Below are 55885 nucleotides of genomic sequence, written 5' to 3' on the forward strand. Positions count from 1 at the left end.
GACAATTACGGTATAGATTGAATGATAACATAAATCTATTTATTAATAACATTTGTATTGTTATTAATACGGAACAGGGCGTGGCTGTGGCAGGTGGAAGAAATCGACTCTGGTGTTCCTGTTCGTTATAGAGGCCGCACTCTTTCAATGTGATTTTCAGGGAAACGATCTGTGCAGTGTGAATGGCGTCGGTCTTACGACAGGCTTGTTCCGATGCTGATTAAAGAGCATTTCGGAGATCCGGGTGTGATGACCCGGCAGTTTCCCTACATGAAATCGACGTTCCTCTGGAAAGGGGATGATTTCATTCTCACGCCCGAAGCGCTCGCCAATCCGAAGAACAAATATCATGGGCTTGAGCGGCTGGCGCTGGAGCATCATGAGGCCGGAGACTGGCGGCTGGCCGGGGAATACTGGCTGATTGCGGCGGGCTGGCGCCGGAACATGATGGACCCGGCCGACGAGCGGCATGTGGAAGCGCTACAGTTCGCGCTGCGCCATGTCGAATATGACAGGGCGCTGGCAGACTGGAAAAAGAAGAAGCTCAGCCGCAACGCCATGCCCTATCCCAGCCAGTTCGGGCTTGCCGACGACTGAAACCGGGATTTGCCTGGATCTATGGGGTGAAGACCTGCTGATAGAAGGCGAGTTCCCGTTGCAGGGCGTCTTCTATGGTTTCGCGGGCGCGGAAGCCGTGGGCTTCCTCCGGATAGACGTGCAGGGCGGAATGTTCGAGTTTTGTGCGCATGGACTCCGCCTGTGACAGGGGGACGACCTTATCTGCGCCGCCATGCAGGAACAGGACAGGAACGGTAATGCCCTCGGCCTGCGTGATGGGGGAACGTTTCAGATACACGGCCTCATCTTCGGGATAGGGGCCGATCAGCCCGTCCAGATAGCGGGCTTCAAACTTGTGCGTTTCTTCGGCGAGGGCCCGCAGATCCGTGACGCCATAGAGGGAGGTTCCAGCGGCGAAGAGGTCCGACTGTGCGAGGGCGCCGAGAACGGTCAGGCCGCCGGCGCTGCTGCCGCGGATGACGCAGCGGGCGGGGTCTGCGAGGCCGCGGTCGAGCACAGCCTGCACGCCGGCGAGGCAGTCTTCGATATCCGCGACACCCCATTGTCCGTCCAGTGCTTCGCGGTAAGCGCGGCCGAAGCCGGTTGAGCCGCGATAATTGACGTCGAGGACGGCGAAACCGCGCGAGGTCCACCACTGCACCTTGAAGGCAAAGGACGGATTGGCGCGGCCGGTCGGGCCGCCATGCGCCATGACGACGAGCGGGGGTTTTTCACCTTCCCGCAGGACGCTGGTGCTGCTGGCGGGGGCGTAGAACAGGGCGTGGGCCTGTGCGCCGTTTGCAGTTGGGAAGCTCAGTGGAGTGGGGGTTGCGATATCGGCTTTCGTGACGCCGTGCGGGAGGGTGACGCTGATTCGGAAGCGGTCGCAGGTTTCGCCGGGGCGGCCGAAGGCGATGGCGGCGGGGGCATCGGCCGGGGCGTCGATCCAGGCAAACTGTCCGTTTCCGAGAGGTTCGGGGACATTGACGGGCGTGCCGAGCGCAAGTTCGGTCCAGCGTCCATTGTCTTCCAGCAGGACGTGGTTGAGGCCGTGGCGGATGCCGAGGGCCAGCAGACGGTTTCCGGGCAGGGGCGCCATACTGCGCTGTCCGAAAACCCAGTGCGGCAGGCCGATTTCGGCGTTGGCACCGTCGAGGAAATGGGGGTGCCAGCCTGTCTCGTCATGGGAAAAGCGGACGGGGGTCCAGCGGCCCGAGGCGTCGGACGTGGCGTAGAGCGTGCCGTCTGGGGACCAGCAGGGTTCGATGATGCTGCACGGTTCAGGTCCGTTCAGGTCAGTGACGGGGCCGAGTGTGCCGGTTGTGCGGTCGAAGGGGGCGACGAAAAGGGTCGTGGCGGTCCAGGGCATGGCCGGGTCGTTCCAGCTGAACCAGGCCAGAAAATTTCCATCGGGTGAGGGCCGGGGGGCGGCGTAGAAATCCGCGCCTTCGGCCAGCACGGTTTCGCGTCCGTCAGCCTGCACATGGACCAGCGTTGCGACGGGCACGCCGTCACCGTGGCTTTCACGCACGCAGAACACGGCGTCGGCAGCCGGATCGAACGTCAGGTCGGCGTAGCGGTGTTCGGGACTTTCACCCGCCGTAGCCCATTGCGTGGCGATGGTGCCGTCGCTGAACCAGACGCTGCCGCGTTTGCGATCACTGAAGACGACCTGCGGGGCGTTGTCTTTGGCGTTGTTTTTCAGGCGCACGTCCCATGCGCCGCCGCCATATTCATGCACGCGGGTGCCGACCGAGTATTCCGCCGGGATCAGGTCGCGGAGTGTTCCTTCAGGGTCGCGGGCCGTGATGACGGAGCGGCCCTGTTCGTCAGGGCGGCTTTCAAGCCAGATGATCCACTCCCCAGCAGTGCGCAGTTCGGAGAAGGACAGGGTGCGTCCGGCCACGAGTTCGGGCGTGACCCAGGACGGCCAGTGTCCCGACAAGGCTGCGGAAGATGAGGGGGAAGGGGGCGTCATTTTTCATCCTGTCTCCGATGCCGTAGTATCGTAGCCGGTGGCACTCTCTTCCGCCACAGCTTGAACAGGACCAGGACACTGTTTCATCTCAGTCATTTTCTCGATCACATGCTGGTGCAGTATGGCTATGGCGTCGTCGGCATCACCGTCATGTTCGAGAGCATGGGCCTTCCTCTTCCGGCGGAGAGCGTCATCATCGCCGCTTCGCTCTATGCGGGCAGCACCCATCATCTTGAAATCCGCTGGATCGCGCTGGCCGCCGTGCTCGGTGCCATCATGGGCGACAATATCGGCTATCTGATCGGCCATCACTTTGGTTACGGCATTCTGAAAAAGCACGGCCAGAAAGTCGGTCTGACCGAAGAGCGGCTGATGCTGGGGCGGTATCTGTTCCGCAGGCATGGCGGGATCGTCGTGTTTCTGGGGCGTTTCGTCGCGGTGCTGCGGGTGTTCGTGGCATTGCTGGCGGGAGCGAACCGGATGCCCTGGCATTCGTTTCTGTTCTTCAATGCGCTCGGTGGCATCTGCTGGGCCGGTGGCTATGCCTTTGTGACCTATGAGCTTGGCAAGCAGATCGAGAAGATCACCGGGCCGGTCGGGATCGCCATGGCGGTCGTGGGGGTCTGTTGCCTGATCGGGGCGCTCGTTTTTCTCAAGAAAAACGAGAAGCGCCTGACGGATGAGGCACTCCGGCAGGCCGAGGAAGACGAAAAGCGCGAGGAATCGCGTGTGGACAAGAAACCGAGCTGACACAGACTGGAAGGACAGACGTCATGACACAGCCCTCCGCTCCCGAGTGGTCTACCGACTCTCTTGAACGTCTGGACGGAAAGACAGCGCTCATCACCGGATCGACAGGGGGGCTGGGGTTCGAGGTCGCCTGCGGGCTGGCCAGGCAGGGCGCTGCGATCGTGCTGAGCGGCCGCAGTCATGACAAGGGACAGGCGGCGCTGGCACGGCTTCATGAGCGCGTGCCGTTCGTCAAATCGCGGTTCGAACTGCTGGATCTGGCGTCGCTGGCCGGGATCGAGGCGTTTGCGTCCGCGATGCGCAGCCGGGGCGAGCCGATCCATCTTCTGGCGAACAATGCCGGGGTCATGGGGCCTGCGACGCGTCTGACGACGAAAGACGGGTTCGAATTGCAGTTCGGCACCAACCATCTCGGGCATTTCGCTCTGACGGGGCGGCTGCTGCCGTTGCTGGCGGCGGGGAATGCGACGGTCATGACAGTGGCGTCTCTGGCGGCGCTGAAGGGTGAGATCCCGTTTGGTGATCTGAATGCGCGGCATTCCTACAATCCGATGGTGCGGTATCGTCAGAGCAAGCTGTCCAACCTGCTGTTTGCGCTCGAACTGAACCGCCGGGCTGCGAAAGCGCCTTGGCCCATCCATTCGCGTGCGGCGCATCCGGGCTGGGCGGCGAGCGATATCGTCGCGAATAACGGCAGTTTGGACCAGTCCGCCAACAAAGCCGCGCGGTTCATGCGCAGTCTGGCGCGCAGTGTCGCCGGGCCGGTGTTTCATGCCATGGGGCAGACGGTCGAGGAGGGGGCGTGGCCGCTGCTCTATGCTCTTGCCAGTCCGCAGGCGCATGACGGCAGCTATTATGGCCCGCAGGGGCCGGGAGAACGTCGTGGTGTGCCGGGGATCGCGGGGCTGCCGGCTCTGGCGCATGTACCCGAACTGGCCGCGCGTCTGTGGACCGTCTCGGAACAGATGACCGGCGTAAAATACGGCCTGATCTGAAAGTCATAAAAGTTTTTGGTGAAGCTTTTTTCAAAAAGCTTCGAAGACTGTCACTTTTTTGAAAAAAGGCGACACCCAAAAATTTTTGTTCGGGATCTTTCTCAGGGGCGGACGATGATCATGATGACGATGACCATCATCAGGATGGTGGGGACTTCGTTGGCGATCCGGTAGAATTTTTCCGGGTGCTGGTTGCGGTCTTCGGCGAAACCGCGACGCCATGTTCCGCAGGCACCGTGAAACCCGGCGAGGGCGAGGACGCAGATCAGCTTCGTCCACCACCAGCCCGCGTTCCAGTCGATCAGCCCGGGAATGGAGGCCAGGGCGCCGCCTGCGAGGAATGTCACGATCATGGCGGGCGTCATGATCTGACGCAGAAGCTTGCGCTCCATGACCTTGAACCGCTCGCTCTCGGCAGAACCCGGTACCACCTGACAGTGATAGACATACAGGCGCGGGAGATAGAACGTCCCGGCCATCCAGGCGATGAACGCCATGATGTGCACCGACAGGATCCAGCTCTGATACGTCGCGAGAAAGTCGGTCATGCGTGTTTCTGGCTTTCAAGCGTCCGGCGCAGCAGCGGTACCAGCTCGTCCAGATGGGCGATGCGGACCGAGCCTTCGACGGGCCAGAAGGGCGGTGCGGGCATGTCTTCAGGACGAAGCAGCACACAGGCCATGCCAGCCTTCCAGGCAGCTTCTGCTCCAGTATCGCTGTCTTCGATGACGACACAGCATTCTGGCAGAACGTCTTCGGTTTTTGCGGCGTACAGATAAACGTCCGGAGCGGGCTTGGGGCAGCCCATATCGTTAGCGGAGTGGACGCGGTTTTCGGGGAAATACTGCGACATTCCGGTTTTTTCGAACTTGGCTTCCATCTCACGGACGGAAGAATTCGATCCGACGCGAACCGGCAGTCCTGAAGACCGCACGCCTGCCAGCATTTCGGGCGCGCCGCCTACGGGTTCTGCGATTTTCTGCATCATCTGTACGAGATTTTCGCGCAGGATGACTGCCGTTTCATCCGGCAGGGGATGACCGATTTCGTGTTCGAGTTCGGTTACGATCTGCGGCAGGGCCATGCCTGCGAAACGCTGATGCGCCTCTTCGTCGGAGATGGACATGCCCTTGGATCGGGCGAATTCCGCCGTGGCCCGGCAGGACGGGCCTTCGCTGTCCACGAGAACGCCGTCACAGTCGAAAATGACCAGTTTCAGCTGGCCTGCTGGATCCAGGGCGGTTGTCATACGGACCGTACCGCCTCGACGAGGGCCGCTACGTTTTCAGGAGGCGTATGCTGCATGACGCCGTGTCCGAGATTGAAAACATGGGGTTTTCCGCGCATTGCGTCGCGAATGGCCTGGGCTTCACGGATCATTTTCTCACCGCCGGAGAACAGGATCATCGGGTCCATGTTGCCCTGAAGGGTGAGGCCGGGAACGGCTTCGGACAGGAGTTCGGAAATCTGGGCCGGGTCGGCGACCGTGTCGAGCGCCAGCGTGTTGATACCGGTTTTCTGCGCGTATTCGCGGACCATGATGCCGCCGAGGCGTGGGAAGCCGATGAGCGGAGTGTTGGGGTGACGGGCGCGGATGTACGCGACGATCTGGCGTGTCGGTTCGATCACGTAGCGGCGGAATGCGGAGGGGGGCAGGATTCCGGCCCAGGAATCGAACAGCATCACGGCTTCCGCGCCGGCTTCGATCTGGCCGCAGAGCATCTCGGCGGTACTCGAGGTCAGGGTGTTGATCAGGCGATCGAACAGGGCCGGGTTGGTCTGCATCATGCGGCGGGTTTCGGCGAAATCCCGCGATCCGCCGCCCTCGACCATGTAGCAGGCGACGGTGAACGGGCTGCCTGCGAAGCCCAGAAGGGTCGTGACGTCTGGAAGCTCTTTGGCGAGGCGGGACAAGGTCTCGCGCACTGGTGCAACGGCGTCCTGTACGCGCTTGGGATCGAGCCGGGCGAGGTCGGCTTCGGAGCGGATGGCGCCGAGGACCGGGCCGCGGCCGTCGATGAATTCAAGGGACTGACCCATGGCCCAGGGCAGGATCAGGATGTCGGAAAACAGGATGGCACCGTCCATGCCGTAGCGGCGGATCGGCTGGATCGTCAGCTCGGTGGCCATGTCGGGGGTCATGCACCGGGTCAGGAAGTCGGCCCTGTCGCGCATGGCGCGGAATTCGGGGAGATAGCGGCCTGCCTGACGCATGAGCCAGACCGGAGGCGGCCAGACGGCTTCACCACGGAGGGCCCGCAGAAGCGGTTTCGACGAGGGTGAGGAAGGTGCGTTTTCCGAAATCATGCCGCCCACTAATCATAAAAGAAAAAAGAAAGAAATGCTGGAGGTTAAGATGATCCCTGTGGATACCGGGGTACCCGGCTTTCTGAAAATGTACCCCGTCTTGTTCACACTGTGTACAACTCTGGAGGCCGCAGTCTGCAAGGGAGTCGTTGATTCTATCCCGAATTGCCCACAGAGAGGCTGTGTACAACCCCCAGTTCCGGCTGGTGTACCGTACAATCCACGGTACTCGGTACTCCTTTCGGGAGGGCAGGTACTATCCCCATGTACCCCAGTACTGACGCAATGCCTTCACAGGGTTTCCTGCAGTACTCGCCCTCGTTCTTACAGTCGATAGTACGGAGTCGTACATCATGATGTCTTTCAGTACTTCCCTGATTCTTGCCAGCGGGTCGTCAGCCCGGCGCATGTTGCTCGAAAATGCGGGTCTTACCGTGCAGGCCAGACCGGTCGATCTCGATGAGGAGACGCTGCGGCGGTCCTGCGAGGCGCAGGGGCATACGCTTTCGGAAACGGCGATTGCTCTGGCGGATGCAAAAGCCGATCTCGCGACACGGGATGTGGGCTTTGATGATCTGACGCTTGCGGCGGACCAGATTCTTGATCTGGACGGGGTGGCGTTTGCCAAACCGGGCTCTGTTGCTGAGGCAGGGGAACATCTGCGCCGGCTGCGGGGGCGGACGCATGTTCTGCGCACGGCGGTCGTTCTCTATAAGGGGGGTGAGAAAATCTGGGAGCATCTGGCGTCGCCGCGTCTGACGATGCGGGCGTTTTCGGAGGCGTTCCTTCAGGCCTATCTGGAGCGGGAAGGGGCGGCGATCCTGTCCTGTGTGGGGGCGTATCGGCTGGAAGGCCCCGGAATACAGCTTTTTTCGGCTGTCGAAGGGGCGCAGGATGCCGTTCTGGGGCTGCCGCTGCTTCCGTTATTGGAGGAACTGCGGAGGCTGAAGGCGATTTCGGCGTGAAAAACTGCTGTCAAAATCTGTTTTTCAGGCTTGTCAGGGCGAAATCATGACGATATACCGCCCTCATCCGGCTCCGTCCCAAAGGGGCCGCAGATGAAACATGTGGGGCCATAGCTCAGTTGGGAGAGCGCCTGAATGGCATTCAGGAGGTCGTCGGTTCGATCCCGATTGGCTCCACCAGTTTCCTTATCCCTGAAAATTTAAAATCTGAAATTTCCGGTCTGGTTCTGCCGAGGCTGGTCTGTGTCTGTTGACGCGGGCGTTCAGCTCTCATACGGCAGTCGGATGCAGACCGGAACGCCTTACGCCTCTTTGCCGACCCTCATGGATGCTGACCAGCGGTCGCTCTGGGGCGGCTGGCTGACGCGGACGGTGCTGCCGTTCTGGAGCGATGCCGGGTTTGATCGCACAAGGCGCCTGTATCACGAGCGTCTGACGTTTGCCGGGGAGCCTCTGGTTCTGGAGGCATCGCGGCTGATGGTGCAGGCGCGGCAGATTTCGACATTCTGTCGTGCGGCGCTGGACGGGCTGCATGAGGCGTCCGGGCAGGCGCTGATGTGTCTGGAAGAGGTCGAGCGGCTTTATCGCCATCGGGACGGGCAGGCGGGGTGGATCTTTTCCGTCGCACCGGACGGAACCCCGGTCGGGACGAAGCGGGACCTGTATGCACATGCTTTCATTCTGTTTGCTTATGGCTGGGCGTATCGCCTGAGCGGCAATCCGGATTTTCTGGCGGTGGCGCGGCAGACCGTGCTGGAGCTGCATCAGATTTTCCGGGCGGAGCATGGCGGGTTTCTGGACGAGGTGCCGCTGATAGGTGCGGTCCGGCACCAGAATCCGCACATGCATCTGCTTGAGGCGTTTCTGGTGCTGTTCGAGGTTTCGGGGGACAGCTTTTATCTGGGCGAGGCGCGGTCTCTGGTGCGGCTGGCTCTGGGGAAGCTCATCCAGCCCGGATCGGGGGCGCTCCTTGAAGATTTCATGACAGACTGGCGCCCGACGGCCCCCGCCGGGGGCAATCGCGTGGAGCCGGGGCATCTTTTCGAATGGTCCTGGCTGTTGCGGGACTATCTGCGTCTGGAGCCTGGGACGCCGGAAGCCGGGGCGATTGGCCGGGCGGCGGAAGGGCTGTTCGCGTTCGGAATGGCGCATGGCCTGGCGCGGGTCGGGGAGGGCGCCGTCGTGCGGGATGCCGTGACGGATGGGGGGCAGACCGTTGAAAATGCGACGCGGATCTGGCCGCAGACGGAGCTTTGCCGTCTGCTGGTCTGTCGGAATGAGAGGCCGGATATTCTGCGGGGGCTGACGGAGCATTTCTTTGGAACGTTCAGTTCCGACCAGAAAAGCGCTTTGTGGGTGGACCGCTTCGACGCCTTCGGAAACGCGACCGTATCAGACGTGCCCGCCAGTTCGCTCTATCATATTTATGGTGCGGCGCGGGAGTTCTGTGGACGTTAGACGGGTGAACCCGTTGCAATCCTATGTTAGCGTCACTTCCGGTAAACATGTCGGCAGCGACGGTGACTTCTGACAGGTGCTGCCCTGAGCGTCTTCTGAAGGAGAAATAGGATGCGTTACTCGAACGGTCTCTTCGCGGGTCTTGTGGCCGCTGCTCTTGTTGGGTCTTCGGCCCATGCCCAGTCCATTCCGGGTGTTGGCAGTGCGGGTAATGCCATGAGCGGCATGTCGGGCATGAGTGGCATGACCGGGGGCAGCGGCATCATGGGCAGCATGCTGCCGAACGTGTCTTCCGCCAGCACGGGCAATGTTGCGGGTGTTCTGAGCTATTGTGTGCAGAACAACTATCTGAGCGGCAGCAGCGCCACTTCGGCCCTGAGCAGCCTGACGGGCAAGCAGGACGTGACGTCCTCCAGCGATTATGCCGCCGGGCAGCAGGGGCAGCTTCTGACGGGGGGCAGCAATCCGCTGTCGCTGTCGAGCCTCAAGGGGCAGATGAAGCAGAAGCTGTGCAGCATGATCCTCAACCGCGCCCAGAATCTTCTCTGACCTGTTCTGGTCTTCTCTTACTTGAGCCGGCCCGTCATGGATCAGTCATGGCGGGTTGGGTATTTCTGGAAAAAGGACAACTGGATCAGTGAAGTATCTCGTTACGGGTGGGGCCGGGTTTGTCGGAAGTCATCTGGCACAGGCTCTGGTGGATGGCGGACATGAGGTTGTCGTTCTCGACAATCTGAGCACGGGTCATCGGGCAGCCGTGCCGCAGGGCGCGCAGTTCATTCATGTCGATCTGGCGGATGCAGAGGCGACGGACCGGGCGGTGGCTTCTGGGCAGTGGGATGCGGTTCTGCATTTTGCGGCGCTGTCGCTTGTGGGCGAAAGCATGAGCCAGCCTTTCCTCTATCTGCGCCGGAATTACATTACGGCTCTGAACCTGATCGAGGCCTGCACGCGGCATGGCGTAAAGCGCTTTGTGTTCTCTTCGACGGCGGCGCTGTTTGGTGGCGATGACCGCCCGCCGTTGATTTCGGCGGATGCGCCGGTGGATCCGGGATCGCCTTATGGCGAGAGCAAATATCTGATCGAGCGGGCGCTGGTCTGGGCGGACCGGATCTGCGGCATGAAGAGCGCGTGCCTGCGTTATTTCAATGCGGCGGGTGCGGATGCACAGGGACGTCTGGGGGAGGATCACCGGCCGGAGACGCATCTCATTCCGTTGACGATCGACGCGGCGCTGGGACGTCGGGCCGGGCTGAAGCTGTTCGGGAATGACTATCCGACACGCGATGGCACCTGTGTGCGCGATTATATCCATGTGACGGATTTGGCCGATGCGCATATCCGCGCCATGGGGCAGCTCGATGAGCGGTCCGTGACGTATAATCTGGGCAATGGTCTGGGCTTTACCAATCTGGAAGTCGTCCAGAGTGTCGAGCGCGTCAGCGGCCGGAAAGTGCCCTGGGAATGGGCGCCGCGCCGTGGGGGAGATCCGGCGGTTCTGGTGGCGGATTCTTCGCAGATCCGCAAGGAAACGGGCTGGGACCCGAAGTTCAGCCAGCTTGATGATATCGTCGAGACGGCCCTGCGCTGGCGTGTGGACCATCCGGACGGATATGGCGCTGTTTGAAGTGGCCGCTTAAAGGGGTTTGACCAGATCGGCCACGAGGCCACCGGTGGCGGTCAGGGCATCCTGGGGGGACAGTTCGATCAGGAGGCCCTGATGTCCGCCGTTGATGACCACGGGCGGACCGTCCATGCCGCATTGTTCGAAGGCCGTGGGGACGGCGCTGCGTTGTCCGAAGGGGCTCACGCCGCCGATGCGGTAGCCGGTGCGCTGTTCGGCGTCGGGGCGGGAGAGCATCTTGGCTTTCCGCCCTCCGAAGGCCTGTGCCACGCGGGCGAAATCCAGTTCGCGATCCGCGGGCAGCACCACGCAGGCGGGGCGTCCGTCGATCTGCACCATCAGCGTCTTGAGGACGTGATCCGGCGACAGGCCCAGCGCTGCTGCGGCGGCCACGCCAAGTTTCCCTGCTGAGGGGTCGTAGTCATAGACATGGCGTTCATAGGAAATGCCGAGAGCGTCCAGTGTCAGGGTCGCGGATGTGTCCTGCACGTGTCCTCCTGTCCTTTGCGGTCATCACGAGGGGTTCAGGATGGCAGGCAGGCGCGTCCGATGCTAGGGTCGGGGGCATGATTCACCCTGTGGTTCGTTCATAATCATGGCTGGAGGTCTGCTGGCCTGCATGCTGGCTTCGGCTTTGCATTACCATCTGCCGCCGCGCATCCTGCCTGCGATCCAGCGGGTCGAGGGCGGGACGATAGGGCATGTCAGCACCAATACGGACGGCTCGGTCGATATCGGGCTCATGCAGATCAATTCGCGCTGGATTCTGCCGATCGCCTCCATGACCCGTCAGCCCGTGTCGCAGGTTGCGGCGCGTCTGGCGCTGGAGCCGTGTTTCAATATCGCGGCGGCGGCGATGATCCTGCGCAGGGCGCTGAATGAGGAGCATGGCAATCTGATGAAGGCGATCGGGGATTATCATTCCCGCACGCTGCCGCTCAATCTGGATTACCAGCGCAGGGTTGTGGCCGCGGCGGCGGCACTTTATCTGCGTCAGGGATAAGGCGTTCCGGTGAGGATGGCCAGGCCGTAAATGTTACTTTATAACACCTGAGCCTTGACCCCTGCCCCGAGGACCATGATGCGTTTTTTTCCGGCTTTTCTGCTGGCTGCACTGATTTCAGGACCTGTAGCCCTTGCTCAGACCGAGCCGGCGCAGGTTCCTGCCCTGTCTCCGGCCCTGTCTCCGGTGCGTGTGGTGTGCGTTGAAGCGGCCTGGTGTGATGTGGCGGCGCAGATCGGGGGGGCGGATGTGCAGACACAGGCTCTTCTGGCGACGCCGGGGATTGATCCGCATGATCTGACGCCCTCGCCCTCCATGGCACGCGCCATGGCAGGGGCGACCATCGCGGTGGTGAATGGCGCGACCTATGACGACTGGGCGCTTCCCTTTACGGCTTCCGTGCCGGAGCGGATCGTGGTGGCGTCTCTGGCGGGGTGGCGGCCCGGCGACAATCCGCATCTCTTTCTCGATCCGGTGGCGGTAGGGAAAGTCGCGCAGGTTTTTGCGGACAGGCTGTCGCATCAGCCGGGAATTTCGGCACCGGCCGTGGCGGAGCGGCTGGCGGCGTTCCGGAAAGAGCTGGAGGGCGTGACGGCCCGTCTGGCGGCGATGAAGGCCCGTCATGATGCCGTGCCCGTGGCGGCGGTGGAGCCGGTCGGGGAGACGTTGCTTCGGGATGCGGGGCTGGCGGTTGTGGATGAGAATTTTGCGCTTGCGATCATGAACCATGCGGAGCCGTCGCCGCGCGATGTGGCGCAGGTCGATATGCTGGTTGACGGGCGGAAGGTGCGGATGCTGATGACCAATCCGGCCATTCACTCGCCGCAGATCGACCGGCTGGTGGATCGGGCGCAGGCTGTGGGCTTGCCGGTCGTGGTGATTGGGGAGACTTTGCCACCGGGTCAGTCCTGGCAGGGCTGGGTTCATGGCATTCTTCAGACGGTGGAGCAGGCGCTGGGTGATGGCGAAAAATAAACGGGTCTGCTGTCAGCCGGAGCGTGGGTTGGTTTTGCGGGATGTGACGCTCATGGCGGGATCGACCTGTGTGTTGCGGGAGGCGTCCCTGACGGTGCCGCTTTCGGGCATGACGCTTCTGTCGGGGCGGAACGGGGCGGGGAAGTCCACGCTGCTGCGGGCGATGCTGGGGCTGATCCCGCTTCAGGCGGGCGAAATTCTCACGCATGGTCTGTCGCCGGCGCAGGCCCGGCAGCATATCGGTTACATGCCGCAGAGTGTGACGGATGCGGCGTTGCTGCTTCCGGCGGTCAGTCATGTGCGGGCGGCGGTGGACGGCGTGCGCTGGGGGCTGCCGCTGCGTCTGCGGTCTCGGCGGGAAGAGGCGGACCGGCTTCTGGCGCTGACGGGGGCTTCGGCGTTTGCGCATCGTCCGCTGGGGCTGCTGTCCGGCGGGGAGCGTCAGCGGGTCGGGCTGGCGCAGGCTCTGGCAGGAAATCCGGATCTGCTGTTGCTGGATGAGCCGCTGGCGGCGCTTGATCAGGCGGGGCAGGAGCGGACGGTGCGTCTGTTGCGGGATCTGACGGAGCGCCTGGGGATCGGGATTGTTCTGACGTCTCATGAAACCGAGGCCCTGTCCGGGGCTGTGACGCGGGTTGTGCAGCTTGCGGAAGGGGGGCTGCATGTTCGAGTTTGATTTCATGCGCCATGCCTTTGTGGGCGCGGCGGTTGTGTCTGTTCTGGCGGGGACGGTGGGCTGGTTCCTGATGCTGCGGCGTCAGGCGTTCGCGGCCCATGCGCTGTCGCATATCGGATTCAGCGGGGCGGCCGGAGCGGTCTGGCTTGGCTTTCCGCCGCTTTCGGGAATGGTAGCGTTTAGTCTGATGGCGGGGTTCGTTATCGGGGCTGAGCGCGAAGGGGAGCGTGGCGTTCCCGCCCAGCGGGACAGCACGATCGGGCTTGTTCTGGCGGCCAGTCTGGGGCTTGGGGCGTGGTTCCTGCATATGAGCAACCGGGGCTCCAGCCTTGCGACCACGCTGCTGTTCGGGGATGTTCTGGGCATTGATGTGCCGACGCTGGAGGCGCTGTGCGGGGTGGCCGTGCTGTGTCTGGGGCTGCTGGCGTTTCTGGGGCGTCGGCTGCTGTTTGCCAGTCTGGCACCGGAAGTGGCGCGGGCGCGGGGTGTTCCGGCGCGGCTGGTGTCGGTAGTGTTCATGGCCGTGGCGGCGCTGGCCTGTGCGGCCTGTGCGGAAGTGGCCGGGGCGCTTCTGGCGTTCAGTCTGATGATCGGGCCTGCCGCGACGGCGCTGAAGCTCGGGCTGGGACCGCTGGCGGGGATTGCCGTTTCGGTCTGGCTGGCGCTGGGATTATCGTGGGGTGGACTGATGCTGTCCTGGGTGACGGATGCGCCGGTTCCGTTCTGGATCGGGCTTGGGGCTGCCCTGTCCTATGCGCTGGCCGATCTGTGGCGGCGGTTCAGAAGTCCGTAGCGTTCGTCAGCTTGAAATGCACCAGAGCGATGAATGCAGCCAGCATCACATGCATGATGATCAGCGCTTTCGTACCAATAACGGGAACATCGTTGGTTGTATCGGGTGTCTGCATGACGCGTATCCTGACGGTGTTGGGGGGGAATAGTCAATCCTGAACGTATTTTGAGGATATTTTTCGGCTGTTTTCTGCCAAACCTGAAAAACCATTCGTTTCGTGATATGTTATCCTTCTATGGAAAACGATACGAAAACAGTCCGAACCGGACGGGAGCATATTGATCCCGCGTCCATCGAAGTTTCTCCCAATGCCAAGCTGATGCTGATTCTGGCGGCTGTGGTCGCTGCGATCTGCGGTGGCCTGTATGGCTATGATACCGGCATCATCTCGGGCACGCTGCCTCTGATCGGGGATGATTTCCATCTGAATGCCACCATGAAGGAATGGGTGGCCTCCGCGATCCTTCTGGGTGCGATTTTCGGGGCCTTTGGCGCAGGCAGCCTGTCGGAGAAATTCGGACGGCGGAACACCACCTGTCTGGTCAGCGGCGTGTTCGTGATGGGGGCGACGGCGTGTTCCTTTGCGCCGGATGTCTGGAGCCTGATTGCGGCGCGTTTCGTGCTGGGTCTGGCAGTTGGTGGTTCGACACAGGTTGTGCCGATGTATATTTCCGAACTGGCGCCGCAGGAGCGTCGTGGCACGCTGGTCACGATGTTCAATGTGGCGATCGGTCTGGGGATTCTGATTGCCAACATCATCGGCTTCACCCAGCGTACGGCGTGGGGCTGGCGCCCGATGGTGGGCATTGCCGCCATTCCGGCCGCGATCGTGTTCGTTTCCATGTTCTTCATGCCCAAGAGTCCGCGCTGGGCGGCTGAGAACGAAGGCATGAAGAGTGCCATCATCCAGCTCGGCCGGATCCGCACGACCAAGCGGGCTATTCGCCGGGAAGTCCAGACCATCCGTGAGAATGCGGAAGGGATCGAGCCGCAGAACCGTGGCTGGCGCGGTCTGTTCCAGCCCTGGGTGCGTCCTGCGCTTGTCGCCGCCCTTGGCGTTGCGTTCTTTACGCAGTGCGGCGGGCTGGAGATGATGATCTACTATACCCCGACCTTCCTGAACGATGCGGGTTTCGGCACGTCCTCCGCCCTTCTGGCGTCGCTGGGTGTGGCGGTGATTTACTGCATCATGACGTTTTTGGGCTGCATGTTCGTGGACCGGATCGGCCGCCGTCGTCTGATGCTCATCATGGGGCCGGGGGCTGCGCTGTCGCTCGTAGGGCTTGGCGTGATGTTCCTGAGCCATCCGGCTCCGGGCAGCACGGGCGCCTATCTGATCGTGGTGTTCCTGCTGCTGTTCATGATGTTCAATTCCGGCGGTATCCAGGTTTGTGGCTGGCTGCTGGGGGCCGAGATGTTCCCGCTCTCGATGCGCGGACAGGCGACGTCGCTGCATGCTGCGACGCTGTGGGGAGCTGATCTGCTGGTAACCAGCACGGCGCTGAGCATGGCTGAAGCCATCGGGCTGAGCTGGACAATGTGGTTCTATGCGTTCGTCAATCTGGCGTCTGTCATCTTTGTGTTCTTCTTCGTGCCGGAAACGGCCGGTGCGTCTCTGGAAGACATTGAAGAGGCGCTGGTTGAAAAGCGTTTCCGCCCCACGCGCGGGAATACGCGGATCGTGCAGAGCGAAGACGAGGACGTCGAAGAAGCTGCATGATACGCTCTCCCCTTCACGCAGAAGGGGAACTGACCATGACGGATGTTATCGCACAGAGGGTTGCTGCCGCACGACGTGGCAGCAACCCTTCTGTTATCGGGCGTATGAAATCGGGCTGGCTGGTGATCGGGGAGACGCAGCCTCTGCCGGGATACTGTCAGCTTCTGGCCGACCCGGTTGTGCCGACACTCAATGATCTGCAGGGTGAGGCGCGGGCGCAGTATCTGGCCGATATGGCGGCGGTCGGGGATGCGCTTCTGGCGGTGACTGACGCGGTGCGGATCAATTACGAGACCTGGTGCAATCTGGCGCCGTCCCTGCATACGCATATCGTGCCGCGCTATGCGTCCGAAGATCCCGAAAAAGCCACACGTCCGGCGGGGACGGTTTATGATTATGAGGCCGCGCGTCCGTCCAGTGTGGAGCAGGATGGTCCGTTCATGGAGGCCATGCGCCGGTTTCTGGGACTAGCGTGAGAACAGATACCAGATCCGGAACACCGTATTTTCGGAAAACCGCTGTCGCCGGAGGGTGGGGTATCTGAACAGTAGGCGTAGACGGGCCGGGAAGGTGCGGGCCTGCGCGATATCGTTCAGCAGTCGCATCGTCGGGGCGGACAGGATTTCCGGCTGGTTCAGAAGATGCTGCACGTTCGCATGAAAGATTGTCATGAAAGCGCGGGGACCGCGTCGGCAGGCGGCCCAGGCCCGTCGGATGAAGGAGCCGGTGGCGCCGACCGTGTTATGGGCATGCTGCCGGTAGTAGCTGACACAGCGGGTGTCGAAAATGATGTCTCCGCCCGCAGCGGCCGTCAGGAGATAGGCCCACCAGTCATGCAGGATCGACGGCGGCGGCGGGTTGTTTCGCAGCAGGCGGTGTGCGGCGGCGTTCAGCAGAACCGTATGGCCTGTGGCGATGTTCTGCGTCAGGGAGGCCGGGAAATCCGGTCTGTGTCGCAGGGGCGGGGATTTCTGAAAAATCACGAGATCCGCATTCGTCAGATACTGTCGGGCGCAGTACAGGAGCGGCGTTCCAACCGGGTGATGGTTGGCGGCATCCTGTGTGGCATTCATTGCCCATTCGAGTTTCTGCGGTTCCCAGATGTCGTCCTGATCGGCGAAGGCGACATAGGGTGTATCCGGTATGGCGTCGAGCAGATGGGCATAGGACCCGGCGACGCCAAGACGTTCATGACGGCTTGTGATTTCGATGCATCGTCCCTGTCCGGGGCCTTCGGCGAAAGCGCGCATCCGGCTTTTTGAGTTATCGGTGGAAGCATCGTCGCGCCAGTACAGGGTCCAGTCCGTATGGGTCTGGGCCAGGAGACTGGCAAGCTGTGCGTCCAGATAGGCTGTGCCGTTGTATAATGACAGGAGAATGGCGATGTGCCGGGAAGGTTCGGCCCTTTTCTGTGTCATGTTTCGGCCCCCGGGCTTAAGGCCGAAAGATGGAAAAAGGGAATCATTCCAACGCAACGCCAGAGAAAGACAGGCAGTTGCCCCCTGACGGGAGAGGGCAACAGTCGGTCAGGCTTCAGAAAACAGCTTGTGAACGATACGCGCCACGCTGTGGCGCCACTCTGGCATTTTCACACCAAAAACGCGATGGAGCTTGTCGTTGTCCATCCGGGAATCCTGTGGACGCTTGGCGGGGGTAGGCCAGTCCTCGGTGCGGATGGCATTGACCTGCGGTATGGTCTGGCCGTGTTTCGCGGCTTCTTCCAGCGCTGCGACGGCGAGGCCGTACCACGTGGTTTCGCCGGAGCCGCTGGCGTGGAAAATGCCTCTGTACTGTGGTTTCCAGCCGTCGCGTTCGATCAGGGCGATGATGGCAAGAATGGCTTCGGCCAGATCGTCCGAACTGGTCGGGTTGCCGCTCTGATCTCCCACCACCTTGAGCACGGGGTTTTTCGCGCCCGCATTGATCATGGTGCGCACGAAGTTCTTGCCGTGGGCGGAATAGACCCAGGCCGTGCGCAGGATGATGCTCTTGATGTTGGCGGTCAGGACAGCCTGCTCACCTTCAGCCTTGGTGCTGCCATAGACCGTCTCGGGAGACGTGGCGTCGTCTTCGGTATAGGGCGTGCCCTTGTCACCGGAGAAGACATAGTCCGTTGAGACGTGAATGAACGGGATGTCCGCCTCTGCACAGGCGGCCGCCAGCGCCGCCGGACCGGACGTGTTGGCGCGGGCAGCGCCCTCTTTTTCTGTTTCGGCCAGATCGACAGCCGTCCAGGCGGCCGCGTTCACCACGACCGAGGGTTTATACTTTTCGAAGGCGGCGGAAATCGTTTCCGGACGGTCGAAATCGAATTCCGGCCGTCCGATGCGGATGACGCGCTCATCGCCGAGCGTCTGGAGCGACGTGGCGAGCTGACCGTTGCCGCCGGTAACGAGGATGGGACCTGTGCCTGACATGGCCATGCTCACTTTTCGTACTGGAACCAGCCTTTGGATTCCGAGAAATTCGGTGCGACCAGATCCTTGTCGGACAGGACGGCATCAGCTTCGGAAACGGGCCAGTCGATCTTCAGTTCCGGGCAGTTCCAGATGACCGCACGTTCTGACACCTTGCTGTAGAGCGAGGTGCATTTGTACTGGACTTCGGTGTTTTCCTCGAGCGTGACGAAACCGTGCAGAAAGCCGGGCGGAACCCAGAGCTGCGACCAGTTTTCGGCAGAGAGTTCAGCACCGACCCATTTGCCATAGGTCGGCGATCCCGTGCGGGCATCGACGGCCACGTCCCAGATGGCACCGCGCGTGACGCGGACCAGCTTGCCCTGTGCGTAGGGGGCAAGCTGGCAGTGCAGGCCACGGACGACGCCCTTCTGGCGGGACAGGCTCTGGTTGTCCTGAACGAAGGGCAGCGTGATGCCGGCATCGTTCATGCGATCCACATTATAGGTTTCGGAGAAGAAGCCGCGATTGTCACCAAAACGGGGAGGCGTAACGAGAATGACCTCTGGAATGGAAAGACGTTCGACCTTCATGCTGAAGTCCTGTTCTGAGAATTGCTCAAGAGAAAGAGGGTCCGCCCGCCGGCCGATGCGGGCTGGAATCTCCGGGGGGCAATCAGCTGTCGGCCAGTTCCCGAAGCAGGCGGCCGAGTTCGGTCTTGCCCATGTTCTTGGCGTGCTCGCGAAGCTGGTCGGCGTTGATGAACTTGTTGCGGAAGGCGACCTCGGCGGGAGAGCCGACCAGCATGCCCTGACGGGACTGGATGGTCTGCACGAAGGTTCCGGCCTGCATCAGGCTGTCGGGCATGCCGGCGTCGAGCCAGGCGCAGCCGCGGCCCAGACGGTCTACCTGAAGGGTGCCTTCTTCGAGATACATGCGGTTAAGGTCGGTGATTTCCAGCTCGCCACGGGGGCTGGGCTTCACTTTCTTGGCGAAGTCCACGACGCGGTGGTCGTAGAAATACAGCCCTGTGATGGCCCAGTTGGAGTCCGGATGGGTCGGCTTTTCCTCGACCTTGAGGGCGAGGCCGCTCTCGTCGAAGGAGACCACGCCGTAGCGCTCCGGATCGCGGACCTGATAGGCGAAGACGGTTGCGCCTTCGGGGCGGTTGGAGGCTGCACGCAGCAGGACGCCGAGATGTTCGGAGAAAATCAGGTTGTCACCCAGCGCCAGTGCGCAGGGCGCGCCCTGGATCCAGTCTTCGGCGATCAGGAAGGCCTGTGCCAGACCGTCCGGAGAGGGCTGGACGCGGTATTCGAAGGTCACGCCGAACTGCGAGCCGTCACCCAGAAGACGCTGGAACTGCGGCATGTCATGGGGCGTCGTGATGATCATGATGTCCCGGATTCCCGCCAGCATCAGCGTGGAAAGGGGATAGTAGATCATTGGCTTGTCATAGACCGGCAGCAACTGCTTGGAGGCTGCCATCGTCATCGGATACAGGCGTGTGCCCGAACCGCCGGCGAGGATGATGCCCTTCATGGGCTTGGTCTCGATGGTGCTCACTTGCTGGCTCCCAGTCTCTGGCCTGTGTAGCGCTTGGAACGGATGCCTTCCCACCAGGCGCGGTTGTCGAGATACCACTGGACCGTCTTGCGGATGCCACTTTCGAAATCGTGCGTCGCTTTCCAGTCGAGTTCTTTCTCGGCGTGGGACGGGTCGATTTCGTAGCGGAAATCGTGGCCGGGGCGGTCGGTGACGAAGCGGATCAGGCGCTCGCGCGGGCCAGCCGGGTCGGGCTGAAGCTCGTCGAGGACGGCGCAGATCTTTTTGACGACTTCAAGATTCGTGCGGGGCTGGCGGGCGCCGATGGCATAGGTTTCGCCCGGTTTTCCGGTTTCGACGGCCTTGACGAGAGCTTCGGCGTGATCTTCAACGAACAGCCAGTCACGGACGTTCTCGCCCTTGCCGTAAACCGGAAGATCGCGGCCTTCGATGGCATTGATCGTGACCAGCGGGATCAACTTTTCCGGGAAGTGCCAGATGCCGTAATTGTTGGTGGTGTTGGTGACGAAGGTCGGCAGGCCGTAGGTGTGGAACCAGGCCCGGACCAGATGGTCGGATGACGCCTTGGAGGCCGAGTACGGGCTGCGGGGATCGTAGGGGGTGGTTTCGGTGAATGGCGGATCGTTCGGCTCCAGATGGCCGAAGACTTCGTCCGTGGAAATATGATGGAAGCGGAAGGCCTGCTTTTCGGAGTCTCCCAGTGTGTTCCAGTATTTGCGGGCCGCTTCGAGCAGGGAGTAGGTGCCGACGACGTTTGTCTGGATGAAAATGCCGGGGCCGTCGATCGAGCGGTCCACATGGCTTTCGGCCGCGAGATGCATGACGGCGTCGGGGCGGTATTCCTCGAACAGGCGCTGCATTTCCACGCCGTTCACAATATTGGCACGGGCGTGAGAGTAACGGGGATCGCCTGCGACTTCGCTGACGGTATCTTCCGATGCTGCATAAGTCATGCAGTCAACATTCAGGACCGAATGGTCCGTGTTCCGGATCAGATGGCGTATCACGGCCGATCCTATGAAGCCGCAACCGCCTGTCAGCAAAATCCGCATTTGAACCTCTTGGTTAAAATCAGGGTCTGAACCCCTGCAGAGTCATTTTATCTTACAGCGTTGTTGAAACGGCGCAAATAACGCTGCGATACTTTCTGTAACATCGCACGGATGATTTTTAAGGACTGCTTTCGCCTCTCGCGCTGGTCGGTCTGATGGGCTAATCCCACAGTCGTGCGGAGGCAGGAGAGGCAGGCATGCTGGCTGATACTTTGACACGCTCCCTGACGGATGTTCTGGAGCGGCCCGATCTGCGGGTGATTGCGGACGGGCTGGTTCCGATCCTGGATGTGTCACTGCCGCTTCCGTTCCGGATCGAGGGAGAACTGGTGCCGGGGCAGGCTTTCTGTCTGCACACGGCGACGCTCAAGCTCGGCGCGCTGTGTCTTGAGGCGCCGCGCCTTACGCCGACTTTCCTGCGTCATGCCATTGAACTGATACGACTGCTGGAGCCGGGCGCCAATCCGTTTCTGGCCAGTTTTGCCGCGGCGCGCGTGGCGGTGCTGTTTCATGCGCTTGATACCGGAGATGTCGCCCCGCTTCCGTCCTGGCTGGCCGTGTTTGCGGGCGACGTGCCCGACGTGCCGAGCCTGTTGCAGAGCTGGGAGACGCTGAGCGCGTTTCTGCCGGATCTGCCGCCTTTCACGTTGGCCGAAGCCGGACGTCTGCAAGGGATTCTGGCCCGGTTGTGGCCTGTTCTGGCGCCCGCCGAAAACCTGATGAGTGGGGGCGGGGATTCCCGGCTGGCCGTTGATCCGCATACCGGGCTGAACCGGTATTCCAGCTCCCATCGTCCCCGGCCCTGGGCGATCACTTTTGGGTCATCGACGGCGTCTTCGCTGTCCGAACGGGGATTTGGGGGCGCGGAGGCCGCCCGACGCATCATGATGAGTGCGCTTCTGGCCAAGCAGGACCCGGATCTGGTGCAGGAAGGTGTTGTGCGCCGGGCCCGCGCGGCGATCGGGGCCCATTATGAGCTGCCGGAAGATGCGGTTCTGCTGTCGGCGTCCGGGACGGACTGTGAACTTGCAGTTCTGGCTCTTGTCGCGGCGGGGACAGAGCGTCCGGTAACGTCCATCCTTCTGGCCCCCGATGAAACGGGCAGCGGGGTGCCTCTTGCGGCCTGTGGACGGCATTTCGCGACGGACAGTGCCTGTTCCACGCTGGTGGGCAAAGGCGAGGTGATCGAAGGGTTTTCTCCGGAGACGCGGCTGATTGGTGTTGATATCCGTGCGGCTGATGGCACGGCGCGGCCCGTTGCGGAGATCAATGCGCAATGTGCGGCTCTTGTGCGACGCGAAGCGGCCGAGGGGCGGCATGTGCTGCTGCATCGGCTGGATCAGTCCAAGACCGGGCTTGCGGCGCCGGACATGGATCTTGTCTGGGAATTGTGTAGCGAACTGGGCGATCAGCTCAGCGTGGTTGTGGATGTCTGTCAGGCGCGACTGAGTCCGTCGCGGGTGGCGGACTGGGTGGAGCGGGGAATCATCGTCATGGTGACCGGCTCCAAGTTCTTTACCGGGCCGCCGTTTTGCGGGGCTATTCTCCTTCCCCCCGAAATCCGCCGTCGTTTGCGGTCCCTGTCACTTCCGAAGGGATTGCAGGCCTATGGCAACCGCGATGAGTGGCCGGAAGGTGCAGATGCTTCGGCGCTCAATAACGGTCACAATATCGGACTGGCCCTGCGCTGGTATGCGGCGCTGGCCGAAATGGACGCGCTGTTTGCTCTGCCCGATCCGGTCATTCGCAATCGTCTGACGCGGTTCATGACGGAGGCCGTTGCCATGGTGCGTGCCCGTCCCGTCCTGACCATCCTGCCCATGGGAACGCCTTTTGATGACGGGCGCTGGGATGCCGTTCCGACCATCCTGTCGTTTCTGGTGGAGGACCCGCATGCGCCCGGCGAGCCCCTTGCGCTGGAAGATGCGCGACGGCTGCATCGCTGGCTGAATGCGGATCTGTCGCCCTGGGTGACGGAAGGGGAGGGCAGTCTGCTCTGTGTTCTGGGGCAGCCCGTCCCGGTGCCGCATCCGATGCTGGATGGACCGGCGGGGGCGCTGCGTTTGTGTGCGGGCGCGCGGCTGGTTTCGGGAGAGCCGTCGCATGAAGGGCTGGACGAGGAGCGCCGCTTGCAGCGCGAATGCATGGATGCGCGCCGGGTGCTTGGAAAACTGGAACTGATCCTGAAACACTGGGATGTTCTGCTGGACGCGAACCCTGTCCCCCGTTACGCCCCATTAGCATGACCCAGACAGATAAAGCGGTCCCGCACGGGCATTTTCTCGATACGCCGGAACTGCCGAAGGGCGTTACCCGGTTCTGGATGATTCGCCACGCGGTCGTGGAAGCCAGTGCGCGCAAGACGATGTATGGGGCGCTCGATGTGCCGCTGTGCCGGGAAGCGATGGCAAGCCAGCAGGGCGGCTATGCCACGCTGGCGCGGCGTCTGCCGACTGATGCGCTGTGGTACAGTTCACCGCTCCAGCGCGCGCGCGACACGGCGAGCGAAATCCGCAGGGCTGGGGCGTTTTCGCAGGATGTGACGATTGACAGCCGTTTCATCGAGCAGTCGATCGGGGAATGGCATGGAACGCCGCATACGGAGTTCATGTCTCTGCTGCGTCTGCCGCCCAATCCGTTCTGGTCCATTTCTGCCTGTGAACTGCCGCCAGGCGGCGAGAGCATGCTGGATGTCTGTGCGCGTGTGGCGCATGGTCTGGAGGATCTGGCGAATGCCCATGAAGGTGAGGACATGGTTGTCGTCAGTCATGGGGGGGCCATCCGCGCGGCTCTGGCGCATGCGCTGGGCGTTCATCCCGATACGGCGCTGCGGTTTTCGATCCAGAACCTGTCCATTACCATTCTGGAGCGTATCGATTGCCTGTGGCGTGTCGTGACGGTTAACGAACTGCCAGATTTCCGGGGCTGAACTTGCGGGGGCAGTCTCTGGCTTTCAGGGGCTGCCGAAAAGCACAAAAAGACCTTGGGCGGGCTTTGGAAATTCAGTATGAATTTTTTTGGAAATAACCGGAGACGGGCATGGTGGGCACACAAGGGCTCGAACCTTGGACCCGCTGATTAAGAGTTACGCCCGGCGAAATACAGTTAAGACGCAGGCAAACGCAAAACCGCGCAATAACAACGCCTTACGGGAAGGCGTCTGGGACGGTTCATGCAAAGAGATGCACCCAAACGCACCGGTTGCTATTTCAGATGAGTCCGGATTGAGTCCGCGAAAACACGTCAGCGGGTCCGGATAGGGGAAATGGGCAAAATGAAATTCAGGGAGCTACACAATTACGGTGTTATAGGTGTTATTAGTGTTACTCACATATATAATATACTGATTTCATTGTGTTTTTATCCGGTTTTTCCACTAACACCTTTCGATTTCGAAGGTGTTAAAGGTGTTATGGAGCCTCAGGCATGAGGTTTTCAAAACGGGAAATAGACGCCCTCACCTGACCGCCGGGTAAACGGGACGCTTTGTTTTCGGATACGGAGACCAAGGGCTTCCTGGTGCGTGTCACGGCAACCGGGGCAAAGATCTTCCTCTTTCAGTATCGCTACGCGGGGAAGGTCCGTCGCCTTAAGCTGGGAGAGTATGGGGCTGTCACCATTGCCCAGGCTCGGAAGATGGCTGAGGAGGCTCGTGGGCGCGTCCTGGCTGGCGGAGATCCAGTGGGTGAGCGCAAGGCGGAGGTGGTGGCTTATCAAGCCTCACTTCAGGAGCGGGCAGCGCAGGCCGCGATAGATGCCTTGACCTTGGATGTCCTGATTGATCGCTGGGCCAGTATGGCGCTCAGGGAGCACAGCGCGGTCTACAGGAGGGAAGGGCCACAACGCATCCGGTATAACTTCCAGCAGTTTCTGAATCGTCCTGCCCAGTCCCTGACCGTCCTTGAACTTCAGGCGCGGCTGGATGAGATCGCAGCAGAGCATCCCACCACGGCCCGGCGTCTGCAAGCCTATGCCCGTGCCATGTATGCCTGGGCTGTGAAGCGTCAGCTGGTGGAGGATAATCCGTTTGCCAGTCTGATCGTGGAAGGACGGGAGGTCTCGCGGGATCGCGTTCTGACGGATGAGGAAATCGGGGAGATATGGCGGGCGGCCGGACAGATGGCCTACCCCTTCGGGCCGTTCTTTCGGTTGCTGATGCTCACCCTGCAGCGCCGGACAGAAGTTGCGGAGATGCGGTGGGAGGAGATCTCGCCGGATCTGATGACCTGGACGATCCCGGCCGAACGGACGAAGAACAGCAGAGCCCATATCGTCCATCTCTCAGAACCGGCGCGGCATGTCCTGGCGGCGCTACACAGGCAGACAGATCCAAAGACAGGGGCCACCTCTGCCTATGTCTTCACCAATACCGGTAGAACGCCCATTTCGGACTTCTCAGGAGCCAAGGAACGGCTGGAAAAGCTGATTGAGATGGAGGGGGACCAAAATTCGCCGGGAAAAGAAGTCTGCACCCTGTCCGCGCCGGGCTGGCGGTTACATGACCTGAGACGGACGGGTGTGACAGGTCATGGCTCGTCTTGGAGTCGGGCCGCATGTGGCTGATCGGGTACTGAACCATGTGCAAGGGACGATCAAGGGAGTGGCGGCCGTTTATCAGCGGCATGAATTTCTCAGAGAAAGGGCTCACGCACTCAATATTTGGGCAGAACATATATATAAGGTTCAACTGCACTCTTAATATTTAAAGAGTGCAGTTGATGTTTTATATGCTTGTTAGTTCTTTTATTGATGTGGCAAGCAAATTAAATGTTTCTTTAAATGAATCACGACTTTTTTTCATATTTTCTAATATAGTTCCGGCTTGATCTATTTCTGCATCTGATAGAGCGAATACTGGTTTATTATGCTGATGAGACTGAGCTATAAGAGAGTTGAAATCGGAAATATTAGCGAGATTGTAAGGTGTATCTTGAGGGTGGGCTGCTAGAAATTCTTCCCGGGTCACACACATCCCAGCAGCAGTTAATGCTGGAATAAGTTCATTATTTACTGTTTCTTTGACAATATCAATCCACCTTTGGAACGATTTTGCTGGGTTCCCTAATCGCGGTCTATATCTTTGTGAAATAATTCCACAAAATTTTGGTGGCGTTTGCGGGAAATGATACCTCAAGCTAGGAGTTCTAAATTTTCCAACATCAATATTCCATTGGGGTACAACTTGGGATAAGGAAGTTATCGCTTGTTTACAGTAATAATCCGGTGAAGTTGGAACTATAAAATAGTCACTTCCCATTAAGAAGCATTCGTTTAGTGCTCCTACGCTAGGGCTCATATCAATAAGTACAACATCAATATCGTTGGATTTTGCAGTAAGTCTTAATAATTCGGTTATAGATCCAGGCATATTTGCGAGCGCTGGAATGGCTGTAGAAGTGGTTAATGAAACAGCTAACTGGGTTTCATTCGCTGCGAGGTCAATGTTCCCAGCTAAAAGGAAAAGATTTGGATGTGAAGTTTCTACCGGGTGTGCAGGATCTAAGGGGTGTCCTGTTCCTCGAAAGACGGCTTCTAAGCACGAGCTTATGTTGGATTTAGGTCTTGATGTATAGAAGTGAGAGAAATCACTTATGCCTTCGAAGCCTAATACAGTTCCGGTTAGGTTACATTGAGGATCACCATCAACGATAAGTACTTTTTTCCCTTGCTCGGCCAGCGCCCACCCTAAGTTAAAAGTTGTTGTGGTTTTGCTAACGCCACCCTTGTGATTGAATAGGGCGATCAAAGGTGCTTCACGGCGAGGTGGGCGCTGCGTAAGGGACGATGCGTTCATGATCGATGGCTCTCCTGCTGGTAAGCTTTTTAGTATTGTATGGACTACTATAAGGGAATGATCTTTCGCACGCTGAAGGCGCTTTCAACCCAAGAATGATAAGTTGTCTGTTAAAGGAGAATCTCTCCTATGAAACTTCTCTTCGCTCACAGAACGAAGCCAGTTCCTGATGGTGCAGCAAATGTACGCCCGTTGTGGCTGCGAGCTGGCGGGCTGGGATGGTGTAACCGGCGTTTGAGACCACGATAGCCTCATCGGCCTGCTGGTGCTGCTTGGCGGTGTAGATCTCCTGCACGGCCTTGTTTCCGACCGGCTGGCTATAGAGCTTGCACTGAACCACGATCTTCCGGCCGCCTTTGGTGGCGATGATGTCCGCGCCCTGGTCGCCGCTGGCCTGTGTTACGCGGGCGTCCCATCCAGCTTGTTCCAAGAGTAGGGCACAGTGTCGTTCGTAGTCGAAGGGGTCCATCTGAGGATCGAACACACGCGGATCACTCAGGGGCTTCTGATTGAGGACAGCGCCGGGCGGTGTACGCTGGGCGATCTCCTCAATCCGGGCTTCTGCACGGGCTTTGAGAAGCGGCCATTGGTCCGTCAGACTTTCAACCTGGAGGAGGGGCAGAATACGGGTATTGCAGAAATAGCCGATTTCCTTGGCCCATTTGGTCAGATGGATCGTGCCATAGGCATCTGTCGTCACCAGTTGCAGGCGGCGGATCTGCAAGGCCGTAGCCTGATCGCGGATCTCTTTGTCGATAATCCCCCATGCCCGGCTCTCTCGGGCGGCCCGGCGACGTGCGCGTAATACGAAGAACCCGATCACACCTCCTACAAACAGAGCGAGGATCAGCAGTCCGCCAGATCCTGAATTCTGATTTGGTGCGGATTTGGAAACAGAAGGCGGCGGGGTGGCAGGTGCGGGATCACCTGGTGCGGAGTTGTCTTCCGCCGGTGTGCTCGCTGCCGGTTCCGCGTCATGCCGTGGTTTCTCCCATCCCTTCGGCAGGACATCGGTGGCCTTGTCAGAAGCCTGTGGCGTCTCTGGATCTGGGCTTGCAGGGGCAAGCTGCACCGGACCGTCTGTTGGGGTCTCGGCAGAAGGCTGAGGAGGTATGGGCAGGCCGGCCGATACCTGCTGGGGAAGGAAGAACAGTGGCGGCATGCCAGCGCGTGGCGGATCGCGGCGCAAGAGGAGCAGTCCGTTCTCCTGACTGATCTGTTCCCATTTCTCGCTGGGGTCCACCTGAAAGCAGCGGCCGTCCGTGATGACGAAATGGACCCAGCCGGGATCGTTCTGGCGCGGATCCGCGTGATTGGCGAGTGCGCGCGTGGCTCGTGGATTCACACAGGCAAAGGATTGCCCGGCGGGATGAAAAACGCCGTCTGCCAGGGCGGTGGCAGGAGAGAGCAGCGCAAGAGCCATGAGGAAGCGAAAACTAGGGCTGCGCATTCTATGTCTCCTGACAGTTGGCAGCGGGGAAATGACGGAAATGGAAACAGCCTTTAATCAGCCAGGCGTTCTTTTTCCGTCACAACGGCTTGCATCTTTCTATTCACCTCGGCCGCATCTGCACCATGATGCATGCGTCCGTGGCAGGTGGGACAGATGCCGGCGATAGGTTTTACGAGGGATAAAAGGCCAGCCTGCTGACATCTGAGGGGTGCTTGTCATGCTTTGAGTGCCGTCTTTCGACGATCAATTTCTTCGGTCATTCCAGTGTATGCCAGCGAAGCAATACGGTGCAGTTCGTGATGATGGATTTGGAGCCTTTCCCAGTACTCACGAATTTCACCCATCAAAATTTCTTTCTGCTTTGAGAGCTTTTGTATTTCATTTGGATTTTGGGAAGTCATAAGTTCGTAAGATATTTTTTCATGTTTTTCATATAAAGAGTTATTAAATCGTATGGAGTCAATCATTCCTGCTGCGCATATGTAGCAGGATACTACGGTTTCGATGGTTTTTTCGTTTCTTATTTTTCCTACTATTTGCGTGTTATTTTTGTAAATAGGAAAATACTCTTCTTGTACCGGAAGGTACACTGCTTGGGCTTTATGCGGCGGAGTATTTGCAAACATTTTCCCTGTTTGAGAAAAATATCTTTGATAAGCTGCGTCTAGTTCCGATCGAACCGACACTAACGTGTGAAGAATAACCTCATTTTCTGCACGTTGTTCTGAGGCATTCTTCTCAGCAATGGACCATTTGGTAGTCCAAATTGAGATTCCTGCACCAATGCCGGATCCGAAAAGACCAGATGCCAGATTAACTAGAATGCTTCCCCAAGTTAGAGAATCACCCACAGGACACCTCTTTCAGCCGCACGCCGGGGCCGCCTCCGTTTTGGGGGATGAACTCTACGCCTGCGGCTTCCAAGGCTTTGCGGATGGCTGTGATCGTGCTGGCACGCGGTATTGTTTCGCCTGCCTCAAGGCGGGCCAAGGTGCGTGTTGTAGTGCCTGTTTCCGCCGCCAATTTCTCACGGCTCCAGTCCACCAATGCGCGCGCAGCTCGTAACTGAGCGGGCGCAATGTCTTGTTTCATGACATTTTCCGCTTGCAAGTGTCCTGAAATATGACATAGCGTTGGGGTGCTGACAAGCAGCACGGCCCAGAGATTGGAGCTCTAGACCGTGCTTAACCACAAACCGAGATTGGAGCTCGGCAATGGCTATTCATGCCTTTACCACGTCCGGCTTATGCCGGGCAGTGATTGCGTCTGTGCATCTTGTATCTGAGGCGGCCCCTGCTGCTCTGGGTGCAGGTCTGTTCCTGCTTTCCGTTCTGACTCTGGCCCAGCCGGAACATCTGCACGGCCCAGCGAAATCTGTTCATCATCATGCCAGACCTTCGCTTCTGCTGGCTTCTGCGAAAGCGGGGGGAGCACGGCCATGACGCACAATCAATCCAAAGCCAGAACGGCGACTGTGGCGGGTCTGGCCCGTCTCGCCGGGCTTGCTGCCATGACAGGAGCAGAGGCCATCACGGCAGACTCTGTGACGCTCTGTGCGCCTCCTGCTGATGCGCGTCTGGTCGGACTGTGTGCGGATCTGACCGAGATAGAACAGTGGCGGCAATCCCGGCTCGCAGGGAGGTGCAATTTTCCGGCTGTCCAGTTGGGTGGATTGCTGGCCCAGCGTCAGGCTCTGATTGCCGACGTTTGCGAAACGAAGGCCGCAAGTCGGGACGGCCTCAAAGCCAAGGCCCGCGCTGTCCGGCTGGTGCTGGGTGACGCTGTGGTGCCGCGCAACATGCGGGAAGCCCTGATGCGCTCTCTCCTAGAAGACATGCAGGGAGGGCTTCTGTGATGGTTGAGACGATGCAGAGGGCAGAGATTGCTGCCGGGCCTGAAGATGTGTCTGTGGCGTCCGGACGGCCGGATGAGGCTCTGATCCGAGCCTGTCAGGAGGTGATCGGACTTGAACGGAGACGCATCCAGCAAGAGGCCGATCCCATGGCGCTTCCTGCGGCCTCGGCTCTTTGGGAGAAGAACTTCCGCCGAGCACTGGACTGCGCTTGTTCGCTGCCTGCTCTGACGATTGAGGGCCAACGGGCACGGGCAGAGGCGTTGCAGTTGATCGGTGGCGGTCTTGCAGACGACACCGAGGCATCGCCTACAGAGCGGCTTTCTTCCGCGCTGGCGCGTGATGCGCTGCGTGTGCCTGCTTCAAACCGTGGCAAGGGCGCTGATGATGTCCTGGTCCGTCTGTGTGGTGAGTTCGTCCAGGTGATGCGGGCTAAGGATGAGCTAATGGATATAGATCCTGCCAGCCCTGAGGCGCAGGCTGTCTCCGATCGGGCGCGTGAGCTGCTGGATGATCTCCTGGTGCAGAGGGCGACAGCGCCGGAAGGGCATAAGGCTCAGATGGAAGCTCTGGCTGCGCTGGGACGTCCTCAGATGGATTATGACCGTCTGATTGCCGAGGCTCCGGACTGGTTCGGGCAGGTGGCTGCGGCGATCCTGCGGGATCAGGCGCGGGTCATGCGCGATGGCCCGGCGCAATCGTCTGTCTCCGTGTCTGCGGCTATGTCTGGGCCTTATGAGACCGCGCAACGGATGCGCCGGGCCCAGCGTCTCAAGGATCAGCGGACAGACGCTGCAGAGGTTTTGACGGGACCTGGAGAGATTGTGCAGCAGAGGCGGCTTGCTTTGGACGCGGCTGCGGCGGAAAGCGTGGAACTCGCCTTGCACGATATGCTGCCGCTCTTGCCGTCCGGGTCTCTGGCTGACGCTGCTGTGCAGGTCTTTACGGCATTGGAAACGCTCCGAGCGGTGGATCTGGAGCCAGTTGGGGGAAGCGCTCCTCTGTATCGTTCGGAGAATGTGACGCGGGTGGTCAGGTGCCTGTCGTCTGCCCTGCCGGTTCTCATGAAAGCCAGTGAGCGCGATCTGAGCGATGTGGTGGATGCGGTGACGCTCCAGATGCCAGAGCAGGAGCATGGGCTGTTCGGGCAGCTCTGGCGGGGTGCTGAGGTGACGGCGTGAGCGGGGCCATGTCGTCATCGGTCGGCTCCATGTCCTCGGGCTCTGTTCACGGCTTGTTTCCCGTTTGCGCCGGGCGCATGGTGACCGCTGGCGCGGCTAGGTTTGGCCGCCGAACGCCGGGACCCCACGTCTGGCCCGCCGCGCCGCTCCAGTTCATGCGTGGGGACGGCTGGCGTGGGGCGGCTATGGAAGAAACTACCGGCAAATGGGTAGGGCTGGCTGACACCTTGCGCGATATCGTCTCTGCGCAGGTCTGGGATCAATGCCGTTCCGCTTGGGAAGGCTGTCAGGCGAAGAGCGGTTATGCTGCTCTGGCGAGGGAGTTTAAAAGGGCGAAACTTGCCTATTGGGCTCGCACTAGCGGCTCTACATCGCCCGTGCGTAATTTACTAAAGCCCTCGGTTCCTCCGGAACTCCAAACCATGCGGGCCGCACTGGAGCAACTATCAGGAGAGCTTACTTTATGTCTGTGCTCCTCAGTAGAGCGCGTACGCTTCTACAAGCGTAACACAGGCGATTACGTCGAACCTCCGTGTGGCTTCTGGCAAGGATATGCTCTGTGGCGCGATCCTTTTGGAGCAGATCCAACGTCTTTTGAAGATGTCTTCAGGACTTGCTGGATGCAGCGTGGGAAGTCCGATCGTATCCCGGTGGAATTCATCCAGATATTCCGGGCGGTAGAGACTGTCGCCCCTGAACCTGCTGTTAGGCAGGGCAAGCGCGGATATGACGATGATGAAGTGCTGGAAAAGATGAAAGCCAGTCTTGAGAGCGGGAAATATCCGAATCTCTGGCAGGCAGCCTGCGCGTGCGCTTCTGAGGCTATGGGCAGCACAGAGGAACAGGCGAGGGAAAAACGCTTGATACGGAAATTCAAAGAAAAATATTCAGAATAGACTGAGCGTTTTGGGGGCATCGACGGTCCCCTCATACTTCTCATTTTTCATTTCTGAGAAGTTCTCCGAAGAAATGAGAAGGCGTGTCGTTCCACTGAGTAGCCGCACCAGTTCGCAATAAGGCGGATTGGAAGGAGCGGAGTATCGCAAATGGAAATGTCGGTTGTCCGTGAAGAGCGGAGCCGTGGAGGAGCGCGTGTGAGTGCTCGTCGCCTGGTGCTGTCCGAGATCGAGACAGCGGAAGAGCTCTCGCTCTCTGTTCGTACCTTGCAGGCCATGCGTTTGGAGGGGACCGGACCCGCCTTTATCAAATTGACGCAGCGCCGGATTGGTTATGCGCTCTCTGAGCTGGAACGCTGGATTTCTGAGCGCTCTGTGCGTTCTACGGCAGAGGCAACCGTCCGCGCCCAGCGGGAGGCCGCGTCATGCTGACAGCCTCTCATACGGTTCCTGTGGGTGCGCCATCATTGCGCCGGGCCGGTGGTCTGCTCTGGCCTTGCCTGGAGGATGCCAAGCCGGATCTTCTCACGCGCCTCCTGACGTTCTTTCGTGGCTGTGACGACTACGTGCAGAACAGTCCCTGGCGTCGTGACATGAGTGAGACCATGCGCCTGCATGGTCGGCATGAGTTCCGGCCGATGCCGTCTCAGGCCGCTGTGGTGGGCCTTCTTGCGGCATGGGCAGAACTGCGGAAGGTCCTGCTGGCTGACGACGCCTTTCTTGCCCTGGTCCAGCCGAACGCGCCGGAAGATGCTGCGGATCAGTTCCAGTCCCTCAAAGCAGCTCTGATGTGGTTTCGGGTCGGACTGGATCGGGATGTCCGCACGGTAGAGGCGCGGAACTGGCTGGATGCAATCGGCTGGCAGGACATTCTTGCGCTGGCAGAAAAGCGAGATCAGGCAGCGGAGCAGTTGATCGCCGGGAGAGCTGTTGTCGGTGCGGAAGGGGACATTGCGGCGCTTCCTGCGGTCCAGCGGGAGGGCGCGGTATGATCCAGGTGATGCCTTTCCAGTTTGAAGGTCAGAATGTCCGGGTCGTGAACCGTGAGGGTGTCGCTTGGTGGGTACTGGCGGATGTGTGCGGACTGCTCGGCCATAGCAATCCGTCTGTAGCGGGTCGGCGTCTGGATGATGACGAAAAGGATACCCTAAACATTAGCGAGGGCATCCGGGACGGCGGGGTCTTTGCTGACGGACGGGCTCAGTCCGTTGTCCTCATCAATGAATCCGGTCTCTGGTCTTTGGTCCTGACAAGCCGGAAGTCTGCTGCAAAGCGGTTCAAGAAGTGGGTGACAGGTGAGGTCATTCCTTCAATTCGCCGGACTGGGGCTTATGTCGCGTCTGCTGTGGGCGACACATCCGAGACGCTGATGGCACGTGCTGTTCTGGCAGCTCAGGAAGCGCTCCAGCGGAAAGATGCGGAACTGGTAGCGCTGGCTCCGAAAGCTCTGGCCTATGATCGCATTGCCGGAATGGATGGGCTGCTGACGCTCACGGAATCCGCCAAGGAATGTGGATGGCCGCCGCGTCGGTTCATGGCCCTTCTTCATGAAATGCGCTGGATCTATCGGGCTGGAAACAAGGGCCGGTGGATTGGTTATGCGGACAAGGAGCGGGCTGGATACCTGTCCTACAAGCATTTTGAGCAGACGCATCCTGAGGGTCATCTGGTGAGCCGTCCTCAGGTGGTGGTGACCCCCAAGGGCTTGGCGCGCATGGCACGCATCCTCCCTGCTCTGGAGGATGCGGCATGAGTGGCGGTTTTGTAGGCTCTCGCCTTGGGATTGCCGAACTGGCGATCCTGGGGCTGCTCTTTCCTGCAGAATGCGACGATCTGCCCTCATGGTCTGTGGAAGAAAGGGCGATCTTTCGCCGGGCTGCTGACCTGGTGGCTCAAAAGGGTGATGATCTGCTCGTTCCGCCCGGCGCCGGATGGGATGCGCTTGCTGAGGCGCAGTGGGAAGCCCATGTGCGGGAACCGGGGTGGTGGCCCTTAACGTGGATGATGACGGGGCCAGACGGCGCGTGTTGCGGGCAGGTTCATGACCTGACGCTTCCTTTGCTCTGGGGAACGGAATGGCTCCTGGTGGAATTGGAACGGCGGCGCTTTGCCTATGCAGATCCGGCGATCAGGGCAGCGTCTAATCTTATACGGCAGGCCAAAGCCCGTCTGAATGTGTTGCGTGAGCGTGAAGGTGGTGTCGTCAATGACGTGCCGGATCTTCGTGACGCTTGCGCTGCCCTCTCGGATGCGCTGCAAGGGCGCTGCCCTGTTCTCATGGCGTGGCCCCGTCTGGAGCCTGCACCCGCATGAGGCAGCATGACGCGGGCACGCTCTCACGGATGCTGGCGGAGCGCATCGGTGTTCTAGCGCGGGAGCTGCTGCCAAACGGCCGGAAGGATGGTGCGGAATGGCGGTGCGGGTCTCTGGCTGGCGAGAAGGGGCAAAGCCTTGCCGTCCATTTGAATGGTTCTCGGGCAGGTGTCTGGGCTGATTTCAGCTCAGGTGAGCGCGGGGACGCACTGGATCTAGTGGCGGCCGTTCTGTTCGCGGGAGATCGGCGGGAAGCGATGAAGTGGGCTGTCAGCTGGCTGGGGCTGGGTGACGGAGCTGCACCGACCTTTCGGGCTCCTGAGCGCAGGCAGGTTGCGCCGGATCGCGGGCGTGAGGATCTGGATCAGGAGGCCCAGCGCAAGCGGGCATCCGCGCGAAAGCTCTGGCATGACACCCCGGCCGGTATCGCCGGAACCCCGGTTGAGGCGTATCTCGCCGGGCGGGGCATTGTTCTGCGTGAACTGGGCCGCGCTCCTGGTGCGCTGCGGTTTAATCCGTCTCTCTGGTGTGCCGAGGTACAGAGACCGCTTCCCGCCATGATCGCTGCCATCTGCGGGCCATCCGGAAAGCTGGTGGCTGTTCATCGGACCTGGCTGAGTGAAACGCCAGGCGGCGGCTGGGTAAAGGCCGACCTTCAGAACGCCAAGAAAGTGCTGGGATCATTCGCGGGCGGATGCGTGCGCCTGTGGCGTGGGGCATCGGGCAAGGCGCTGGGTGTAGCTCCGGAAGGTGACGTGACGGTCATCGCGGAAGGCATCGAGACGGCGCTATCCGTGGCTGTGGCCTGCCCTGAGTTCCGGGTGTTATCGGCGGTGTCGCTCAGCAATATGGCGGCCGTCGCTCTGCCGGACACTCTCAAAGACATCATCATCGCGGCTGACAATGACAGCGGGAATGAAAAAGCCCGTCGCGCTCTGGAAGCCGCTCTCAAGAAATTCGCATCGCAGGGCCGCACAGTTCGGCTCGCCATGCCTGAAATCGTACATGGAGACTGGAACGATGTCCTCCGGGGAAAAGACACAGACGGGAAGCCAGAGCGGCCGGTCTGATATTCGCAAGGGAATTGAGAACGCCAAGGTGGTCCAATTTCCAGAAGCCAATCAGGGCAGCGCGAAAGCGCAGGAGGTCAGTGAAGACCGGCGGTTCATTTATCGAGATGATGGGATCTGGCGTCGAAATGGTGATGGCGCGCCCTTTTTCCTCTGTGGGTCCGTCGAGGTGCTGGGGGAATCACGTGATGAAGCCGGGCAGAACTGGGGGCTGCTTCTTGCCTGGCAGGATCGTGACGGTCATCGGCATGAGGAAGCCTTTGCGCGTGCCTTGTTCGCTGGTGATGGCAATGAGATCCGGACACGGTTGGCAGATGGTGGTCTGACGCTGGGCGCAGGCGCTAAAGCCAAGGCGGCTTTCCTGGAGTGGCTGGCGAGCTTGCAGAGTTCTCAGCGGGCCAGAAGTGTCACGCGGATCGGCTGGCATCGGTTTGGCGGCGGAGATGTGTTTGTCCTGCCAGATGAAACGCTGGGGGAGACCTCTGAGCGTGTGGTGTTGCAGACGTTGGATCGTGAAGCATCGCTGTTCGGGGTGGCCGGCACGGTTGAGGACTGGAAGATCCAGATTGGCGCGCTGTGCATGAAAAACAGCCGGCTGGTCTTTGCCGCGTCCTGTGCGTTTGCCGCGCCGCTTCTGGGGCTGCTGGGTGAAGAAGGCGGCGGCATCTCGTTCAGGGGCTCCAGTCGATTGGGCAAGAGCACGGCTTTAAGGGTGGCGGCGTCCGTCTGTGGTGGCACGCCTCAGAACGGGGCAGGAGGCTATATTCGCTCCTGGCGCTCTACTGGCAACGGGATCGAAAGCACGGCGCTGGCGAGCTGTGATGTGCTGCTGCCTTTGGATGAAATTGGACAGCTGGATCCGCGTGAAGCTGGTGAGGTCGCCTATCTGCTTTCAAACGGGCAGGGCAAGGCGCGCGCGTCTCGCACGGGTGGAGCGCGGACCGTGGCGCGGTTTCGCATTCTTTTCCTATCTACCGGTGAGCTCGGACTGGCCGATCTGAACCGGGAGGCTGGAAAGGCGACAAAGGCCGGGCAGGAAGTGCGGTTTGCGGATCTGCCTGCTGATGCCGGACATGGACAGGGACTGTTTGAGCATGTCCATGACCACGACACGCCGGACGCCTTTGCCCGTCATCTGCGGGTGGTCACGGGGCAATATTTTGGTGCACCGTTGCGTGCGTTTCTTCATCGGCTCACAGAGGATCTGGCGCAGTCAGGGAATGAGGTTGTCCAGGATCGGCTTCGGTCCCGAATAGGCGAGATCATGCGGGGATGGTTGCAGCCCTACCCTGAGGCTTCGGGACAGGTGCGAAGTGTTGCCGCCCGGTTTGCGATGGTGGCGGCGGCCGGTGAGCTGGCAACGCAATACGGGCTGACCGGCTGGGACCACGATACGCCCGGCGTGATGGCTGGGATCTGCTTCGAGGCGTGGCTTGCAGAACGGGGCACGGTTGGACGGCGGGAGGATGAGCAAGCCGTGGCTCAGCTACGCGACTTCATTGCCAAGAATGGTGAGGCCCGGTTTGAACGCTGGGTTGATCCTGTCCAGGGGGATGCCGCGCAATCAGAAGAGAGCCAGCCGCCGGGCGAACGGTTCCGCACTCAGAACCGGGCAGGCTGGAAGCGCTGGATGAAGGGAGACGGCGGACGGTATGAATGGCGCTACTTCCTGACCGCTGAAGGGATGTCCGAAGCTCTGGCGGGTCTGAACCGGCGCAATGCTGTGCAGACGCTGATTGAGACGGGATATCTGTTGCCGGGGAAGGCAAAGAACTCTGCTGTCATTTCTCCGCCTGGTCATCGCAACGTCAGGGCCTATGAGGTGAAGGCATCTATCCTCGGAACGGAGGAGGGGGACCGCTGAGGCGGTCTCCTGTTGCCATGCGCTCAGTGCATGGATTGTAGGTGTCTCTTTTGAGTATACCGATACGAGACATTTTCATGAGACACAGGATTGGCGGTTTTCTCTGTCTCATTTGGGTTGATTTTTCTATATGAGACATTTTATAAGAAAGGTCTAGACCCAAACGAGACACTTGGAGCCGCCTCATGACCATTTACGGTTACGCCCGCGTCAGCACGACCGATCAGGATCTGACAATTCAGGAGCAGGCTCTTCAGGCGGCCGGGTGTCAGGTCATTCGATCAGAGAAGGTGTCGGGGACTTCCACCGCCGGGCGTAAAGAGCTGCAAACCCTGCTCGCCTTCCTCCAGGCTGGTGATGTTCTTGTGGTGACGCGGATTGATCGCCTGGCGCGCTCTATCGCGGATCTCCAGACCATCATGCACACCCTCAAGGATAAGGGCGCGGCTTTGCGGTGCACGGAGCAGCCAGTGGATACCACCACGGCGGCGGGCAAGGCGTTCTTGGACATGCTTGGGGTGTTTGCCGAGTTTGAGACGAACCTGCGGCGTGAGCGTCAGCTGGAAGGGATCAAGGCTGCAAAGGAACGCGGGATCTATACCGGCCGGAAGTCCTCCATTGATTCTGAGCAGGTGCATCAGTTGAAGGACGAGGGAATCGGACCGGCTGAGATTGCGAAGCGCTTGGGCATTGGCAGGGCTAGTGTCTATCGCATTCTGTCTGCTGGGTCCTGAGATCGGGCTGGTCCGGCGCGGCCCGGATGTGTGGTCTGCGCGGTCAGCGCAGGAAGTTTCCTTCCCGCGATTTTGTCTTGTTATGCGCATAAAGCATGGCTTGCCCGTTCTGGGCTGACAGAGTGGAGTGTAGTCCAAAAGCTGTCGAGACGAGAAAACCGCAGTTTTCCGGGAAAATGTGCGAACGATCAATAACACCTTTTAGAAGGTGTTACGCGGCAATCTCGAAAGGTGTTATTGGAAAACTTATATAAAACAATACCTTATGAGGCGAGTAACACCTTAACACCTATAACACCGTTTTCAGACTAAGGGAGAGAAAGACAGAGCCAAAGCCCTCTGACATATGCATCAAACGCATATCTCTCAAAAATGCTTGGGTCCCTCCTAGAGGGTTTTCCATCCGGGGGTAATTCGCACCCCGGTAAGCGAGGGTCTCAACATAAACTGAAAGTTGGGTTTCTGTTGTTGCTGCTGCTGTTCGGTGTCGTGTTGCCTTCGAGGCATGCTGACAGCAGAGATGGTCAATCTTTTTCAGATGAGTCCGGATTGAGTCCGGAAGATCCACAGAGTCCGCAAAGCCACAATCCAGCAAGAGCCTTGTAGGCTGCTGGGACAGTCTAGAAATCGCAGATTTTCAAGGGAATAACCGGAGACGGGCATGGTGGGCACACAAGGGCTCGAACCTTGGACCCGCTGATTAAGAGTCAGCTGCTCTACCAACTGAGCTATGTGCCCATGGCCCGTCTACCGGTGGAGCGGCTTATAGCGGGATTTTGCGGGAAGCTGCAAGAGGTTTTTCTTCTTTTCTTCGCGTCTGGTCTGAAAAAGAAGAAAAACCTTGTTTTTCAGTGTGTTATTTCCGGTTGAGGAGGCGCATGACGCTTTCGAACTGCTCCAGGGACGTATAGTCGATCTTCAGGGAGCCGCCCTTTTTGCCGTTATAGGAAATATGGACTTTCAGGCCGAGGCGGGAGGAGAGGTCGTTTTCGATCTGCAGGATTTCCGCGTCCCGGGCCTTTTTGGCCGGGGTCGTGGTTTCTTTGCCGCTGGTAAGGGCTTCCGTCTGGCGGACGTTCAGGCCGCGGGCGATGACGAGTTTGGCGGCAGCGACCGGATCGGAATGGGTGAGCAGGGCGCGCGCGTGACCGGCTGTGAGGTCGCCGTTGCGGACATGCGCGCGGACTTCCGGCGGCAGGTTCAGCAGGCGCATGGTGTTGGTGATGTGCGGGCGGGACTTGCCGACGGCTCCGGCCAGTTCTTCCTGCGTCAGGGTGTAGTCCGTGACGAGGCGTTGCAGGCCTTCGGCTTCTTCGATCGGGTTGAGATCCGCGCGCTGGAGGTTTTCGACCAAAGCTGCGGCCATAGCGTCCGTATCGTCCAGTTCGCGGATATGGACGGGGACGCTGTGCAGGCCTGCAAGCTGTGAGGCGCGCCAGCGGCGCTCACCGGCGATGATCTGGTAATGACCCGGCTTTTCCGGATCGGGGCGGACGAGCAGGGGTTGCAGGACGCCGCGTGAGCGGATGGAGTCGGCCAGTTCGGACAGGCGTTCGGGGTTCATGTCCTGTCGCGGCTGGAAGGGGCTTGGGGCCAGAACATCCACGGGCAGGGACGAATGCTGCTGCGGCTGGGCGTTTGCGCGTGTGGCGCGGGCCAGTTGCGGCGCCTGATCGCCCAGAAGGGCTGCGAGGCCGCGACCAAGACGCGGGGAACTGTCCTTTTTGGCCATCGCCGGTTACGCCTTTGTCTTGTTCTTGTTGCGTTTGATCAGCTCGTCCGCCAGCGCCAGATAGGCGATGGCGCCTGTGGAGCGGGCGTCGTAATCCAGCACCGGGCTGCCATGGCTCTGGGCTTCGGAAATGCGGATATTGCGCGGGATGATCGTCTCGAACACCTGATCGCCAAAGAAGCCGCGCGCATCCTGCGCCACGAGTTCAGAGAGGTTGTTGCGCCGGTCGTACATCGTCAGGATGATGCCTTCGAGATGCAGGTCTGCGTTGAAGGCGCGGCGGACGCGGTCGATGGTGCGGACGAGCTGGCTGATGCCTTCGAGCGCAAAGAACTCGCATTGCAGCGGCACGATCACGCTGTCGGACGCGACCAGCGCGTTGAGCGTCAGCAGGCCGAGGCTGGGCGGACAGTCGATCAGGATCGTGTCGTAATGGCCTTCAAGCGCATGCAGGGCGTCGCGCAGACGGTATTCGCGGCGCTCGTCCCCGATCATTTCAAGCTCTGCGCCGGCCAGTTCGTTGTTGGCCGTGATGATCGAGAGATTCTCGAACGCGGTCGGCTGGGGCAGGGCATGGGGTTCGGCTTCCACCATCAGCGCTGCATAGGTGCCGGTGTTGCGCTGGTCGTAGTCGATGCCCAGGCCGGTTGAGGCGTTGCCCTGCGGGTCCAGATCCACGAGCAGGACGCGCTGTCCCTGACGGGCGAGACCGGCGGCCAGATTGATGGTGGTGGTGGTCTTGCCGACGCCTCCCTTCTGGTTGGTGACAGCAATGATCCGGGTGGTGGGGGATTCGGTTTTAGACGACACGCTTGAAATCACTGACCTTGATGATGGCTCCGCCGGGGTCGGTGCGGCTGGGAACAATGGTGTGGCTCATGTGCCAGTCGGCGCTTGCCTCGGTCAACTCGGCCTGCGCCTTCTGACCTTTCAGAAACAGGCAGAACCCGTCTTCTTTCAGCAATGGCCGTGCCCAGTCCAGGAGCCTGTTGAGGGGGGCCAGCGCCCGGGCCGTGATGATGTCGGCCGGAGGGGGGCTGGCGGCTTCGATACGTTTGGCGATGACCGTCACCTTCGCGTCGCAGATGCGTCCGGCTTCCCGCAGGAAGGCGCATTTGCGCTGGTCCGATTCGATCAGGGTGACGGGGTTTCCTGTGGCGATGGCCAGAATGATGCCCGGAAAACCGCCGCCCGAACCCAGATCGGTGATGGTGGCACCTTCGGGGATCAGTTCGGCAAGCTGGAGGCTGTCCTCGATATGGCGGGGCCAAAGCTGGGCAATGTCCCGCGGGCTGACGAGATTGATTTTCGCGTTCCACTGCACGAGCAGGTCGGCGAAGCGCTCCAGCCTTTCGTGTGTTTCACGTGAAACGGTGGTCATGACAGGGTCCTTACATGGGCCAGCAGGGCGACCAGCGCGGCAGGTGTGACCCCGCGCACGCGCTGTGCTGCGGCGAAACTGGTCGGGCGGGCCTGGGAAAAACGCTCGCGCATTTCGCTGCTCAGGCCGCCGATGGCAGTGTAATCCAGATCGGCCGGAAGGGCGATGGCACTTTCCGATGCGAGCTGTCGAATTTCACGATCCTGCCGGTGAAGATAGCCGCCATAGCGGGCCTCGGTCTCGACATGGCGGCGGACGCGCAGGGGAAGTTCGCCGAACCACGGGGCCAGCGTGTTCAGGATCGTGTGGTCGCCGTTGCTGGCGAGGACATCCAGAACCGTGCGCCGGCGGCCATCCAGAGAGACTTCGAAACCGACGTCGCGGAGGGCCTGCGGCAGGAAGGTTGTTTCGGCGGCGCGGGCCATGGCGGCGTCGAGTTCGGCTTTCTGGGCGGTGAAAGCGGCTTCGCGTTCGGACAGGACGCAGCCTGCGGCGATTCCTTTGGGCGTCAGGCGTAAGTCGGCATTATCCGCGCGCAGGGTGAGACGATACTCGGCGCGGGATGTGAACATGCGATAGGGTTCGCTGATTCCGTGCAGCGTCAGGTCGTCGATCATGACGCCGAGATAGGCGTCGCTTCGGTCTAGCGTCAGCGCCTCGTTTCCGGCCGTGGCGCGGGCGGCGTTCAGGCCTGCAAGGAGGCCCTGTGCACCGGCTTCTTCGTAGCCGGTCGTGCCGTTGATCTGTCCGGCAAGATACAGGCCCGGCAGGCGGCGCAGTTGCAGGGATGGCAGAAGCTCACGCGGGTCCACGTAATCATATTCGACGGCATAGCCTGCCGTGACGATGCGGGCGTTTTCCAGACCGGGCATGGTCGCGATCATGGCGGCCTGCACGTCGGCGGGCAAACTGGTGCTGATACCGTTGGGATAGACCAGATCGCCGCCCGGATTGCCGGGCAGGGCTTCAGGTTCCAGAAAGACCTGATGTGAGCTGCGGTCGGCGAAGCGGACCACCTTGTCTTCGATGGACGGGCAATAGCGTGGGCCGCGACCGGCGATGGCGCCGCCATACATGGCCGAGCGGTGCAGGTTCTCGGTGATGATCCTGTGGGTCTCGGCGGTGGTCTGGGTGATGCGGCAGACGACCTGCGGGTTGGTGATGGCCGTCGTCATGGGGCTGAAGGCCTCGGGCTCGGCATCGCCGGGATCGGCCGGGAGGTTTTCCCAGTCGATGCTGTCTTTGGCCAGACGCGGCGGTGTGCCGGTCTTGAGGCGGCCCATCTGGAGGCCGAGCGCATAGAGCCGTTCGCCCAGACGCTTGGCCGGAGCCTCACCGATGCGTCCGGCGTCTGTCTGGGTGTGGCCGACATGGATGACGCCGCGCAGGAAGGTTCCGGCGGTCAGGACGACGGCGCCGCAGCGGAACGCGCGACCGTCTTCGCAGATGACGCCTGTGATGTGGCCGTTCTCTTCGATCAGGTCTCCGGCGGCGCCTTCGAGGATCGTCAGATTGGGCGTGGCGGCCAGCAGATCCTGAATGGCGGCCCGGTAAAGAGAGCGGTCAGCCTGGGCACGGGGGCCGTGAACGGCCGGCCCCTTGGAGCGGTTGAGCAGTTTGAAATGGATGCCTGCGCGGTCTGCGGCTTTACCCATCAGGCCGTCGAGCGCGTCGATTTCGCGCACGAGATGGCCCTTGCCGATTCCGCCGATGGCCGGATTGCAGGACATGGCGCCGATCGTTTCAAGCCGATGGGTGAGCAGCAGGGTGCGCGCGCCGAAACGGGCCGATGCCGCTGCAGCTTCACATCCGGCATGACCGCCGCCGATCACGATGACGTCGAAATCGCTCACAACCTACTTCCCGATACAGAACTGCCCGAAAATCGCATCGAGCAGGGATTCAACATCAACACGTCCGGTCAGACGCCCCAGAGCCAGCATGGACAGCCGGAGTTCTTCGCCCCGCAGTTCCGGCCATGTCGCGGTCCGGGCACGGTCCAGATGGGTTGCGGCCTCCTGGATTCCGGCGCGGTGTCTGGCGCGGGTCAGCGGGGGCGCGGCGGAACCGGCCATCAGTTCGGACACCCGTTCGGACAGGACCTGCCGCAGCGCATCAAGTCCTTCGCCGGACTGCGTGCTGATCCCTAACATGCCGGGCAGGGCTGGTGCGATGTCGATTTTCGTCCGGATGGGAATTTCCTGTCCGGAAAGGGTGTCGAGGCTTTCATCCGGGCCGATCAGGTGGAGAAGCACGTCCGCCTGTTTCACGTGAAACAGCGCGCGGCGGATGCCTTCGGCCTCGATTTCGTCTTCCGTCTCCCGCAGACCTGCCGTGTCGATCAGACGCAGGCGGACGCCGTCCAGAACCCAGTCGAGTGCGATGGCGTCACGTGTGGTGCCTGCGCGATGGGTGACAATAGCAGAGTCGGTTCCGGATAACGTATTGAGAAGGCTGGATTTTCCGACATTGGGCGAGCCTGCGATCACCACGGTCAGGCCCTGGCGCATGAGTTCGCCGCGATTGTCCTGAAGATGGGCAGACATTTCGGTCTGGAGTTTCGAGAGTTCCGCGACCAGCCCGTCTTCTACGTCCTGCGGCAGGTCTTCGTCCGGGAAGTCAATCAGGGCTTCCTGATGGGCGAGGACGAGGCGAAGGCGCTGTGCCCAGTTGTCGTACAGGCGGCTCAGGGCGCCGTCGGCCTGACGCAGGGCCTGTTTGCGCTGACTTTCGGTTTCAGCGTCCACGAGGTCGGCGATGGCTTCGGCCTGAAGCAGGTCCAGCCGTCCTTTCTGGACAGCGCGACGGGTGAACTCGCCGGGTTCGGCGGGGCGGGCTCCGAGATCGGTCAGGGCGTCGGCGACGCGGGCGATGATGGCGGGGCCGGCATGGAGGTGCAGCTCGAAGCCGTCTTCCCCGGTGTAGGACTTCGGGCCGGGGAGCCAGAGGGCGACGGCATGATCGAGCACGTCTTCGTTATGGCGCAGGGCGCGCAGGCTGGCGCGGCGGGGTTCGGGAAGATGTCCGTTGCACAGGGCGCGCAGGATCGTATCGCTGCCGGGGCCGCTGGCGCGCATGATCGCGATGGCGGCACGGGAGGGGCCGGTTGCCAGTGCGAAAATGACCTGCGGTGTGTGGTCCGGGAGGGAAGAGCGCGTCATGGGGTTCTATGTAGTGCAGGAGGCCCCGTGGTGAAAATGGTTAGCCTGCAATGAAGGGCGTGCGGGTATGAAAAGTATGAAAAAAGGGCGGATCGTTTCCGATCCGCCCTTTTTTCAGACTGTCAGGGAGTGTGAAACGCTTACTGTGCGTCGTCCACGCCCGTGTGGGTCTGCGGAGAGAAGGTCCAGCCTTCGCCGTAAGGCTGCGGCATGTAGGCCATCCAGCCCCTGCTGGAGACGTTCCAGCCAGCTGTGGAGACCGGTGCTCCGGTCGTGCGCAGCTTCTGGATATCGGCAGCGGACACGGTTCCCGGTGCCTTGTTGCCCCAGCCCTTGCGCATGAAGTTCACGACATCGGCCATCTGCTGGTCGGTGAGGTGGCTCTTGAAGCCGGGCATGGCGATAGCGGACGGTGCCGTGTTGGTCGGGGGCAGGATGCCGCCGAAGGCCACGACATTGGCGAGCGACGTCGGATCGTCAGTGATGACGACCGGGTTGCCAGCCAGCGGCGGGAACATGCGGTTGACGCCCGTACCATCGTTCATGTGGCAGATGGCGCAGTTGTGCAGATAGACTTCCGCACCGGCATTGCCCTGAGCACCCTTGTCCAGCAGGGCGGTCGTCTGACCGTCATCCTGGCCGAGGTTATTGCCTTCCGGAACGGCCGGCATGCTCTTCAGGTACTTGGCCGTGGCGCGCAGGTCGTCGTCTGTCCAGTGCTGCGTGCTGTAAGCCACCACGTCGGCCATGCCGCCGAAGACGGCGGAGTGGTCGATACGGCCGCTCTTGAGGAAGGTGACGATATCGTCTTCAGACCAGCGGCCCAGACCCGTGTCGCTGTTGCTGCGCAGGCTCGGAGCGATCCAGTTGTCGATCGGTGCGCCGCCGGACAGGTAGGCGTTGCCGCCGGCCGTTCCGTAGGCCTTGACCTGCATCGCAAAGCCGCGGGGCGTATGACATTCGCCGCAATGGCCCGGACCGTCGACGAGGTATTCGCCGCGTGCGACTTCCGGGTCGCTGATGCTTTTGTCTTCGCCCGGCGTCATGCTCGGGACGAACATGGCGCGCCACACGGCCAGCGGCCAGCGCATGGAGAGCGGCCAGCTGATGTCCGGCGCCTTGTTGGCGACGTCAACCGGCTTCACGCCATGCATGAAGTAGGCATACATCGAACGGATGTCTTCGTCGGACAGGCGTGCGAATTCAGGATAGGGCATTGCCGGGTAAAGCGTTGCGCCATCCTTGCGGATGCCCTTGCGGAGGGCCTTTGTGAAGTCCTCCAGGGTGTAGGTGCCGATCCCGTGTTCCGGGTCCGGCGTGATGTTGGTCGAATAGATCGTGCCGATCGGGCTCTTGATTTCCAGACCGCCCGCATAGGGCTGTCCGTGCAGAGCCGTATGGCAGGCGATGCAGTCTGACAGGCGGGCGACATATTCGCCACGCTTGATCAGCGCTTCATCGGCGTCCTGGGCATGGGCGGCGCCGAACGACACCGCCATGAGGCCGATTGCGGCCGCGAATTTCCATCCCTGTTTCATCTCAGATACCAGCCTGTCGCGAATTGATGCATTGAGCATGTCACGTGCCTCCTTTTACCGTAACGGTCGCCCGTTACGGATGGTCCGCCGTTGCAGGCTCAACCGGACCCTGGGGTACGTTGAGGAACTGGTCGTTGGGGACGCCCTGCTTGTTGTCGCGGGCTTTCACTTCGTCCTCATAGGACTCGTTGGACCGCTTCACGAGGTAGTTGCGGATGTCTTCAATCTCGGCCGGGGACATGGACGTGTCGAAGCGGTCCATGCCGTAGGCGGTCAGAGCGCCCTTGGCGACGAGCTTGTAGAACTTCTCCTGTCCGCGGATCGCACCGGACCACCGCAGGTCAGGCAGAACGCCACCCGAGATGCCGTTGTCGCCATGGCAGGCAGCGCAATACGTCTGGAACTGGAAATAGCCGTTTTTCGTACGGGCTTCATCCCACTTCTCAGGCGGCTTGACCGGCAGGAAGCCGAGTTCGTTCTTCGGCGGGAGTGCGTCCTTGCCGTCCAGCGCGAAAGCGATCACGCGGGAGTGGTTGACGGTCCAGCCGGATGTCCGGGCCACGCCACCGAGGAAGAACGGATAGATGCCGCCCCAGCCCACTTCCACCGCGACATACTGCTTGCCGTTGGCGGTATAGGTGATGGGAGGCGCGATGATGGCGCTCTGTGCCGGGAAGCTGAAGAGATCCTTGCCGTTCGTAGCGTCGTAGGCATGGAAATCGCCGGTTGCGAGACCCTGGAAGAGGAGGCCGCCACCCGTTGCGAGCAGACCACCGTTCCACGGACCCTTGTGGTCAACCGTGAAGGCTGCCTGCTGCTTTGCGGGATCCCAGGCCAGAAGCCAGCCCTTCAGATCCTTCAGGAACTGCGCCTTGTCGGCCTTGTGCTGCGGATCGGCATCGTCGAACAGGCCGATCTTGTTCATGTCCAGTCCGAGATTCCAGCTGTCGTGGTGGGCTTTGAAGCCACCTTTCTGCGGATCGTAGAGGAACGGAACCTGCTGGGCAGGGATGTAGACCAGCTTCGTCTGCGGGCTGTAGGCCATGGAGGCGAAGTTATGGCCACCCAGATCGCCCGGAATGCCGTACCAGGCCTTGCCTGTGAGCGTCCACAGGGCGTCAGGCACATAGTTCGGACGGCCCGTGACGGGGTCCAGACCTGTTGCCCAGTTTTCGTAGGTGTAGGGCTTGCCCGAGATGAATTTTCCGGTCTTCGCATCAATGATGTAGAAGAAGCCGTTCTTCGGGGCATGGACGATCACATGGCGCATTTCGCCGTTGACCGGCATGTCGAGCGTCATGATCTGCTGGACCGAGGTGTAATCCCACTGGTCCATCGGCGTTTCCTGGAAATGCCAGACGTACTTGCCGGTATCCGGGTTGATCGCGACGATGCTGCCGAGGAAGAGGTTGTCGCCCTTGCCTTCGGAGCGGAACTTGTAGTTCCAGGGCGAGCCGTTGCCGACGCCGAGATAGACGAGGTCCGTCACGGGGTCATAGACCAGCGAATCCCAGACGGTACCGCCGCCGCCCTGCTGCTTCCAGGCTCCGCCCTTGCCCCAGGTCGGATAGGCCTTGGACATCAGGATGTCGTCGGAGGCTGCGCCGTCGGGCTTGTTGTCGGGGTTCGGAACCGTGAAGAAGCGCCAGTCCATCTTGCCGGTTTCGGCGTCATAAGCCGTCACGAAACCACGGGCACCGAATTCAGCGCCGCCGTTCCCGATGATGACGCGGCCCTTGGCGATGCGCGGTGCGCCGTCAACCGTGTAGGAGCGCTGGTGGCCGAGCTGGGCTTCCTTGGGGATCGTGTAGACGCTCCAGACCAGCTTGCCGGTCTTGGCATCCAGTGCGATCAGGCGTCCGTCGAACGTGCCGAAATAGACCTTGCCGTTCCAGTAGGCAGCACCGCGGTTGACGGAGTCACAGCAGCCGCGATCGGCGATGTTGCCCGGAACCTTGGGATCGTAGGACCACAGGAGCTTGCCGGTCGCTGCATCCAGCGCCTTCATCTTGCTCCAGTTGGTCGTGGCGTACATGACGCCGTTCACGACCAGAGGCGTGCCTTCCTGACCGCGGTTCGTGTCCAGATCATAATGCCAGGCGAGCTTGAGCTTGCCGACGTTGTCCTTGTTGATCTGGTCGAGCGGGCTGAAGCGCTGCTCGGAATAGGACCGCCCGTAGGACATCCAGTTTCCGACATTGCCACCGTTATCGGCGCTTGTAATTGCTGCGCCCGTATCTTCCTGCGCAAAAGCGACGGGAACAGCAGCTGAGAGTGCCAGTACGGCCGCGCAGCTGAGAAGGCGCTTTTTCGTAACCTTGATCGGCGTCAGTAGACCAGAAGTCATGATCCAACTGTCCTTTTTGTAAAGACTGTTTCCGCTGTGATATTCTGGACCTGTGCAGTCTTGAAAGGGCTAGGGGAAAATCCTGTCCTCTCAATCCAACGATCAGTACCAGATACCGTCAGCATGAGAACTTACTGACCCTATTTTATTGTTTAAGACAAACACGGCTTCTGACGTTTCCGTGAGGGGCGGGGCAGGATGATCCTGAAACGGGCTATGATGTGGCTCCGCGAATGATTACACAGGCGTTCCGGAAAACTTCCGGCCCCCTTTCCGATACAAAAAAGGGCAGTTTTCCAACACATTACAGAGTATTGCTGAAAAGCCTACTGAAGCGGTCCAGTATGTTTATTTCGCATATTGGTATCACGCGATATGCGCTAAGCGCATGGCTAAAAAGCCTCGGTCTTAATGGTAACACTGCCGGATTGACGGTTTTGAGCGGCTCGGGCACCGTGTCGTTCATGCCACAGCTATCCTGCCACTCACCTTTCGGGGCCCTTACCATCAGTGAAGATGAGGGCCAGATCGTCGCTCTGGACTGGGGTTGGGGGCGCGATCAGGAGGAGACTCCACTCCTTCTGAAGGCCCGCGATCTTCTGGAGCGTTATTTTGACGGGGAATCGGTCGATTTCGACGCGCTGCCCTATCGCCCCTACGGGACTCCGTACCGCCAGAAGGTCTGGGACGCGCTGCGCCGGATTCCCTATGGGAAGACACGGACTTACGCGGACATTGCGGCCGAGGTCGGCGGGTCTGCACGGTCGGTCGGTGGGGCGGTTGGGGCGAATCCGATTCCGATCCTGATCCCCTGTCACCGGGTTGTCGGCCGGGCGGGGCTTGGCGGGTATTCGGGGCTCGGTGGCATCGCGGACAAGCATGCCATGCTGCATCTGGAAGGTGTGCTGTAACGGGAGGCTTTTTCCCGTCATTCCGGGCAACAAAAAAGGGGAGCCGGAGTTCCCCTTTTTCATGTCGGCCATGCTGATCCGGGATCAGTTGTTCATGGCTTCGAAGAAGTCGTTGTTGGACTTGCTGTATTTGAGCTTGTCCAGCAGGAAGTCCATGGCGTCCATCGTGCCCATCGGGGCGAGGATGCGGCGCAGGACCCACATCTTGGACAGTTCGGCGCGATCGACCAGCAGTTCTTCCTTACGTGTGCCCGACTTGGTGATGTCGATGGCGGGGAAGGTGCGCTTGTCGGCCAGCTTGCGGTCCAGGATGAGTTCGGCGTTGCCGGTGCCCTTGAACTCTTCGAAGATGACTTCGTCCATGCGTGAGCCCGTGTCGATCAGGGCTGTTGCGATGATCGTGAGCGATCCGCCTTCCTCGATGTTACGCGCGGCGCCGAAGAAGCGCTTGGGGCGCTGCAGGGCGTTGGCGTCCACACCGCCGGTCAGCACCTTGCCCGATGAGGGGACGACGGTGTTGTAGGCGCGGGCGAGACGGGTGATGGAGTCCAGCAGGATGACCACGTCGCGCTTGTGTTCGACGAGGCGCTTGGCCTTTTCCAGTACCATTTCCGTCACCTGGACGTGGCGGGTTGCCGGTTCGTCGAAGGTGGAGGAGACGACTTCGCCGCGGACCGAGCGGGCCATGTCCGTCACTTCTTCCGGGCGTTCGTCGATCAGCAGGACGATCAGGAACACTTCGGGGTGGTTGGCGGAGATGGAGGCGGCGATGCTCTGGAGCATCACGGTCTTGCCGGTGCGGGGCGGAGCGACGATCAGGGCGCGCTGGCCCATGCCGATCGGCGTCACGAGGTCGATCACGCGCGGAGTGTAGTCGCGCTGGTCTTTCTTGCCCTTGCCGCGCGGGGAGGTTTCCGTGACGGCGGCTTCGGACTGTTCGACTTCCATCTTCAGGCGACGCTCGGGGTAGAGCGGCGTGAGGTTGTCGAAGTTGATGCGGGTCCGGACGGTTTCCGGGGCCTCGAAATTGATGGTGTTGACCTTCAGCAGCGCGAAATAGCGCTCGCCGTCGCGCGGGGCGCGGATCTGGCCTTCAACCGTGTCGCCCGGGCGCAGGCCGAAGCGGCGGACCTGCGTGGGGGAGATGTAGATGTCGTCGGGGCCGGGAAGGTAGTTGGCTTCCGGGCTGCGCAGGAAACCGAAGCCGTCCGGCAGGATTTCGAGTGTGCCTTCGCCGTAGATCGCCTGATCGCGTTCGGCAAGGGTCTTGAGGATGGCGAACATGATGTCCTGCTTGCGCATGGACGAGACGTTCTCGATCTCCAGTTCCTCTGCGTAATCCAGAAGGTCGGCTGGGGATTTTTTCTTGAGTTCGGCAAGATGCATGAAAGACGCGCCTTGATGTGCCGGTAGTGGCAGACCTGATAGGGGGAGGGATGCGCGACCGTACAGAAGGCGGGGCCACTGAACGGGGACTGCTTGTGTCAGGCGGTGATCTGTGAGGATTTCGCAGGACGGGGGAAGCAGGAAGCATCCGTAAGGAAAGGGAGACCGGGTGACGGGACGTCACCGGAAAGTCGTCCTTCGCTTACCGGAGCGCGCGAAGCAGTGTCAAGGCTCCTGCGCAGGCTCCGGATCACTTTGATCTATGTCAGATTTCAATCAGGCCTTCAGCATGGCCTCCGCAGTGCGGAGGGAAAGCGCCATGATGGCCAGGGCCGGGTTGGCGGCGGCGGCGCTTGGGAAGATCGAATGATCGGAGATCCACAGATTGTCGATATCGAAACTGCGGCCGACCGCATTGACGACACTGCTCCCGGCATCCGTGCCCATGCGGCAGGTGCCGATCATGTGAGCGGCGCGGTCGATGACGCGGATGTCCTTTGCGCCCACGGCCTCCCACATCTGCGTCAGCAGGCGGGCTGCGTGGTGGTGCATGGCCCATTCGTTGGGGCCGTAGGAGTGCTCGATCAGCGGCTTTGGAATGCCGAAGGCGTCTTTTTCGTCCGAAAGGGTGACGCGGTTTTCGGGGCGGGGCAGACATTCACCGTTGATGCCCATGCCGGCGGAGCGGTTGTATCCGGCGAGCGCGCGGGCGAAGGCCGGGCCGCGTGTTGTGGTGCTGCGGGCGAGGTTCTGGCCCCAGGTTGCGGGCATCATGCCCAGCGACTGCACCAGATAGCCGCCGACGAAATCCGCGTCTTTCGGGCGCATCATGTCTTCGGTGATGGTCAGGGACGGGTAGCCGCGATTGGGGCGGATGTCTTCGTCGAACTCGCCCCAGACCTGTGTGGAGACATGGGTCATGTAGTTCTGGCCGACCTGACCGGAGCTGTTGGCTATGCCGTTAGTCAGGAGCAGGCGCGGGGTTTCGACGGCACCGGCGGCGAGGACGAGGGTCGCGCATTTCTGGCGGTGTTCGACGCCGTTCTGGCGATAGACCACCCCGGTCACGCGGCCTGAACTGTCGCGTTCGATCGTGTGAGCGAAGCAGCCGGGGCGGAGTTCGGCACCATAGGCGACGGCCATGGGAAGCCAGGTGTTGTCCGCGCCCGACTTGGCGCCGTTGCGGCAGCCCTGATGGCAGGCGCCGCAGTTCGCGCAGGCATGGCGGGTGCCGAAATGCGGCTGTTCGATATCGCGGGTAATGAGGGCGGCCGGCCCGTCTGCGTGGCGCAGGCCGAGCGCGTCACAGCCTTCGCGCATTTTCAGCGCGGCGGAGTTCGCGGACGGAGGCGGGTAGGCGTAGCGGCGGTCTGGGTCCCATGGGTAATGGGCGGGCCCGGAGACGCCGATGAAGGATTCCACGCGCTCTATATAGGGGAGCAGTTCATCCAGACCGAAAGGCCAGTCCACGCCCTTGCCGGTTTCGGTGTGCAGGTGGAAGTCGCGGGCGTCCATGCGGGGCATGAAGGCGCCATAATGCAGCAGGGAGCCGCCGAGGCCGGTACCGCTGTTGTTGCCGCCGAAAGCCTGCGGGTTCGTGCCGGCCGAGAGGCGTTCGTGCAACCAGTACAGTTCGCGGGCGGCGACTTCGTCGGGTGTGTGTCCGGTGGCGGTGAAGGCGGGACCAGCTTCCAGCACCACGACGGTTTTGCCGTTGCGGGCGAGTTCTGCGGCCAGCGGCGCGCCACCGGCACCGCTGCCGATGATGAGGGCATCGACGATGTCCGTTTCGGCGAATGTCTTCATAACGGTCGTACTGCTCATTCGCTGGAGTCTGCCATCTGGAGAAGGGGGGCAGTGTCTTTGGGTTCGAAGTCTTCGCGGCTGTCGGGGCCGACGTTCGTGAAGCCCTGAAAGACGGTGTCACCGCCGGTGAGGCTGGAGGAAATGCCGAGGGCCTGCTGGATGCGCGGGTCGCTCATGACGCAGTCCACGACCTCGCCGCGCAGGTCTCCGGACCAGCGTTTCATCTGTGATGCCGTGAGGCGGCCTTCGCGGTCGAGGCCGATCTGCCCGTCCATGACGGCGTCGAGCAGGGGGCCGCGCAGGCCCGGGGCCAGATGGATGAAGCGGAGTCCGTGCTGGTCGGCTGCGACGTCGTCGAGGGTCAGGAGGGCGGATTCCCAGGCTTCGGCATCAGGCGGGAGATCCGCGAAACGCCAGCCGTCGCGGGGGCCGGAAAGCGCGGCGTCGATCCGGGCGGTCATGTTGGTGTCTGTGCCCAGCGGCAGAATTTCGTCGAGGGGCAGCAGAATGGGCAGAAGCGCATCGAGCACGGCATAGGCTTGCAACGACAGCGTCCGGGGCTGCGTCCCTGGGATGGAAAGCCGGGATGTCAGGATCTCGCGGGTGCGGACAGAGAGGTGGTCGGAGTCCAGAATTTCAGGACGGTCGGGCGGGTGGGACATTGCGGCCTCCTGTGTTTTGGTTTCAAAGTCCGGCGATGGGGATGGTTCCGCCTCCCGCTGGGAACGAAGATGCAGTATCCTGCATTCTTAACCTTTTCCGGACATAGTGCCGGGTACGGCACAGACATTTCCCCGCTTCGCGGCGGGACGCAAGACAGGGAAGCAGCATGACGGTCGAAATCAGGGTTCCGGCGCTTGGAGAAAGCCTGACGACTGCGACTGTCGCGCGGTGGCTTAAAAACTCCGGCGACTATGTGCAGCATGACGAGACCATCGTGGAGCTGGAGACGGACAAGGTCAGTGTTGAAGTGACTGCGCCTTCCGCCGGGCGTCTGGAAGATTGTGTGGCGGTGGGCACGGAAGTTGAGATCGGCGGGCTGCTCGGGGCTGTTGACGAGACGGCAGAGGCACCGGCTGCGTCTGAACCTGTCGCGGCTGAACCGGCTCCTGCTCCCAAGACTGCGGCTTCGGAGCCTGTTGCATCGACTGTTGCATCCCCGGCGCGCGTCACGCCTCCCGCTCCGGAAGCGCCGAAGCTCGTTTCTGCCGCACCGGCTCCCAAGCTGTCTTCGCATGAGGCGCGGGAGCGTCGGGTTCCCATGAGCCGTCTGCGTCAGACGATCGCGCGGAATCTGAAGGCGGCGCAGAACACGGCGGCCATTCTGACGACGTTCAACGAGATCGACATGTCCGCCGCCAAGGCGCTGCGGGCGGAATACAAGGACGAGTTCGAGAAGAAGCATGACGGGGCGCGTCTGGGCTTCATGTCCTTTTTCGCGCGGGCCGTTGTGGGCGCGCTGAAGGATTATCCGGCGATCAATGCACAGATCGAAGGCGATGAGATCGTCTATCGCGATTTCGTCAATCTGGGCATTGCGGTGGGCACGGAGCGCGGGCTGGTGGTTCCGGTGCTGCATGATGCCGATCAGATGAGCTTTGCCGAGCTGGAGCGTCGCATCGCCGATTACGGCAAGCGGGCGCGGACGGGCGGTCTGAAGCTGGAGGAACTGTCGCACGGGACGTTCTCCATCACGAATGGCGGGATTTTTGGTTCGCTGCTGTCCACGCCGATCCTGAACACGCCGCAGTCGGGCATTCTGGGGATGCATGCCATTCAGGACCGTCCGGTCGTGCGGGACGGGCAGATCGTGATCCGGCCGATGATGTATGTTGCGCTGTCCTACGATCACCGGATCGTAGACGGGCGGGAGGCGGTGAGCTTTCTCGTTCGGATCAAGCAGCTTGTGGAAGATCCGAGGCGTCTGCTTCTGGATCTGTGATGCCTTTTGCGTGGCTGGTGCGTTGAAGACGTTTCAGTCATGCCGAACGCCGGACAGGTCTCTGTTCCCTCGCGTTCTGTCTGTTGTTCCGAACCCGAGGATGGTGCCCTGAAGATGCGTGATGTTTCCAGACTGACGCGGTTTGCAGTTCTGTTATGTGCGTCCACGACGATGGTCGTGGGGCTGACACCGCTGGCGGCCTGTGCACGGCCGGATGGCGCAGGTCCGGAACTGTCGACGCATCAGCCGGATACGACACCCTCTCTGGGAGCGTCGGTGCCACCGCCGGCCAGCAATCCGCCGACCGATACGCCCCCGCGGCCAGATCTGGCGCCACCGCCTCTGGATATTCCGGATCTGCCGGTTGTGTCCGACGAAGCGGCCCGGGAAGAGGCGTCACGCCTGGCGGTGCTGATGAAGCATACCGTCAAAGGGTTCAGCACATATACGCCCGAGCGTCGCCGGGCGTTCCTGACGCTTGCGAAGGACGAGGTGACGCAGGCGAACATGCCGATTGCGCGGCCGCAGCTTATTATGGTTGTGGATCGGAACGAGCAGATCCAGCACCTGGATTACGTTCTGGCATTGCCGGATGCTCCGTGGGAGTCTCTTGGGGGGACGCCGGTTTCGACCGGGACAACGGGGCGTAAATATTATTACATCACCCCGATCGGTGTTTTCCAGAACACGGCGGACCGTCTGGGTTACCGGGCGGAAGGGACGAAGAACAAGAACGGGATTCGTGGCATCGGCGCCAAGGGATCGCGCGTGTGGGACATGGGGTGGCAGACGGCGATGAAGGGCTGGTTGCCGCGACATGAAACCGGGCAGATCCGGCTGGAGATCCATGCGACGGATCCGCAGTTCCTTGAATGGCGTCTGGGGCATCCGGCGTCGGAAGGCTGCATTCGTATTCCGGCGACCATGAACAAATTCATGGATCATTATGGCCTGATTGATGCTCTGTATGAGCAGGCTGCGAGTTACGATCCGCGTTTTCAGGCGCTGCTTCCGAAAGACCGGCAGCCCACGCCGATTGCGGGAGATCTGGTGGTCGTGGTGGATTCAGGACCACTGACCGAGCCGAAAATCGACCCTATTGCAGATAAAAGACCATTGCCGTAAATATAAAATAAGAAATATTTCAAAATAAGTATGAAGATTTGAAGTAAAACGTGTGAATGTTTTATTTCAGGAACGGTAAAGCAGTTTTCCTGACCTGAAGCCTTCCGTATGGAGTGCGCGCCAATCACTGGAGCCCACTCCCCATGACGTTCAAGATGCGTAACCATATCCTGCTTTCCGGGTGCTTTGCCGGTGCCCTGTTGCTGGGAGGAAGCGCCCAGGCTGATGTTTCTGATGCAAAACAGAAGAAGCATGAGGAACACAAAGCCGGAAAAGAAAAAGACGCTACGCCTGGCGTGGAAAACCTGACCGTTCTGGGTCATGCGGCGCGGATTGCGCCTGCCACGGTTCCTCTGGACATTACGGAGCCGACATCAAAAATCCAGTCCGGCTTTCTGAGCAACAATATTATTCCGCTTGCCAGCATTGACGATATCATCCGGTTCCAGCCGAGCGTCTATTCACAGAATCCGAACGGTCCCGGAATGGGTAAGGCGGAGGCGATGAGCCTACGTGGCTTCCAGGATGGTCAGTATAACATGACGTTCGATGGCATTCCGTTTGGCGATGCCACTGATCTGCA

54 protein-coding genes, 2 tRNA genes and 1 pseudogene (1 of these 57 cut by a window edge) are annotated in these 55885 nt (G+C 60.8%); 31 read left to right on the plus strand and 26 right to left on the minus strand.

The annotated features are described in order from the left end of the window. The first annotated feature begins 249 nt into the window (after positions 1-249). Positions 250-597: a hypothetical protein gene (locus A0U94_RS12860; RefSeq protein ID WP_062032903.1), complete on the plus strand. Its 348-nt coding sequence runs from the start codon at positions 250-252 to the stop codon at positions 595-597. Between the two features lie 19 nt (positions 598-616). Here A0U94_RS12860 and A0U94_RS12865 read toward each other — a convergent pair whose 3' ends face one another. Next, on the minus strand, positions 617-2536 hold the full coding sequence (locus tag A0U94_RS12865) for a S9 family peptidase (RefSeq protein WP_077803595.1): 1920 nt from the start codon (positions 2534-2536) through the stop codon (positions 617-619). A 150-nt stretch (positions 2537-2686) separates the two neighbouring features. Here A0U94_RS12865 and A0U94_RS12870 point away from each other — a divergent pair, with 150 nt between their 5' ends. Both A0U94_RS12870 and A0U94_RS12875 read left to right on the plus strand, forming a co-directional pair. Beyond that, positions 2687-3286, plus strand: coding sequence for a DedA family protein (locus A0U94_RS12870; RefSeq protein ID WP_194255517.1), 600 nt, complete (start codon positions 2687-2689; stop codon positions 3284-3286). Between the two features lie 23 nt (positions 3287-3309). Beyond that, positions 3310-4281, plus strand: a complete 972-nt coding sequence (locus A0U94_RS12875) for an SDR family oxidoreductase (RefSeq protein ID WP_062032753.1) — start codon at positions 3310-3312, stop codon at positions 4279-4281. Between the two features lie 101 nt (positions 4282-4382). Here A0U94_RS12875 and hemJ read toward each other — a convergent pair whose 3' ends face one another. The 3 genes from hemJ to hemE are packed head-to-tail and all read right to left on the minus strand — an operon-like array spanning position 4383 to position 6588. Beyond that, entirely contained in the window at positions 4383-4829 is a 447-nt protein-coding gene (gene hemJ, locus A0U94_RS12880) for a protoporphyrinogen oxidase HemJ (protein WP_062032749.1), read from the minus strand. Continuing rightward, positions 4826-5530 (minus strand): HAD family hydrolase, encoded by a 705-nt coding sequence (locus A0U94_RS12885; protein WP_062107171.1) that lies wholly within the window; start codon positions 5528-5530, stop codon positions 4826-4828. Before A0U94_RS12885 ends, hemJ begins: the two co-directional genes overlap by 4 nt. Then, positions 5527-6588 carry a uroporphyrinogen decarboxylase gene (hemE, locus tag A0U94_RS12890; RefSeq protein ID WP_077803596.1) on the minus strand — a complete coding sequence of 354 codons (1062 nt, stop codon included), beginning with the start codon at positions 6586-6588 and terminating at the stop codon, positions 5527-5529. The genes A0U94_RS12885 and hemE overlap by 4 nt, the downstream gene beginning before the upstream one ends. Before the next feature lie 353 nt (positions 6589-6941). Between hemE and A0U94_RS12895 the strand changes: the two genes are divergently transcribed. The 5 genes from A0U94_RS12895 (at position 6942) to galE (ending at position 10638) form a co-directional block, all read left to right on the plus strand. Continuing rightward, positions 6942-7553 carry a Maf family protein gene (locus A0U94_RS12895; RefSeq protein ID WP_077803597.1) on the plus strand — a complete coding sequence of 204 codons (612 nt, stop codon included), beginning with the start codon at positions 6942-6944 and terminating at the stop codon, positions 7551-7553. A 104-nt stretch (positions 7554-7657) separates the two neighbouring features. Further along, positions 7658-7733: transfer RNA gene (locus A0U94_RS12900), tRNA-Ala, on the plus strand. Positions 7734-7796: 63 nt separating this feature from the next. Further along, complete coding sequence (locus tag A0U94_RS12905) at positions 7797-9011, plus strand: AGE family epimerase/isomerase (RefSeq protein WP_244178014.1); 1215 nt, start codon at positions 7797-7799, stop codon at positions 9009-9011. A gap of 111 nt (positions 9012-9122) precedes the next feature. Next, on the plus strand, positions 9123-9560 hold the full coding sequence (locus tag A0U94_RS12910; RefSeq protein WP_077803599.1) for a DUF2501 domain-containing protein: 438 nt from the start codon (positions 9123-9125) through the stop codon (positions 9558-9560). Positions 9561-9648: 88 nt separating this feature from the next. Beyond that, the gene (gene galE / locus A0U94_RS12915; protein ID WP_077803600.1) at positions 9649-10638 is read left to right on the plus strand and encodes a UDP-glucose 4-epimerase GalE; all 990 of its coding nucleotides are present in this window, start codon (positions 9649-9651) and stop codon (positions 10636-10638) included. A gap of 9 nt (positions 10639-10647) precedes the next feature. Here the strand turns inward: galE and A0U94_RS12920 are convergent, their stop codons facing one another. Then, positions 10648-11124, minus strand: coding sequence for a YbaK/EbsC family protein (locus A0U94_RS12920; RefSeq protein ID WP_062032727.1), 477 nt, complete (start codon positions 11122-11124; stop codon positions 10648-10650). A gap of 106 nt (positions 11125-11230) precedes the next feature. Here A0U94_RS12920 and A0U94_RS12925 point away from each other — a divergent pair, with 106 nt between their 5' ends. From A0U94_RS12925 to A0U94_RS12940, 4 genes are all read left to right on the plus strand, one after another. After that, positions 11231-11638, plus strand: coding sequence for a lytic transglycosylase domain-containing protein (locus A0U94_RS12925; protein ID WP_077803601.1), 408 nt, complete (start codon positions 11231-11233; stop codon positions 11636-11638). A gap of 75 nt (positions 11639-11713) precedes the next feature. Continuing rightward, positions 11714-12613, plus strand: coding sequence for a metal ABC transporter solute-binding protein, Zn/Mn family (locus tag A0U94_RS12930; protein ID WP_244178015.1), 900 nt, complete (start codon positions 11714-11716; stop codon positions 12611-12613). Further along, entirely contained in the window at positions 12600-13289 is a 690-nt protein-coding gene (locus A0U94_RS12935) for an ATP-binding cassette domain-containing protein (RefSeq protein WP_077803602.1), read from the plus strand. The genes A0U94_RS12930 and A0U94_RS12935 overlap by 14 nt, the downstream gene beginning before the upstream one ends. Further along, the gene (locus A0U94_RS12940; protein ID WP_077803603.1) at positions 13276-14082 is read left to right on the plus strand and encodes a metal ABC transporter permease; all 807 of its coding nucleotides are present in this window, start codon (positions 13276-13278) and stop codon (positions 14080-14082) included. The genes A0U94_RS12935 and A0U94_RS12940 overlap by 14 nt, the downstream gene beginning before the upstream one ends. Here A0U94_RS12940 and A0U94_RS16260 read toward each other — a convergent pair. After that, positions 14069-14197, minus strand: a complete 129-nt coding sequence (locus A0U94_RS16260) for a hypothetical protein (RefSeq protein ID WP_255308576.1) — start codon at positions 14195-14197, stop codon at positions 14069-14071. The genes A0U94_RS12940 and A0U94_RS16260 overlap by 14 nt on opposite strands. Before the next feature lie 120 nt (positions 14198-14317). On the opposite strand from A0U94_RS16260, the gene A0U94_RS12945 reads away from it, so the two are divergent. Then, positions 14318-15802, plus strand: a complete 1485-nt coding sequence (locus tag A0U94_RS12945; protein ID WP_062107158.1) for a sugar porter family MFS transporter — start codon at positions 14318-14320, stop codon at positions 15800-15802. Positions 15803-15837: 35 nt separating this feature from the next. Next, positions 15838-16278: an HIT family protein gene (locus A0U94_RS12950; protein ID WP_077803987.1), complete on the plus strand. Its 441-nt coding sequence runs from the start codon at positions 15838-15840 to the stop codon at positions 16276-16278. Here A0U94_RS12950 and A0U94_RS12955 read toward each other — a convergent pair. The 5 genes from A0U94_RS12955 to rfbB all read right to left on the minus strand — a co-directional run bounded on the left by A0U94_RS12955 (position 16270) and on the right by rfbB (position 20816). Beyond that, on the minus strand, positions 16270-17220 hold the full coding sequence (locus tag A0U94_RS12955) for a glycosyltransferase (RefSeq protein WP_077803604.1): 951 nt from the start codon (positions 17218-17220) through the stop codon (positions 16270-16272). The two genes, A0U94_RS12950 and A0U94_RS12955, sit on opposite strands and share 9 nt — an antisense overlap. 108 nt (positions 17221-17328) lie before the next feature. Beyond that, a complete protein-coding gene (rfbD, locus tag A0U94_RS12960; protein ID WP_077803988.1) occupies positions 17329-18219 on the minus strand; it encodes a dTDP-4-dehydrorhamnose reductase in 891 nt (296 codons plus the stop codon). Between the two features lie 8 nt (positions 18220-18227). Then, positions 18228-18791, minus strand: coding sequence for a dTDP-4-dehydrorhamnose 3,5-epimerase (gene rfbC / locus A0U94_RS12965; protein WP_062107152.1), 564 nt, complete (start codon positions 18789-18791; stop codon positions 18228-18230). A gap of 82 nt (positions 18792-18873) precedes the next feature. Beyond that, complete coding sequence (rfbA, locus tag A0U94_RS12970) at positions 18874-19740, minus strand: glucose-1-phosphate thymidylyltransferase RfbA (RefSeq protein WP_062107195.1); 867 nt, start codon at positions 19738-19740, stop codon at positions 18874-18876. Between the two features lie 20 nt (positions 19741-19760). Continuing rightward, complete coding sequence (gene rfbB / locus A0U94_RS12975) at positions 19761-20816, minus strand: dTDP-glucose 4,6-dehydratase (protein WP_077803606.1); 1056 nt, start codon at positions 20814-20816, stop codon at positions 19761-19763. Positions 20817-21013: 197 nt separating this feature from the next. Here rfbB and A0U94_RS12980 point away from each other — a divergent pair, with 197 nt between their 5' ends. The 3 genes and pseudogenes from A0U94_RS12980 (at position 21014) to A0U94_RS12990 (ending at position 25515) form a co-directional block, all read left to right on the plus strand. Beyond that, positions 21014-23062, plus strand: a complete 2049-nt coding sequence (locus A0U94_RS12980) for a hypothetical protein (protein ID WP_077803607.1) — start codon at positions 21014-21016, stop codon at positions 23060-23062. Continuing rightward, a complete protein-coding gene (locus tag A0U94_RS12985) occupies positions 23059-23745 on the plus strand; it encodes a histidine phosphatase family protein (protein ID WP_077803608.1) in 687 nt (228 codons plus the stop codon). Before A0U94_RS12980 ends, A0U94_RS12985 begins: the two co-directional genes overlap by 4 nt. A 557-nt stretch (positions 23746-24302) precedes the next feature. After that, a pseudogene (locus A0U94_RS12990) lies at positions 24303-25515 on the plus strand (tyrosine-type recombinase/integrase). A gap of 24 nt (positions 25516-25539) precedes the next feature. Here A0U94_RS12990 and A0U94_RS12995 read toward each other — a convergent pair. From A0U94_RS12995 to A0U94_RS13010, 4 genes are all read right to left on the minus strand, one after another. Next, entirely contained in the window at positions 25540-26610 is a 1071-nt protein-coding gene (locus tag A0U94_RS12995) for a ParA family protein (protein WP_077803609.1), read from the minus strand. A gap of 127 nt (positions 26611-26737) precedes the next feature. Then, a complete protein-coding gene (locus A0U94_RS13000; protein ID WP_077803610.1) occupies positions 26738-28060 on the minus strand; it encodes a restriction endonuclease in 1323 nt (440 codons plus the stop codon). A gap of 218 nt (positions 28061-28278) precedes the next feature. After that, the gene (locus A0U94_RS15760; RefSeq protein ID WP_149026773.1) at positions 28279-28914 is read right to left on the minus strand and encodes a hypothetical protein; all 636 of its coding nucleotides are present in this window, start codon (positions 28912-28914) and stop codon (positions 28279-28281) included. Next, entirely contained in the window at positions 28907-29155 is a 249-nt protein-coding gene (locus A0U94_RS13010; RefSeq protein WP_077803612.1) for a helix-turn-helix domain-containing protein, read from the minus strand. Before A0U94_RS13010 ends, A0U94_RS15760 begins: the two co-directional genes overlap by 8 nt. 346 nt (positions 29156-29501) lie before the next feature. Here A0U94_RS13010 and A0U94_RS13020 point away from each other — a divergent pair, with 346 nt between their 5' ends. The 10 genes from A0U94_RS13020 to A0U94_RS13065 all read left to right on the plus strand — a co-directional run bounded on the left by A0U94_RS13020 (position 29502) and on the right by A0U94_RS13065 (position 37973). Continuing rightward, entirely contained in the window at positions 29502-29918 is a 417-nt protein-coding gene (locus A0U94_RS13020) for a hypothetical protein (RefSeq protein WP_077803614.1), read from the plus strand. Next, positions 29918-31096 (plus strand): hypothetical protein, encoded by a 1179-nt coding sequence (locus tag A0U94_RS13025; RefSeq protein ID WP_244178016.1) that lies wholly within the window; start codon positions 29918-29920, stop codon positions 31094-31096. The genes A0U94_RS13020 and A0U94_RS13025 overlap by 1 nt, the downstream gene beginning before the upstream one ends. 185 nt (positions 31097-31281) lie before the next feature. Further along, positions 31282-31992 (plus strand): hypothetical protein, encoded by a 711-nt coding sequence (locus A0U94_RS16025; RefSeq protein WP_208611713.1) that lies wholly within the window; start codon positions 31282-31284, stop codon positions 31990-31992. Positions 31993-32190: 198 nt separating this feature from the next. Continuing rightward, complete coding sequence (locus A0U94_RS13035) at positions 32191-32424, plus strand: helix-turn-helix transcriptional regulator (protein WP_231865417.1); 234 nt, start codon at positions 32191-32193, stop codon at positions 32422-32424. Continuing rightward, positions 32418-32984, plus strand: coding sequence for a hypothetical protein (locus tag A0U94_RS13040; protein ID WP_077803616.1), 567 nt, complete (start codon positions 32418-32420; stop codon positions 32982-32984). Before A0U94_RS13035 ends, A0U94_RS13040 begins: the two co-directional genes overlap by 7 nt. Then, on the plus strand, positions 32981-33745 hold the full coding sequence (locus A0U94_RS13045) for a phage antirepressor (protein ID WP_077803617.1): 765 nt from the start codon (positions 32981-32983) through the stop codon (positions 33743-33745). Before A0U94_RS13040 ends, A0U94_RS13045 begins: the two co-directional genes overlap by 4 nt. Next, positions 33742-34305 carry a hypothetical protein gene (locus A0U94_RS13050; protein ID WP_062032645.1) on the plus strand — a complete coding sequence of 188 codons (564 nt, stop codon included), beginning with the start codon at positions 33742-33744 and terminating at the stop codon, positions 34303-34305. The genes A0U94_RS13045 and A0U94_RS13050 overlap by 4 nt, the downstream gene beginning before the upstream one ends. Continuing rightward, positions 34302-35375, plus strand: coding sequence for a DUF7146 domain-containing protein (locus A0U94_RS13055; protein ID WP_174694465.1), 1074 nt, complete (start codon positions 34302-34304; stop codon positions 35373-35375). The genes A0U94_RS13050 and A0U94_RS13055 overlap by 4 nt, the downstream gene beginning before the upstream one ends. Continuing rightward, positions 35326-37239, plus strand: coding sequence for a DUF927 domain-containing protein (locus A0U94_RS13060; RefSeq protein WP_077803618.1), 1914 nt, complete (start codon positions 35326-35328; stop codon positions 37237-37239). Before A0U94_RS13055 ends, A0U94_RS13060 begins: the two co-directional genes overlap by 50 nt. 185 nt (positions 37240-37424) lie before the next feature. Next, complete coding sequence (locus tag A0U94_RS13065; protein WP_077803619.1) at positions 37425-37973, plus strand: recombinase family protein; 549 nt, start codon at positions 37425-37427, stop codon at positions 37971-37973. Positions 37974-38635: 662 nt separating this feature from the next. On the opposite strand, the gene A0U94_RS13075 is transcribed toward A0U94_RS13065, so the two are convergent. From A0U94_RS13075 to A0U94_RS13110, 8 genes are all read right to left on the minus strand, one after another. Beyond that, a tRNA-Lys gene (locus A0U94_RS13075) sits at positions 38636-38711 on the minus strand. Between the two features lie 118 nt (positions 38712-38829). After that, the gene (locus A0U94_RS13080; RefSeq protein WP_062107143.1) at positions 38830-39705 is read right to left on the minus strand and encodes a ParB/RepB/Spo0J family partition protein; all 876 of its coding nucleotides are present in this window, start codon (positions 39703-39705) and stop codon (positions 38830-38832) included. 6 nt (positions 39706-39711) lie between these two features. Continuing rightward, entirely contained in the window at positions 39712-40515 is an 804-nt protein-coding gene (locus A0U94_RS13085; RefSeq protein ID WP_062032627.1) for a ParA family protein, read from the minus strand. Continuing rightward, positions 40505-41086, minus strand: a complete 582-nt coding sequence (gene rsmG, locus A0U94_RS13090) for a 16S rRNA (guanine(527)-N(7))-methyltransferase RsmG (protein WP_077803621.1) — start codon at positions 41084-41086, stop codon at positions 40505-40507. The genes A0U94_RS13085 and rsmG overlap by 11 nt, the downstream gene beginning before the upstream one ends. After that, positions 41083-42939, minus strand: coding sequence for a tRNA uridine-5-carboxymethylaminomethyl(34) synthesis enzyme MnmG (gene mnmG, locus A0U94_RS13095; protein WP_062107136.1), 1857 nt, complete (start codon positions 42937-42939; stop codon positions 41083-41085). The genes rsmG and mnmG overlap by 4 nt, the downstream gene beginning before the upstream one ends. A gap of 3 nt (positions 42940-42942) precedes the next feature. Next, positions 42943-44247, minus strand: a complete 1305-nt coding sequence (mnmE, locus tag A0U94_RS13100; protein WP_077803622.1) for a tRNA uridine-5-carboxymethylaminomethyl(34) synthesis GTPase MnmE — start codon at positions 44245-44247, stop codon at positions 42943-42945. A 140-nt stretch (positions 44248-44387) separates the two neighbouring features. Further along, on the minus strand, positions 44388-45824 hold the full coding sequence (locus A0U94_RS13105) for a cytochrome c (RefSeq protein WP_077803623.1): 1437 nt from the start codon (positions 45822-45824) through the stop codon (positions 44388-44390). Positions 45825-45858: 34 nt separating this feature from the next. After that, a complete protein-coding gene (locus A0U94_RS13110; RefSeq protein WP_062032617.1) occupies positions 45859-48132 on the minus strand; it encodes a PQQ-dependent dehydrogenase, methanol/ethanol family in 2274 nt (757 codons plus the stop codon). Positions 48133-48596: 464 nt separating this feature from the next. On the opposite strand from A0U94_RS13110, the gene A0U94_RS13115 reads away from it, so the two are divergent. Continuing rightward, positions 48597-49043, plus strand: a complete 447-nt coding sequence (locus tag A0U94_RS13115; RefSeq protein ID WP_062032882.1) for a methylated-DNA--[protein]-cysteine S-methyltransferase — start codon at positions 48597-48599, stop codon at positions 49041-49043. Between the two features lie 84 nt (positions 49044-49127). Here the strand turns inward: A0U94_RS13115 and rho are convergent, their stop codons facing one another. The 3 genes from rho to A0U94_RS13130 all read right to left on the minus strand — a co-directional run bounded on the left by rho (position 49128) and on the right by A0U94_RS13130 (position 52897). Further along, entirely contained in the window at positions 49128-50429 is a 1302-nt protein-coding gene (gene rho / locus A0U94_RS13120; protein WP_062032614.1) for a transcription termination factor Rho, read from the minus strand. Positions 50430-50705: 276 nt separating this feature from the next. After that, positions 50706-52235 carry a GMC family oxidoreductase gene (locus A0U94_RS13125; RefSeq protein WP_077803624.1) on the minus strand — a complete coding sequence of 510 codons (1530 nt, stop codon included), beginning with the start codon at positions 52233-52235 and terminating at the stop codon, positions 50706-50708. Between the two features lie 14 nt (positions 52236-52249). Beyond that, entirely contained in the window at positions 52250-52897 is a 648-nt protein-coding gene (locus tag A0U94_RS13130) for a gluconate 2-dehydrogenase subunit 3 family protein (protein WP_077803625.1), read from the minus strand. A gap of 167 nt (positions 52898-53064) precedes the next feature. Here A0U94_RS13130 and sucB point away from each other — a divergent pair, with 167 nt between their 5' ends. From sucB to A0U94_RS13145, 3 genes are all read left to right on the plus strand, one after another. Beyond that, positions 53065-54177 carry a dihydrolipoyllysine-residue succinyltransferase gene (gene sucB, locus A0U94_RS13135; RefSeq protein WP_077803626.1) on the plus strand — a complete coding sequence of 371 codons (1113 nt, stop codon included), beginning with the start codon at positions 53065-53067 and terminating at the stop codon, positions 54175-54177. A gap of 114 nt (positions 54178-54291) precedes the next feature. Then, a complete protein-coding gene (locus A0U94_RS13140) occupies positions 54292-55302 on the plus strand; it encodes a L,D-transpeptidase (RefSeq protein ID WP_062032874.1) in 1011 nt (336 codons plus the stop codon). 143 nt (positions 55303-55445) lie between these two features. After that, positions 55446-55885 carry the 5' portion of a TonB-dependent receptor gene (locus tag A0U94_RS13145; RefSeq protein ID WP_077803627.1) on the plus strand. 1825 nt of this gene lie beyond the right edge of the window, so 440 of the gene's 2265 nt are visible here — the first part of the coding sequence; its start codon is at positions 55446-55448; its stop codon lies off the right edge, out of view.

Origin of the sequence: Gluconobacter albidus (assembly GCF_002005485.1) — a bacterium.
GTDB classification, from domain to species: Bacteria; Pseudomonadota; Alphaproteobacteria; order Acetobacterales; family Acetobacteraceae; genus Gluconobacter; species Gluconobacter albidus.

Coding starts and splice junctions, on each gene's coding strand:
- A0U94_RS12860 (WP_062032903.1), top strand. CDS start 250: ATGACCCGGCAGTTTCCCTACATGAAATCGACGTTCCTCTGGAAAGGG.
- A0U94_RS12865 (WP_077803595.1), bottom strand. CDS start 2,536: ATGACGCCCCCTTCCCCCTCATCTTCCGCAGCCTTGTCGGGACACTGG.
- A0U94_RS12870 (WP_194255517.1), top strand. CDS start 2,687: ATGTTCGAGAGCATGGGCCTTCCTCTTCCGGCGGAGAGCGTCATCATC.
- A0U94_RS12875 (WP_062032753.1), top strand. CDS start 3,310: ATGACACAGCCCTCCGCTCCCGAGTGGTCTACCGACTCTCTTGAACGT.
- hemJ (WP_062032749.1), bottom strand. CDS start 4,829: ATGACCGACTTTCTCGCGACGTATCAGAGCTGGATCCTGTCGGTGCAC.
- A0U94_RS12885 (WP_062107171.1), bottom strand. CDS start 5,530: ATGACAACCGCCCTGGATCCAGCAGGCCAGCTGAAACTGGTCATTTTC.
- hemE (WP_077803596.1), bottom strand. CDS start 6,588: ATGATTTCGGAAAACGCACCTTCCTCACCCTCGTCGAAACCGCTTCTG.
- A0U94_RS12895 (WP_077803597.1), top strand. CDS start 6,942: ATGATGTCTTTCAGTACTTCCCTGATTCTTGCCAGCGGGTCGTCAGCC.
- A0U94_RS12910 (WP_077803599.1), top strand. CDS start 9,123: ATGCGTTACTCGAACGGTCTCTTCGCGGGTCTTGTGGCCGCTGCTCTT.
- A0U94_RS12925 (WP_077803601.1), top strand. CDS start 11,231: ATGGCTGGAGGTCTGCTGGCCTGCATGCTGGCTTCGGCTTTGCATTAC.
- A0U94_RS12930 (WP_244178015.1), top strand. CDS start 11,714: ATGATGCGTTTTTTTCCGGCTTTTCTGCTGGCTGCACTGATTTCAGGA.
- A0U94_RS12935 (WP_077803602.1), top strand. CDS start 12,600: ATGGCGAAAAATAAACGGGTCTGCTGTCAGCCGGAGCGTGGGTTGGTT.
- A0U94_RS12940 (WP_077803603.1), top strand. CDS start 13,276: ATGTTCGAGTTTGATTTCATGCGCCATGCCTTTGTGGGCGCGGCGGTT.
- A0U94_RS16260 (WP_255308576.1), bottom strand. CDS start 14,197: ATGCAGACACCCGATACAACCAACGATGTTCCCGTTATTGGTACGAAA.
- A0U94_RS12945 (WP_062107158.1), top strand. CDS start 14,318: ATGGAAAACGATACGAAAACAGTCCGAACCGGACGGGAGCATATTGAT.
- A0U94_RS12950 (WP_077803987.1), top strand. CDS start 15,838: ATGACGGATGTTATCGCACAGAGGGTTGCTGCCGCACGACGTGGCAGC.
- A0U94_RS12955 (WP_077803604.1), bottom strand. CDS start 17,220: ATGACACAGAAAAGGGCCGAACCTTCCCGGCACATCGCCATTCTCCTG.
- rfbD (WP_077803988.1), bottom strand. CDS start 18,219: ATGTCAGGCACAGGTCCCATCCTCGTTACCGGCGGCAACGGTCAGCTC.
- rfbC (WP_062107152.1), bottom strand. CDS start 18,791: ATGAAGGTCGAACGTCTTTCCATTCCAGAGGTCATTCTCGTTACGCCT.
- rfbA (WP_062107195.1), bottom strand. CDS start 19,740: ATGAAGGGCATCATCCTCGCCGGCGGTTCGGGCACACGCCTGTATCCG.
- rfbB (WP_077803606.1), bottom strand. CDS start 20,816: ATGCGGATTTTGCTGACAGGCGGTTGCGGCTTCATAGGATCGGCCGTG.
- A0U94_RS12980 (WP_077803607.1), top strand. CDS start 21,014: ATGCTGGCTGATACTTTGACACGCTCCCTGACGGATGTTCTGGAGCGG.
- A0U94_RS12985 (WP_077803608.1), top strand. CDS start 23,059: ATGACCCAGACAGATAAAGCGGTCCCGCACGGGCATTTTCTCGATACG.
- A0U94_RS12995 (WP_077803609.1), bottom strand. CDS start 26,610: ATGAACGCATCGTCCCTTACGCAGCGCCCACCTCGCCGTGAAGCACCT.
- A0U94_RS13000 (WP_077803610.1), bottom strand. CDS start 28,060: ATGCGCAGCCCTAGTTTTCGCTTCCTCATGGCTCTTGCGCTGCTCTCT.
- A0U94_RS13010 (WP_077803612.1), bottom strand. CDS start 29,155: ATGAAACAAGACATTGCGCCCGCTCAGTTACGAGCTGCGCGCGCATTG.
- A0U94_RS13020 (WP_077803614.1), top strand. CDS start 29,502: ATGACGCACAATCAATCCAAAGCCAGAACGGCGACTGTGGCGGGTCTG.
- A0U94_RS13025 (WP_244178016.1), top strand. CDS start 29,918: ATGGTTGAGACGATGCAGAGGGCAGAGATTGCTGCCGGGCCTGAAGAT.
- A0U94_RS16025 (WP_208611713.1), top strand. CDS start 31,282: ATGGAAGAAACTACCGGCAAATGGGTAGGGCTGGCTGACACCTTGCGC.
- A0U94_RS13040 (WP_077803616.1), top strand. CDS start 32,418: ATGCTGACAGCCTCTCATACGGTTCCTGTGGGTGCGCCATCATTGCGC.
- A0U94_RS13045 (WP_077803617.1), top strand. CDS start 32,981: ATGATCCAGGTGATGCCTTTCCAGTTTGAAGGTCAGAATGTCCGGGTC.
- A0U94_RS13050 (WP_062032645.1), top strand. CDS start 33,742: ATGAGTGGCGGTTTTGTAGGCTCTCGCCTTGGGATTGCCGAACTGGCG.
- A0U94_RS13055 (WP_174694465.1), top strand. CDS start 34,302: ATGAGGCAGCATGACGCGGGCACGCTCTCACGGATGCTGGCGGAGCGC.
- A0U94_RS13060 (WP_077803618.1), top strand. CDS start 35,326: ATGTCCTCCGGGGAAAAGACACAGACGGGAAGCCAGAGCGGCCGGTCT.
- A0U94_RS13065 (WP_077803619.1), top strand. CDS start 37,425: ATGACCATTTACGGTTACGCCCGCGTCAGCACGACCGATCAGGATCTG.
- A0U94_RS13080 (WP_062107143.1), bottom strand. CDS start 39,705: ATGGCCAAAAAGGACAGTTCCCCGCGTCTTGGTCGCGGCCTCGCAGCC.
- rsmG (WP_077803621.1), bottom strand. CDS start 41,086: ATGACCACCGTTTCACGTGAAACACACGAAAGGCTGGAGCGCTTCGCC.
- mnmE (WP_077803622.1), bottom strand. CDS start 44,247: ATGACGCGCTCTTCCCTCCCGGACCACACACCGCAGGTCATTTTCGCA.
- A0U94_RS13105 (WP_077803623.1), bottom strand. CDS start 45,824: ATGCTCAATGCATCAATTCGCGACAGGCTGGTATCTGAGATGAAACAG.
- A0U94_RS13110 (WP_062032617.1), bottom strand. CDS start 48,132: ATGACTTCTGGTCTACTGACGCCGATCAAGGTTACGAAAAAGCGCCTT.
- A0U94_RS13115 (WP_062032882.1), top strand. CDS start 48,597: ATGCCACAGCTATCCTGCCACTCACCTTTCGGGGCCCTTACCATCAGT.
- rho (WP_062032614.1), bottom strand. CDS start 50,429: ATGCATCTTGCCGAACTCAAGAAAAAATCCCCAGCCGACCTTCTGGAT.
- A0U94_RS13125 (WP_077803624.1), bottom strand. CDS start 52,235: ATGAAGACATTCGCCGAAACGGACATCGTCGATGCCCTCATCATCGGC.
- A0U94_RS13130 (WP_077803625.1), bottom strand. CDS start 52,897: ATGTCCCACCCGCCCGACCGTCCTGAAATTCTGGACTCCGACCACCTC.
- sucB (WP_077803626.1), top strand. CDS start 53,065: ATGACGGTCGAAATCAGGGTTCCGGCGCTTGGAGAAAGCCTGACGACT.
- A0U94_RS13140 (WP_062032874.1), top strand. CDS start 54,292: ATGCGTGATGTTTCCAGACTGACGCGGTTTGCAGTTCTGTTATGTGCG.